Annotated in this window: 61 protein-coding genes, 2 pseudogenes and 1 riboswitch (1 of these 64 only partly in view); of the genes and pseudogenes, 22 read left to right on the top strand and 41 right to left on the bottom strand. The window is 65.3% G+C overall.

The genetic code is table 11. The features are described 5' to 3' along the window. Positions 1 to 92 precede the first annotated feature (92 nt). From ABIE57_RS14710 to ABIE57_RS14690, 5 genes and pseudogenes are all read right to left on the bottom strand, one after another. Positions 93 to 836 (bottom strand): annotated as a pseudogene (locus ABIE57_RS14710) (IS110 family RNA-guided transposase); the annotation flags it as partial. An 85-nt stretch (positions 837 to 921) separates the two neighbouring features. After that, a pseudogene (locus tag ABIE57_RS14705) lies at positions 922 to 1,392 on the bottom strand (transposase); the annotation flags it as partial. Between the two features lie 456 nt (positions 1,393 to 1,848). After that, positions 1,849 to 2,226 (bottom strand): hypothetical protein, encoded by a 378-nt coding sequence (locus ABIE57_RS14700; RefSeq protein WP_354539786.1) that lies wholly within the window; start codon positions 2,224 to 2,226, stop codon positions 1,849 to 1,851. Further along, positions 2,223 to 2,621, bottom strand: coding sequence for a hypothetical protein (locus tag ABIE57_RS14695; RefSeq protein WP_354539785.1), 399 nt, complete (start codon positions 2,619 to 2,621; stop codon positions 2,223 to 2,225). The genes ABIE57_RS14700 and ABIE57_RS14695 overlap by 4 nt, the downstream gene beginning before the upstream one ends. 340 nt (positions 2,622 to 2,961) lie before the next feature. Continuing rightward, positions 2,962 to 5,238 (bottom strand): adenosylcobalamin-dependent ribonucleoside-diphosphate reductase, encoded by a 2,277-nt coding sequence (locus ABIE57_RS14690; protein ID WP_354539784.1) that lies wholly within the window; start codon positions 5,236 to 5,238, stop codon positions 2,962 to 2,964. Positions 5,239 to 5,336: 98 nt separating this feature from the next. On the opposite strand from ABIE57_RS14690, the gene ABIE57_RS14685 reads away from it, so the two are divergent. From ABIE57_RS14685 to ABIE57_RS14675, 3 genes are all read left to right on the top strand, one after another. Beyond that, on the top strand, positions 5,337 to 5,762 hold the full coding sequence (locus ABIE57_RS14685; RefSeq protein WP_354539783.1) for a DUF1489 family protein: 426 nt from the start codon (positions 5,337 to 5,339) through the stop codon (positions 5,760 to 5,762). A gap of 112 nt (positions 5,763 to 5,874) precedes the next feature. Further along, positions 5,875 to 6,552 carry an outer membrane protein gene (locus ABIE57_RS14680; RefSeq protein ID WP_354539782.1) on the top strand — a complete coding sequence of 226 codons (678 nt, stop codon included), beginning with the start codon at positions 5,875 to 5,877 and terminating at the stop codon, positions 6,550 to 6,552. A 297-nt stretch (positions 6,553 to 6,849) separates the two neighbouring features. Then, the gene (locus ABIE57_RS14675; RefSeq protein WP_354539781.1) at positions 6,850 to 7,446 is read left to right on the top strand and encodes an outer membrane protein; all 597 of its coding nucleotides are present in this window, start codon (positions 6,850 to 6,852) and stop codon (positions 7,444 to 7,446) included. A 54-nt stretch (positions 7,447 to 7,500) separates the two neighbouring features. Here the strand turns inward: ABIE57_RS14675 and hisG are convergent, their stop codons facing one another. From hisG to hisS, 3 genes are read right to left on the bottom strand one after another with little or no spacing between them, the layout of a single operon-like run. Further along, positions 7,501 to 8,196: an ATP phosphoribosyltransferase gene (gene hisG, locus ABIE57_RS14670; RefSeq protein WP_354539780.1), complete on the bottom strand. Its 696-nt coding sequence runs from the start codon at positions 8,194 to 8,196 to the stop codon at positions 7,501 to 7,503. Next, on the bottom strand, positions 8,193 to 9,278 hold the full coding sequence (locus ABIE57_RS14665; protein ID WP_354539779.1) for an ATP phosphoribosyltransferase regulatory subunit: 1,086 nt from the start codon (positions 9,276 to 9,278) through the stop codon (positions 8,193 to 8,195). Before ABIE57_RS14665 ends, hisG begins: the two co-directional genes overlap by 4 nt. Then, positions 9,278 to 10,888: a histidine--tRNA ligase gene (gene hisS, locus ABIE57_RS14660; protein WP_354539778.1), complete on the bottom strand. Its 1,611-nt coding sequence runs from the start codon at positions 10,886 to 10,888 to the stop codon at positions 9,278 to 9,280. The genes ABIE57_RS14665 and hisS overlap by 1 nt, the downstream gene beginning before the upstream one ends. Before the next feature lie 114 nt (positions 10,889 to 11,002). Here hisS and ABIE57_RS14655 point away from each other — a divergent pair, with 114 nt between their 5' ends. The 6 genes from ABIE57_RS14655 to ABIE57_RS14630 all read left to right on the top strand — a co-directional run bounded on the left by ABIE57_RS14655 (position 11,003) and on the right by ABIE57_RS14630 (position 17,296). Beyond that, positions 11,003 to 11,197, top strand: coding sequence for a SlyX family protein (locus ABIE57_RS14655; RefSeq protein WP_354539777.1), 195 nt, complete (start codon positions 11,003 to 11,005; stop codon positions 11,195 to 11,197). Between the two features lie 252 nt (positions 11,198 to 11,449). After that, positions 11,450 to 13,027 (top strand): ABC transporter substrate-binding protein, encoded by a 1,578-nt coding sequence (locus ABIE57_RS14650; RefSeq protein ID WP_354539776.1) that lies wholly within the window; start codon positions 11,450 to 11,452, stop codon positions 13,025 to 13,027. A 52-nt stretch (positions 13,028 to 13,079) separates the two neighbouring features. Beyond that, complete coding sequence (locus ABIE57_RS14645; RefSeq protein ID WP_354539775.1) at positions 13,080 to 14,066, top strand: ABC transporter permease; 987 nt, start codon at positions 13,080 to 13,082, stop codon at positions 14,064 to 14,066. Continuing rightward, a complete protein-coding gene (locus ABIE57_RS14640) occupies positions 14,063 to 15,010 on the top strand; it encodes an ABC transporter permease (RefSeq protein ID WP_354539774.1) in 948 nt (315 codons plus the stop codon). Before ABIE57_RS14645 ends, ABIE57_RS14640 begins: the two co-directional genes overlap by 4 nt. Before the next feature lie 334 nt (positions 15,011 to 15,344). Beyond that, positions 15,345 to 16,334 carry an ABC transporter ATP-binding protein gene (locus ABIE57_RS14635; protein ID WP_354539773.1) on the top strand — a complete coding sequence of 330 codons (990 nt, stop codon included), beginning with the start codon at positions 15,345 to 15,347 and terminating at the stop codon, positions 16,332 to 16,334. Next, the gene (locus ABIE57_RS14630) at positions 16,331 to 17,296 is read left to right on the top strand and encodes an ABC transporter ATP-binding protein (RefSeq protein WP_354539772.1); all 966 of its coding nucleotides are present in this window, start codon (positions 16,331 to 16,333) and stop codon (positions 17,294 to 17,296) included. The genes ABIE57_RS14635 and ABIE57_RS14630 overlap by 4 nt, the downstream gene beginning before the upstream one ends. A 6-nt stretch (positions 17,297 to 17,302) precedes the next feature. Here the strand turns inward: ABIE57_RS14630 and ABIE57_RS14625 are convergent, their stop codons facing one another. Both ABIE57_RS14625 and ABIE57_RS14620 read right to left on the bottom strand, forming a co-directional pair. Then, positions 17,303 to 18,232 carry an orotidine 5-phosphate decarboxylase gene (locus ABIE57_RS14625; protein ID WP_354539771.1) on the bottom strand — a complete coding sequence of 310 codons (930 nt, stop codon included), beginning with the start codon at positions 18,230 to 18,232 and terminating at the stop codon, positions 17,303 to 17,305. Between the two features lie 55 nt (positions 18,233 to 18,287). Continuing rightward, complete coding sequence (locus tag ABIE57_RS14620) at positions 18,288 to 19,334, bottom strand: Glu/Leu/Phe/Val family dehydrogenase (RefSeq protein WP_354539770.1); 1,047 nt, start codon at positions 19,332 to 19,334, stop codon at positions 18,288 to 18,290. Between the two features lie 119 nt (positions 19,335 to 19,453). On the opposite strand from ABIE57_RS14620, the gene ABIE57_RS14615 reads away from it, so the two are divergent. Both ABIE57_RS14615 and ABIE57_RS14610 read left to right on the top strand, forming a co-directional pair. Further along, positions 19,454 to 19,909 (top strand): Lrp/AsnC family transcriptional regulator, encoded by a 456-nt coding sequence (locus ABIE57_RS14615; protein WP_354539769.1) that lies wholly within the window; start codon positions 19,454 to 19,456, stop codon positions 19,907 to 19,909. A gap of 4 nt (positions 19,910 to 19,913) precedes the next feature. Further along, positions 19,914 to 21,080, top strand: coding sequence for a geranylgeranyl reductase family protein (locus ABIE57_RS14610; RefSeq protein WP_354539768.1), 1,167 nt, complete (start codon positions 19,914 to 19,916; stop codon positions 21,078 to 21,080). On the opposite strand, the gene ABIE57_RS14605 is transcribed toward ABIE57_RS14610, so the two are convergent. Then, positions 21,056 to 22,252 carry a class I SAM-dependent methyltransferase gene (locus ABIE57_RS14605; protein WP_354539767.1) on the bottom strand — a complete coding sequence of 399 codons (1,197 nt, stop codon included), beginning with the start codon at positions 22,250 to 22,252 and terminating at the stop codon, positions 21,056 to 21,058. The two genes, ABIE57_RS14610 and ABIE57_RS14605, sit on opposite strands and share 25 nt — an antisense overlap. A gap of 45 nt (positions 22,253 to 22,297) precedes the next feature. Further along, entirely contained in the window at positions 22,298 to 24,241 is a 1,944-nt protein-coding gene (locus ABIE57_RS14600) for an AsmA family protein (protein WP_354539766.1), read from the bottom strand. A gap of 106 nt (positions 24,242 to 24,347) precedes the next feature. Between ABIE57_RS14600 and rimO the strand changes: the two genes are divergently transcribed. The 7 genes from rimO (at position 24,348) to ABIE57_RS14565 (ending at position 29,665) form a co-directional block, all read left to right on the top strand. Next, entirely contained in the window at positions 24,348 to 25,721 is a 1,374-nt protein-coding gene (gene rimO / locus ABIE57_RS14595; protein WP_354539789.1) for a 30S ribosomal protein S12 methylthiotransferase RimO, read from the top strand. Between the two features lie 66 nt (positions 25,722 to 25,787). After that, positions 25,788 to 26,243: a universal stress protein gene (locus tag ABIE57_RS14590; RefSeq protein ID WP_354539765.1), complete on the top strand. Its 456-nt coding sequence runs from the start codon at positions 25,788 to 25,790 to the stop codon at positions 26,241 to 26,243. Positions 26,244 to 26,342: 99 nt separating this feature from the next. Further along, a complete protein-coding gene (locus ABIE57_RS14585; RefSeq protein WP_354539764.1) occupies positions 26,343 to 26,906 on the top strand; it encodes a NifU family protein in 564 nt (187 codons plus the stop codon). Beyond that, positions 26,893 to 27,462, top strand: a complete 570-nt coding sequence (gene tsaB / locus ABIE57_RS14580) for a tRNA (adenosine(37)-N6)-threonylcarbamoyltransferase complex dimerization subunit type 1 TsaB (RefSeq protein WP_354539788.1) — start codon at positions 26,893 to 26,895, stop codon at positions 27,460 to 27,462. The genes ABIE57_RS14585 and tsaB overlap by 14 nt, the downstream gene beginning before the upstream one ends. Continuing rightward, entirely contained in the window at positions 27,452 to 27,853 is a 402-nt protein-coding gene (locus tag ABIE57_RS14575; RefSeq protein ID WP_354539763.1) for a GNAT family N-acetyltransferase, read from the top strand. The genes tsaB and ABIE57_RS14575 overlap by 11 nt, the downstream gene beginning before the upstream one ends. Before the next feature lie 136 nt (positions 27,854 to 27,989). Continuing rightward, a complete protein-coding gene (locus ABIE57_RS14570; protein WP_354539762.1) occupies positions 27,990 to 28,910 on the top strand; it encodes a sulfite exporter TauE/SafE family protein in 921 nt (306 codons plus the stop codon). Next, positions 28,907 to 29,665 carry a TIGR02186 family protein gene (locus tag ABIE57_RS14565; RefSeq protein ID WP_454283758.1) on the top strand — a complete coding sequence of 253 codons (759 nt, stop codon included), beginning with the start codon at positions 28,907 to 28,909 and terminating at the stop codon, positions 29,663 to 29,665. Before ABIE57_RS14570 ends, ABIE57_RS14565 begins: the two co-directional genes overlap by 4 nt. Before the next feature lie 56 nt (positions 29,666 to 29,721). On the opposite strand, the gene ABIE57_RS14560 is transcribed toward ABIE57_RS14565, so the two are convergent. Next, complete coding sequence (locus ABIE57_RS14560; RefSeq protein WP_354539760.1) at positions 29,722 to 30,327, bottom strand: sugar transferase; 606 nt, start codon at positions 30,325 to 30,327, stop codon at positions 29,722 to 29,724. Continuing rightward, positions 30,324 to 31,181 carry an NAD-dependent epimerase/dehydratase family protein gene (locus ABIE57_RS14555; protein ID WP_354539759.1) on the bottom strand — a complete coding sequence of 286 codons (858 nt, stop codon included), beginning with the start codon at positions 31,179 to 31,181 and terminating at the stop codon, positions 30,324 to 30,326. Before ABIE57_RS14555 ends, ABIE57_RS14560 begins: the two co-directional genes overlap by 4 nt. A 129-nt stretch (positions 31,182 to 31,310) precedes the next feature. After that, positions 31,311 to 31,431: riboswitch (TPP riboswitch) on the top strand. Between the two features lie 100 nt (positions 31,432 to 31,531). On the opposite strand from ABIE57_RS14555, the gene thiC reads away from it, so the two are divergent. Continuing rightward, entirely contained in the window at positions 31,532 to 33,337 is a 1,806-nt protein-coding gene (gene thiC / locus ABIE57_RS14550; RefSeq protein ID WP_354539758.1) for a phosphomethylpyrimidine synthase ThiC, read from the top strand. A gap of 62 nt (positions 33,338 to 33,399) precedes the next feature. On the opposite strand, the gene rplT is transcribed toward thiC, so the two are convergent. The 3 genes from rplT to ABIE57_RS14535 all read right to left on the bottom strand — a co-directional run bounded on the left by rplT (position 33,400) and on the right by ABIE57_RS14535 (position 34,734). Then, entirely contained in the window at positions 33,400 to 33,765 is a 366-nt protein-coding gene (gene rplT / locus ABIE57_RS14545; RefSeq protein WP_354539757.1) for a 50S ribosomal protein L20, read from the bottom strand. A gap of 14 nt (positions 33,766 to 33,779) precedes the next feature. Further along, the gene (rpmI, locus tag ABIE57_RS14540; protein WP_354539756.1) at positions 33,780 to 33,980 is read right to left on the bottom strand and encodes a 50S ribosomal protein L35; all 201 of its coding nucleotides are present in this window, start codon (positions 33,978 to 33,980) and stop codon (positions 33,780 to 33,782) included. 124 nt (positions 33,981 to 34,104) lie between these two features. Next, entirely contained in the window at positions 34,105 to 34,734 is a 630-nt protein-coding gene (locus tag ABIE57_RS14535) for a 2-hydroxychromene-2-carboxylate isomerase (RefSeq protein WP_354539755.1), read from the bottom strand. Positions 34,735 to 34,867: 133 nt separating this feature from the next. Here ABIE57_RS14535 and ABIE57_RS14530 point away from each other — a divergent pair, with 133 nt between their 5' ends. Continuing rightward, the gene (locus ABIE57_RS14530; protein ID WP_354539754.1) at positions 34,868 to 35,575 is read left to right on the top strand and encodes a vWA domain-containing protein; all 708 of its coding nucleotides are present in this window, start codon (positions 34,868 to 34,870) and stop codon (positions 35,573 to 35,575) included. Here ABIE57_RS14530 and ABIE57_RS14525 read toward each other — a convergent pair. From ABIE57_RS14525 to ABIE57_RS14455, 15 genes are all read right to left on the bottom strand, one after another. Then, positions 35,559 to 36,197 carry a MarC family protein gene (locus ABIE57_RS14525; protein WP_354539753.1) on the bottom strand — a complete coding sequence of 213 codons (639 nt, stop codon included), beginning with the start codon at positions 36,195 to 36,197 and terminating at the stop codon, positions 35,559 to 35,561. The genes ABIE57_RS14530 and ABIE57_RS14525 overlap by 17 nt on opposite strands. A 135-nt stretch (positions 36,198 to 36,332) precedes the next feature. Continuing rightward, positions 36,333 to 36,767 carry a GFA family protein gene (locus ABIE57_RS14520; protein WP_354539752.1) on the bottom strand — a complete coding sequence of 145 codons (435 nt, stop codon included), beginning with the start codon at positions 36,765 to 36,767 and terminating at the stop codon, positions 36,333 to 36,335. 232 nt (positions 36,768 to 36,999) lie between these two features. Further along, on the bottom strand, positions 37,000 to 37,188 hold the full coding sequence (gene rpmD / locus ABIE57_RS14515; protein WP_354539751.1) for a 50S ribosomal protein L30: 189 nt from the start codon (positions 37,186 to 37,188) through the stop codon (positions 37,000 to 37,002). Positions 37,189 to 37,201: 13 nt separating this feature from the next. Next, entirely contained in the window at positions 37,202 to 37,768 is a 567-nt protein-coding gene (gene rpsE / locus ABIE57_RS14510) for a 30S ribosomal protein S5 (protein ID WP_354539750.1), read from the bottom strand. 13 nt (positions 37,769 to 37,781) lie between these two features. Then, positions 37,782 to 38,141, bottom strand: coding sequence for a 50S ribosomal protein L18 (rplR, locus tag ABIE57_RS14505; protein WP_354539749.1), 360 nt, complete (start codon positions 38,139 to 38,141; stop codon positions 37,782 to 37,784). An 11-nt stretch (positions 38,142 to 38,152) separates the two neighbouring features. Beyond that, positions 38,153 to 38,686, bottom strand: coding sequence for a 50S ribosomal protein L6 (gene rplF, locus ABIE57_RS14500; protein WP_354539748.1), 534 nt, complete (start codon positions 38,684 to 38,686; stop codon positions 38,153 to 38,155). A 13-nt stretch (positions 38,687 to 38,699) separates the two neighbouring features. Further along, entirely contained in the window at positions 38,700 to 39,092 is a 393-nt protein-coding gene (gene rpsH / locus ABIE57_RS14495; RefSeq protein ID WP_354539747.1) for a 30S ribosomal protein S8, read from the bottom strand. A gap of 13 nt (positions 39,093 to 39,105) precedes the next feature. Beyond that, on the bottom strand, positions 39,106 to 39,411 hold the full coding sequence (gene rpsN, locus ABIE57_RS14490; RefSeq protein WP_354539746.1) for a 30S ribosomal protein S14: 306 nt from the start codon (positions 39,409 to 39,411) through the stop codon (positions 39,106 to 39,108). A gap of 19 nt (positions 39,412 to 39,430) precedes the next feature. After that, the gene (rplE, locus tag ABIE57_RS14485) at positions 39,431 to 39,994 is read right to left on the bottom strand and encodes a 50S ribosomal protein L5 (RefSeq protein ID WP_354539745.1); all 564 of its coding nucleotides are present in this window, start codon (positions 39,992 to 39,994) and stop codon (positions 39,431 to 39,433) included. Further along, positions 39,987 to 40,298, bottom strand: coding sequence for a 50S ribosomal protein L24 (rplX, locus tag ABIE57_RS14480; protein WP_354539744.1), 312 nt, complete (start codon positions 40,296 to 40,298; stop codon positions 39,987 to 39,989). The genes rplE and rplX overlap by 8 nt, the downstream gene beginning before the upstream one ends. Before the next feature lies 1 nt (position 40,299). After that, the gene (gene rplN, locus ABIE57_RS14475; protein WP_354539743.1) at positions 40,300 to 40,668 is read right to left on the bottom strand and encodes a 50S ribosomal protein L14; all 369 of its coding nucleotides are present in this window, start codon (positions 40,666 to 40,668) and stop codon (positions 40,300 to 40,302) included. 78 nt (positions 40,669 to 40,746) lie between these two features. Further along, complete coding sequence (gene rpsQ, locus ABIE57_RS14470; protein WP_210877704.1) at positions 40,747 to 40,977, bottom strand: 30S ribosomal protein S17; 231 nt, start codon at positions 40,975 to 40,977, stop codon at positions 40,747 to 40,749. A 3-nt stretch (positions 40,978 to 40,980) separates the two neighbouring features. Further along, complete coding sequence (rpmC, locus tag ABIE57_RS14465) at positions 40,981 to 41,190, bottom strand: 50S ribosomal protein L29 (RefSeq protein ID WP_354539742.1); 210 nt, start codon at positions 41,188 to 41,190, stop codon at positions 40,981 to 40,983. A 211-nt stretch (positions 41,191 to 41,401) separates the two neighbouring features. Beyond that, positions 41,402 to 41,689 carry an HU family DNA-binding protein gene (locus tag ABIE57_RS14460; RefSeq protein ID WP_354539741.1) on the bottom strand — a complete coding sequence of 96 codons (288 nt, stop codon included), beginning with the start codon at positions 41,687 to 41,689 and terminating at the stop codon, positions 41,402 to 41,404. Positions 41,690 to 41,824: 135 nt separating this feature from the next. Beyond that, the gene (locus ABIE57_RS14455) at positions 41,825 to 43,288 is read right to left on the bottom strand and encodes an AMP nucleosidase (protein ID WP_354539740.1); all 1,464 of its coding nucleotides are present in this window, start codon (positions 43,286 to 43,288) and stop codon (positions 41,825 to 41,827) included. A gap of 69 nt (positions 43,289 to 43,357) precedes the next feature. On the opposite strand from ABIE57_RS14455, the gene ABIE57_RS14450 reads away from it, so the two are divergent. Further along, positions 43,358 to 43,801, top strand: coding sequence for a VOC family protein (locus ABIE57_RS14450; RefSeq protein ID WP_354539739.1), 444 nt, complete (start codon positions 43,358 to 43,360; stop codon positions 43,799 to 43,801). Beyond that, positions 43,798 to 44,553: a class II aldolase and adducin N-terminal domain-containing protein gene (locus ABIE57_RS14445; protein ID WP_354539738.1), complete on the top strand. Its 756-nt coding sequence runs from the start codon at positions 43,798 to 43,800 to the stop codon at positions 44,551 to 44,553. The genes ABIE57_RS14450 and ABIE57_RS14445 overlap by 4 nt, the downstream gene beginning before the upstream one ends. Before the next feature lie 28 nt (positions 44,554 to 44,581). On the opposite strand, the gene ABIE57_RS14440 is transcribed toward ABIE57_RS14445, so the two are convergent. The 9 genes from ABIE57_RS14440 to ABIE57_RS14400 form a co-directional block, all read right to left on the bottom strand. Next, a complete protein-coding gene (locus tag ABIE57_RS14440) occupies positions 44,582 to 45,754 on the bottom strand; it encodes a phenylacetate--CoA ligase family protein (protein WP_354539737.1) in 1,173 nt (390 codons plus the stop codon). Positions 45,755 to 45,788: 34 nt separating this feature from the next. Beyond that, positions 45,789 to 46,628 carry an ABC transporter ATP-binding protein gene (locus ABIE57_RS14435; protein ID WP_354539736.1) on the bottom strand — a complete coding sequence of 280 codons (840 nt, stop codon included), beginning with the start codon at positions 46,626 to 46,628 and terminating at the stop codon, positions 45,789 to 45,791. A 101-nt stretch (positions 46,629 to 46,729) separates the two neighbouring features. Beyond that, on the bottom strand, positions 46,730 to 48,016 hold the full coding sequence (locus ABIE57_RS14430) for an ABC transporter substrate-binding protein (RefSeq protein WP_354539735.1): 1,287 nt from the start codon (positions 48,014 to 48,016) through the stop codon (positions 46,730 to 46,732). 74 nt (positions 48,017 to 48,090) lie between these two features. Then, a complete protein-coding gene (locus tag ABIE57_RS14425; RefSeq protein ID WP_354539734.1) occupies positions 48,091 to 49,167 on the bottom strand; it encodes a branched-chain amino acid ABC transporter permease in 1,077 nt (358 codons plus the stop codon). Further along, a complete protein-coding gene (locus ABIE57_RS14420; RefSeq protein ID WP_354539733.1) occupies positions 49,167 to 49,421 on the bottom strand; it encodes a hypothetical protein in 255 nt (84 codons plus the stop codon). Before ABIE57_RS14420 ends, ABIE57_RS14425 begins: the two co-directional genes overlap by 1 nt. Before the next feature lie 5 nt (positions 49,422 to 49,426). Beyond that, positions 49,427 to 50,413 (bottom strand): branched-chain amino acid ABC transporter permease, encoded by a 987-nt coding sequence (locus ABIE57_RS14415; RefSeq protein ID WP_354539732.1) that lies wholly within the window; start codon positions 50,411 to 50,413, stop codon positions 49,427 to 49,429. Positions 50,414 to 50,451: 38 nt separating this feature from the next. Beyond that, a complete protein-coding gene (locus ABIE57_RS14410; RefSeq protein WP_354539731.1) occupies positions 50,452 to 50,853 on the bottom strand; it encodes a hypothetical protein in 402 nt (133 codons plus the stop codon). Positions 50,854 to 50,917: 64 nt separating this feature from the next. Continuing rightward, a complete protein-coding gene (locus tag ABIE57_RS14405; RefSeq protein WP_354539730.1) occupies positions 50,918 to 51,739 on the bottom strand; it encodes an ABC transporter ATP-binding protein in 822 nt (273 codons plus the stop codon). Beyond that, positions 51,736 to 53,135, bottom strand: partial view of an AMP-binding protein gene (locus ABIE57_RS14400; RefSeq protein ID WP_354539729.1) — the 3' portion only. 544 nt of this gene lie beyond the right edge of the window; 1,400 of the gene's 1,944 nt are visible here — the last part of the coding sequence; its start codon lies beyond the right edge, outside the window; it ends in the stop codon at positions 51,736 to 51,738. Before ABIE57_RS14400 ends, ABIE57_RS14405 begins: the two co-directional genes overlap by 4 nt.

Here is a 53,135-nt window from a genome sequence, read left to right as displayed (position 1 = left end):
TCACCAGAAAGGGTAAAGGTGGCCGACTTTTACGCCGCCCGCAGCAGGCTCATCCCGCCGCTACCGTGGCCGACTTTCGCACCGCCGTTCTCACCCAGCCACGCCGCAAAATCGCGGCCTCGCCGGAATGTCTCCATGGTCGGACCGAAAGCTTCAACTGCCAGAGCTGTAAGTGGCCCGACGCCTGGCATCGTCTGGAGACGACGAGCTGTGTCCGTCTGCTCTGCCAACTGCTTTGCGAGCCGCGTGCGGGCCTCGATGCGCGCGGTCTGCTCAGAAATTTGTGCCAGCAGATCCCGGCACTCTTCCTGAACCAGCGTGGGCAGATCACAAGCTGGGTCGTCCAGAACTGCCGCCACCCGCTTGATTTGTGCGATACCTTGCGGGAGCACGTGTCCAAATTCGTAAAGGAGCCCTCGCAACGCATTCACCAGTTCCGTGCGTTGGTGAACCAGGCGCTCCCGCGCCCGGAACAGTGCAGCGCGGGCCTGCTGTTCCTCGGTCTTCGGCTCGACAAAGCGCATCTCAGGGCGCTGTGCCGCGATGACAATGGCTTCGGCGTCCGCCATGTCGTTTTTCTGACGCTTCACAAATGGGCGCACATACTGCGGTGCAATCAGCTTCACCTCATGGCCGAACTGCGACATCTCCCTGGCCCAGTAGCTGGCACTGCCACACGCTTCCATGACTACAATTACTGGTGCGTGATCTGCCATGAACTGACGAAATTGTAGGCGTGTCAGCTTCTTGCGGAACTTGACCTGACCAGTCATCGAAGCCCCATGGAGTTGGAAAACGCTCTTTGCCAGATCCACCCCGATCATTGTATCTTTCATTTGCCGTCCTCTCCGTTTTGTCGCTTTCAACAGCACGACTTTGGCACATTGCGATGCCTTCTGGGGAGGGCGGCAACCATCCCATCTCCATCGACGCCCAGGCTTTCACCAGCGTGCCATCGACCGAGAAGTGCTCATCTGACAAGAGCGGCGCGACCTCACGATGCGCAAGGATCGCCGCCATCACCTTGCGCGACATCTCCGTGCTCAGCAGCCGGTCGCGGTTCTTCGTGAACACTGTGGGCACCCAAACGGGGTCGTCAATGCCCAGCCCCACAAACCAGCGAAACATCAGGTTGTAATCCATCTGCTCCATCAGTTGCCGCTCGGACCGGACCGAAAACAGGATTTGCAACAGGCTCGCCCGGATCAGCCGTTCCGGCGGGATCGAGGGTCGGCCGAAATCCGTGTAAAGCGCCTCGAACTCGGCATCGAGGCTGGCAAGCGCGTCATTGACCACCTGCCTGATCTTGCGTAGCGGGTGTCGCTCCGGGATGCGCTGCTCAAGATCGACATAGCTGAACAGTGACCCGCTCGTCTCGTCCATCCCGCGCATCTTCACCCCCGACATTATCGTGCAAAGGGTGAATCATGTTCTCAAATCGTTGTCGAGGCAGGACTATTTCAGCAGCCTGTTAAAGAGACACGTAAGAGCATTTGCCTGCATGGACGACTGGCCGTCCGTTGTCGGTGCCAGACAACGAAACTGTCCACGGACTAAATTGAAGCGTGCGGATGCCAGTCTTGTTGTATTCAACAGACTCTTTTAGTCGCGAACGGCACCTTCCCGCCATCTATCGTCGGTCAAGCGCCGGGGCGCTCGTCCGCCATCGTAGCAAACGACCGCTTTCCCCCCAATCGTGCAACGCTGTGTTCGCAAGCCCCAAGAACACCAATCGTCCATAGAGAGCGGCACTCGAGGCTTCGTAAAGCCAGGTAGAGATCAGACGACGCAATAACGTATTCGGGCCGGGGCCGCTTTGTAGCGACCCCGGCCCAATTATCTGCCTCACTACTCGCGGCAGTTTTGAAAGCTCTCGATTGCAGCCGAAAGCAGGCGCGCGATTGTCTCCAGCGTTGCGCCATCACGCGTGATGCGCCAGCGCAGTCCGTAAGGGTCGATCGGACGCTGGCGCGCATGGTTGGCTTCGCCGTCAAGGCGTTCGGCCTCTACGCGGCGGCACACTTGTTGATGCATGCCAAGGCAGGCTGCGAGCCGCGTCGCATCAGTGGCGTCCGGATCCAGCATATCGTGATACGTGGACATGCTGGGCGAGAAGGTCTCCGCCGCGGCATGTGCGCGGAAGTCGATCAGGTCGAGCCATTGGGCGGCGCGGCGCGTGAGGTCGCGCGCCCGAGCAAGTTCCGCCGGTTGCGTCTCAAACATCATGCGGCCTCCCGAATGCCGACAATACCGGCCAAGCGCAGCGCCTCGAGGGCGCGCACTCCGCGGCCCAGTGCCTCCGCGCAGCGCCGCGCGATATCCGCCCGGGGATCGTCTGGGTGGACGGCTGCGAAGCGCCGGGCTTCGACGCTCTTGATGTCGGTGGAGAATTCGAGACGCAGCAGGCGGTTGATCTCATGAAGCTCGCCGCGGCGGGCGGCCAGGTCGTTGCCAGCTTTCGCTGCCTCGACGACGGCGCGAGCCCGTGCGGCCCATTTGCGTCCGCCCAGCAGGTCGGCCGAGGCGACAAGGGTGTCACCCTCTGCGCGCAGCCAGCGCATGAAATCGCTGGCCCTGTTCATGTGCCGGAGCAGGGCACGGATATCGGGAATGTGTTTCATGGGATCACCTTTCCTGGTGGAATGCGCGGGCCCGCCATGGGCCGCGTCAGAAGATCCCTGCTCCGGTCAAATGATTTCGTATCTGGTGTCCGCATTACCGCCGGCACGGGGTTTCCCGGCGCGGCCTCATCAAGAGGGCCGTGCCGGGCAACCCCGTGATGCCAGAGGCGCGCAAATTCAGTCTGAAGGGTCAGATTTTGGGGGTCAAAATCTGCTTCTGAAAAAATATATATTTTACAGTGCCTTACGGGCGATGGCGAAACTTTCGCCGACGCGTGGCAGTAAAATCCGCCGATTTGGCATAACTACGCCCGCAACGACAAAGCGCGTGCCGCCGCCCTCAGGCGCATTTGCTGTGGCCGCAACTGGCGCAAGTCATGCACCCCTCGATCATGCGCATGTCATAGCTGCCGCAGGCCGGGCAGGCGGGGCCGCGCGGTGCGTCAAGGCCCATGGCCTGCGCGTGCGGATCCTCCTTGAGGGCCATGCCCTCGCCCGCAAGAAACCCGATCGAGACCATGTGCCGTTCCAGCACCCCGCCGATGGCCGCGAGGATCGAGGGCACGTATTTGCCGCCCATCCACGCCCCGCCGCGCGGATCGAACACCGCCTTCAACTCCTCCACCACGAACGAGACATCGCCGCCGCGCCGGAACACCGCCGAGATCATCCGCGTGAGCGCCACCGTCCAGGCGTAATGTTCCATGTTCTTGGAGTTGATGAATACCTCGAAGGGCCGCCGGTGCCCGTTCAGGACGATGTCGTTGACGGTGACATAGATCGCATGGTTGCTGTCGGGCCATTTGAGCTTGTAGGTCGCGCCTTCAAGCTCTGTGGGGCGGTCGAGCGGGTCGGCCATGTAGATCACTTCGCCGCCCTGTGACGGCATGTTGCCCACCTGTTCGGGCCGCTTCTCCGTGGTCTCCGACACGCTCAGCACGCTGCCCGTGACATCGTTCGGGCGATAGGTGGTGCAGCCCTTGCAGCCGGTTTCCCAAGCCTGCATGTAGACATCCTTGAACGCTTCGAAGGAAATGTCCTCGGGGCAGTTGATCGTTTTCGAGATGCTGCTGTCGACCCATTTCTGCGCCGCCGCCTGCATCCGCACATGGTCCAGCGGCGCAAGGTCCTGTGCGGTGACGAACCACTCGGGCAGGGGCGCATCGCCCATCACCTCGCGCCACATGGCGACGGCGTAATCCACCACCTCCTCTTCGGTGCGGCTGCCGTCCTTTTGCAGCACCTTGCGGGTATAGGCATGGGCAAAGACCGGCTCGATTCCGCTGCTGACATTGCCCGCATAAAGGCTGATCGTCCCGGTGGGGGCCACGCTGGTCAAGAGCGCGTTGCGGATACCGTGCCGGGCCACGGCCTCGCGCACGGTCTCATCCATGCCCTGCATGGTGCCGGAGGCGAGGAATTTTTCCGCGTCAAAGAGCGGAAAGGCCCCCTTTTCGCGCGCCAGATCGACCGAGGCGAGATAGGCGGCAACGGCGATCTTGTGCATCCAGATCTCGGTCTGGCGCACGGCCTTGTCGTTTCCGTAGCGCAGCCCCACCATGGCCAGCGCATCCGCGAGCCCCGTGACGCCCAGCCCGATGCGGCGTTTCGCCTGTGCCTCGGCTTGCTGTTGCGGCAGCGGAAAGCGGCTGGCATCCACCACGTTATCCATCATCCGCACCGCCACGCGCACCAGATCCTTGAGCGCCGCCGCATCGAGCCGCGCACGCGGCCCGAACGGGTCGATCACCAGCTTGGCAAGGTTGATGGAGCCCAGCAGGCAGGCCCCGTAGGGCGGCAGCGGCTGTTCGCCGCAAGGGTTGGTAGCCGCAATATTTTCCACGTAATTCAGATTGTTGGCCTGATTGATCCGGTCGATGAAGATCACGCCAGGTTCGGCATAGTCATAGGTGGCCTGCATGATCCGGTTCCACAGATCGCGCGCCTGCACCGTGTGATAGACGCGGCCATCGAACTGCAAATCCCACGGCCCGTCCGCCGTCACCGCCGCCATGAAGGCATCGGTCACCAGAACGCTGAGATTGAACATCCGCAGGCGCGCGGGGTCCGACTTGGCGGCGATGAAGGCCTCGATATCGGGGTGGTCACAGCGCATCGTGGCCATCATCGCGCCGCGCCTGCTGCCCGCGCTCATGATCGTGCGGCACATCGCGTCCCAGACATCCATGAAGCTGAGTGGCCCGCTGGCATCCGCCGACACGCCCCTGACCACCGCCCCCTTGGGCCGGATGGTCGAGAAATCATAGCCGATCCCGCCACCCTGCTGCATGGTCAGCGCCGCCTCGCGCAGGTGATCGAAAATGCCCCCCATGTCGTCTGGGATCGTGCCCATGACGAAACAGTTGAAGAGCGTCACCTTGCGCGCCGTGCCCGCCCCCGCCGTGATCCGGCCCGCAGGCAGGAATTTGAAATCCTCCAGCGCCTGATAGAACCGCTCTTCCCACTGCGCAGGCTCGGCCTCGACCTCTGCCAGCGCGCGCGCGATGCGCCGCCAGGTATCCTCGACGCTGGCATCCACGGGTGTGCCATCTGCCGCCTTGAAGCGGTATTTCATGTTCCAGATCTGTTCGGCGATCGGGGCGGCGAAACGGGTCATCGGCGGTTCCTTGGGCGGTGGGGAGGGCCAGAGACCTACAATAGCTTGAAGCCCGCACCATTTCCACTACCCTATCTGCGCATCGGGGGAATCGTATCTTGGCCTTGCATCTCATCAAACTCAGCGTCGGCACCACCTCGGTGGAGGATCTCGACGTCTGGCACCGCGACCCGCGTGCGCAAGGCGCGGACGGGCTGCCGCGCCATGTCACGCGGATGTGGCCCCGGCGCGCGGCGGAGGTCCTCGATGGCGGCTCGATCTACTGGGTGATCCAGGGTCTCGTGCAATGCCGTCAGCGCATCCTGCGGCTGGATGAAGTGATCGGCGGCGACGGCATCCGCCGCTGCGCCATCGTGCTGGAGCCCGGGCTCATCCGCACGGCGACGGCGCAAAAGCGGCCCTTCCAGGGTTGGCGCTATCTCGAACCGCGCGACGCGCCGCCCGATCTTGGCCGCGCGCACCGCAATGAGGAGGGGCTTCCCCCTGCCCTCTCCGCCGCGCTGGCCGAGATCGGCGTGATCTGAGGCTACACACGCGCGCCTCACCCCGGCTTGATCCGCCGCGACCACATCGTTCATTGCGACAATCCGCCTCGGGTTCCATCCTTGTGCCATGCAGAATGAAAAGGACAGACCCATGCGCTTCCCGCTTCCGGCCCTAGCCGCCGCACTCGCCCTCGCCTCTCCCGCCCTCGCCCAGAGTGTCGAGGACACCGCCCTTGCCCCGACCCTCCCGCAGGCGACCGGCTATCCCGTCTCGGCCGACCTGCGCTTTGACGGTGGCCCCAGCGGTGGCCCCGAGGTCGCGCGCAACGCGAATTCGATCTTCTCCAGCCGCGGGCGTGCCGTCGGCGGCCCCGTCGACTGGACCGGATTCTATGTCGGCGGCCAGTTGGGCGTGGCCTTCGGCGATGCCGATTTCGCAAGCAGCGACGAAAGCGTGATCGGCGGTGTCACCCTGGGCTATGACCATGATTTCGGCCAATGGGTCCTTGGCGGCGCGCTCGATTACGACTTTACCGATATCGACATCGCGCCGGGCAGCTCGCTCGAGGAGATTTTCCGCCTCAAGGTCCGGGCCGGTCCCAAGATCGGACGCGGACTGCTCTATGGCACCGGCGGCTATGCCTATGCCGACAGCGACAACATGGGCGATGAGGATGGCTGGTTCATCGGTGGCGGCTACGAATACATGGTCAACGACCGCTGGTCGGTCGGCGGCGAAGTGCTCTATCATGAGTTCGACAGCTTTGACGGCACCGACAACGATGTCGATGTCACCACCGTGCAAGTCCGCGCCACCTTCCGTTTCTGACCGGGAACGGGCGTGCGACAGCGAAGGCGGGCCCGTCCTCCAGCGGGTCCGCCTTTTCGTTCAACCCCATGGCCAATATTGGCAACCAAATGTTGCAAGCCCGCAACAAATTTGGCGAAAACCCCCCGGTTTATCCCGTAAATTCAGCAATATCCCGCCACTCACGGTTGCGTCATCCGGTGGCACCCTTGTCCCTTCAGCGTCCGGCACCGAAATGAAGCTCAACGGTGAAAGCCGTAGTGCCGGATCGTGCTCTCGCCCGGGCGGCACCGCAGAACAGACAGGAAAGGACGCATCATGCTGAAACACACAACCGCTCTTGCCGCCGTGGCATCGCTCTTCGCCGCCCCGGCGCTTGCAGGCAACATCACCCCGGCCGCGCCAGAGCCGGTCATCGCGGCCCCGGCCCCCGTGCCGGCTGCGCCGCTCACGCCGAACTGGACCGGCTTCTACGCCGGTGGCCAGCTTGGCTATGCCTGGGTCGATACCGACATCAACAACGTGGATGGCGATGACATCATCGGCGGTATCGTCGGCGGTTATGATTACGATCTCGGCAACTGGGTGGTGGGCGTCGGCCTCGACTACGATTTCGCCGATATCGGCCTCTCGGGCGTCAATGCCAGCGTCGAGGAAGTGTTCCGCGCCAAGCTGCGCGGCGGTTACAAGATCGGTCGCGGGCTGCTCTACGGCACTGGCGGTTATGCCTGGGCCGACACCGACAATCTCGGCAGCGACGACGGCTGGTTCCTCGGCGGCGGCTATGAGCACCGGATCACCGACCAGGTCTCGCTTGGTCTGGAGGCGCTCTATCACGAATTCGACGGGTTCGGGAACGCCAACACCGATGTGGACGCAACGACCGTGCAGGCCCGCGCGACGTTCCGGTTCTGAGCCTTCGGGCACCACGACCCTTGTAGCGGGCGGCCTTCGGGCCGCCCGTTCCGCTCAGTCGATCCCGAGCCGCGCCCTGAGCGCGCCAAGCGTGGCGCGCCCTGTCTCGTCCAGCGCGGCAGAGCGCGCGCGGTAAAGCGTCGCCTGCGATTTGAGGATCAGCCCGTCCTCGAGGATTTTCAAATGGTTGGCGCGCAGCGTGTCGCCCGATGAAGTGATATCGGCAATCGCCTCGGCGGTCTCGTTCTTGATCGTGCCCTCGGTCGCGCCCTGGCTGTCCACCAGTTGATAGTCGGCCACGCCTTGCTCGCGCAGGAAATCACGGACAAGACGGTGATATTTGGTGGCGATGCGCAGGCGGAACCCGTGGCGCGCGCGGAACGCGGCGGCCACGGCGTCGAGATCGTCAAGCCGCGCGACATCCACCCAGCAACGCGGCACCGCGATGACCAGATCGGCCTGACCAAAACCCAGCTCGGCCAGTTGCTCGACCAGCTGGTCCCATTGGCCCAGCTTTTCGCGCACCAGATCCGTGCCGGTCACGCCCAGATGGATGCGCCCCGCGGCCAGTTCGCGCGGGATCTCGCCCGCCGAGAGCAGCACCAGTTCCACGCCCTCGATCCCCCGGACATAGCCCGCATATTCGCGCTCGGACCCGGAGCGGCCAAGGTCGATGCCGTGGCGCGCGAACCAGTCCACGGTCTTGTCCATCAGCCGCCCCTTGGAGGGCACGCCCAGCTTGAGGCTCATGCCGCACCTCCGAGATCGAGCACCAGACCGGGCCGGATCACGCCCCCCACCGCCGGTATCTCGCGCCCCTGTCCAAGCTGCCGGGTCAGCGCATCATAGCGCCCGCCGGTCGCCACCGGGGGCAGGTCGGGGCGCTGCTCCGCATGGAACCCAAAGACGAAGCCATCGTAATATTCCATCTGCGTGCGCCCGTAGCTGGCTTCGAAATCAAGCTGCGTCACGTCAAGCCCGCGCGCGGCAAGCGCGTCGAGGCGGCGCGCCAGACGGTCCACGGCGGGGACGATGGCGGGCAGGTCCACGGCGATGTCGCGCAGGTTTTCGAGCGCGTTGGGGCAGGTCTCGCGCACCGCGAGAAGCGCGTCGAGCAGCTCCACCTCGGTGCCCGAGAGCGGGCCTGCGGCGGCATCCTCGTGCAGGGCCTTGATGCGCGCGGCGATCTCGTCGGGGCCGCGCAGCCCCATCAGGGGTGCTGCCCCGGCCATCGGGTCGCTCGCCGCCAGGAGCGCCGCGCGCGCCTCGGGCACGGGCGTGCGGCCCGCGTAACGGTCGATCAGCGCGCGAAACCGGCGCGGACGCCAGATATGGCGCAAAAGGGCCGTCTTGCGCGCCCCGGTCGTGCGCAGCCCCGCGACGGCGGCCATCAGGATACCGATATCGCCGGTGGCCGCGCGCAGGCCCAAGGGGCGCAGGATGTCGCAAAAGAGCACGAAAACCTCGGCATCGGCGGCCTCGGGCGCCTCCCGCGCGAAAATCTCGAAGCCCACCTGAATATATTCGTTGGCGCGGCGCGCATCTTCCTCCTGACGGCGGAACACCTCGCCGGCATAGGTATAGCGCGCCGGTTCCGCGCCGTCGGTCATGTGCATCTGCACCACCGGCACGGTGAAATCGGGGCGCAGCATCTGCTCGCCGCGCAGCGTGTCCGAGGTGACATAGGCGCGCGCGCGGATATCCTCGCCATAAAGGTCAAGCAGCACCTCGGCGGGTTGCAGAACCGGGGTTTCCACCGGCACGGCCCCCGCCGCCTCGAAAATGCCGCGCAGGCGGGCGGCCTCGGCCAGGATTGCGGCGCGTGGGGCCATCAGCCGTGCTCCGCAAGCAGTGCGCGCACCTTGTCCACGAGTGCGGCGCGCGGCACCTCATACTGGCTCGGGCGGTCCTTCCATTCCTCCAGCGTCGCGTTTTGCGCGATTTTCGCGCCAAGGATCAGGTCCTTGACCTGCACCACGCCGCGCGCAAACTCATCCTCGCCCGCGATGATCGCCACCGGGCTGCCGCGCCGGTCGGCATATTTCATCTGGTTGCCGAAATTCTTCGGGTTGCCGAGATAGACCTCGGCGCGGATACCCGCCCGCCGCAACTCGCCCACCATGGCCTGATAGTCGGCCATGCGCGCGCGGTCCATCACGGTGACAACCACCGGCCCCTGCGCCTCGCCCCCCGCGCGCCCCTTGGCATGGAGCGCGGCAAGCAGGCGATCCACCCCGATGGAGACACCCACGGCCGGGACCGTCTGCCCGGTAAAGCGCGCCACCAGATCGTCATATCGTCCGCCCCCCGCGACGCTGCCGAATTGGCGGGGGCGGCCCTTTTCGTCCATGATCTCGAAGGTGAGTTCGGCCTCGAACACCGGGCCGGTATAGTAGCCGAGGCCACGCACGACGGAGGGGTCGATCAAGATGCGGTCGGAGTGGTAGCCTTGAGCAGCGAGGAGATCACCGATTGCGACCAACTCATTAACGCCCTCACTACCCACACTTGACTCACCGCATAGGGATTTGAGATAAGATATTACTGCGAAATTCCAAGCTTTTTGGGGATCTTTCGTCGCTGTGGTTGCCATTTCAACTGCACTCGCTGCGATTGCCTCGATACCGTCCTTTGCATCCGAAAGTGAAAACTTCCCTTCGAATGCAAACGAGAGCGCCTCGGTCGCTTGAACAAACAGCAGTATTGTCTCTATTTGCTTAAAATCGAGTCCTGCGCCTGCGGTGAAATCACCGCTATCATCTTTTCGACCCGCACCCAAAAGAGCACTGACACCCTCGGTCCCTAAACGGTCCAGCTTGTCAATCGCGCGAAGAACAATCCCACGTTCTTCTGCAAAGCGTTCTGGCTCAGCGGGATCAAGCAACCCCGCAACCTCCAACACCCCGTTCAAAACCTTCCGGTTGTTCACCCGCACCACGTAATCGCCGCGCTCGATCCCGACCTCTTCCAGACAATCCGCGAGCATCGCGCAGATCTCGGCATCCGCTGCCATGCTGGCCGTGCCGACCGTATCCGCATCGCATTGATAGAACTGGCGAAACCGCCCCGGCCCCGGCTTCTCGTTGCGCCACACGGGCCCCATGGCGTAGCGGCGGTAGGGGGTCGGCAGATCGTTGCGGTGCTGCGCATAGACGCGGGCGAGGGGCGCTGTCAGGTCATAGCGCAGCGCCAGCCATTTCTCGTCCTCGTCCTGCCAGGCAAAGACGCCCTCGTTGGGGCGGTCCACATCCGGCAGGAACTTGCCCAGGGCCTCGACCGTCTCCACCGCGCTGCTTTCCAGCGCGTCAAAGCCATAGCGATGATAGACCCCGGCGATGGCGCGCAGCATCTCGGCGCGCGTCGTGACCTCGGCACCGAAATAATCGCGGAAGCCCTTGGGGGTTTCGGCCCTCGGGCGGGGGGTCTTGGCGGGTTTGGCCATGGGGTCTGGTCCTTCGCAGGGAACTCGCGGCGCGGTCTAGCCGAAGGGACAGGCGGGGGCAAGGTTGACCGGGGCACAGTTGACCGGGACGCGGCAGGCGCGTATGCCCGCGCCATGACCGGGATCGAGGAAAGACTGGCCCATCTCATCCGTGCCGTCGATGACCTCTCCGAGGTGGTCGCGCGGCAGGACCGCGAGATCGAGCGGCTGCGCACGACGGTGGCCCTGCTCACCCGCCGCGAGGCGGAGCGGTCGCGCGAGGGCGAAGGGGGCATCATGCTCGGCGACGAGCGCCCGCCGCACTACTGAGCGGGTTTTGGCACCATGGCCGCTTTGTCGCCCCGCGAGATACGCCGTGCGCGTCACCCTCGGGCGTGGCCCGAGGGTCTCTGGCCCGCAAGAGATCCCCGCTTGCGCGGGGATGACGGGTCACCTGTTTCCGCCGCGTCTTTCCCCCAGCCTTCACGCGCGCAGCTAGCGCTTGCCCCGTCGCCGGGGCGCGGCTAGGCTCTGCTTCACACCGGGCCGGATGAGCCCCGGAAACAAGGAAGGGAGATCACCATGACCAGACTGACCGGACTGGCGCTTGCCGCGCTGATGGCCTCGACGGCCCTGCCCGTGAGCGCCGAGACCCTGAGATGGGCGCGCGCGGGGGATTCGCTCACGCTCGATCCGCACGCGCAGAACGAGGGGCCGACGCATACGCTGGCCCACCAGATCTACGAACCGCTGATCATCCGCGACATGACCGGCGCCTTCGAGGCCGCACTGGCGACCGATTGGGCCCCCAAGGCGGACGATCCGACCGTCTGGGTCTTCACCCTGCGGCAAGGCGTCAAATACCACGATGGCGCGGATTTCACCGCCGAGGATGTCGTGTTCTCCATCAACCGCGCCAAATCCGACAATTCGCGGATGAAGGAATTGCTGTCCTCGGTCGTCGAGGTGCGCGCGGTGGATGATCACACCGTCGAATTCGTCACCGACGGGCCGAACCCGATCCTGCCGTCGAACCTCACCAACCTCTTCATCATGGACAAGGGCTGGACCGAGGCCAATGGCGCGGTCGAGGTGCAGAACATGGATGCGGGCGAAAGCACCTTCGCCGCCACCAACACCAACGGCACCGGCGCCTACAAGCTTGTGAGCCGCGAACCGGACGTGAAGACGGTGCTGACGCGCAACGAGGATTATTGGGGCAAGGGCCAGTTCCCGCTCGACGTGAGCGAGATCGTCTATACCCCGATCCAGAACGCCGCCACGCGGGTGGCCGCCATCCTCTCGGGCGAGGTGGATTTCATCCAGGACGTGCCGGTGCAGGATCTCCAGCGCGTGGCCGCCACCGACGGCCTTGTCGTCAAGACCGCCCCGCAGAACCGGACGATCTTTTTCGGGCTGAACCTCGGGCCGGACGATATCGCCAACGACAATGTCGAGGGCAAGAACCCGCTGTCGGATGTGCGCGTGCGCCGGGCGATGAACCTTGCGCTCAACCGCGACGCCATCAAACAGGTGGTGATGCGCGGCCAGAGCCAGCCCGCAGGCATCATTTCGCCCCCCTTCGTCAACGGCTGGACCGAGGAGATGGACCGGATCGAGACCGATGTCGCGCAGGCCAAGGCGCTGATGGCCGAGGCGGGCTATGGCGACGGGTTCTCGATCCAGCTTGATTGCCCGAATGACCGCTACATCAACGACGAGGCGATCTGTCAGGCCGCCGTCGGCATGTTCGGCCAGATCGGTGTCACGGTGAACCTCGATGCCAAGCCCAAGGCGCAGCATTTCCCGCTGATCTCTTCCGGCGGGACGGATTTCTACATGCTGGGCTGGGGTGTTCCGACCTATGACAGCGAGTATATCTTCAACTTCCTCGTGCACACGCGCGGCGAGCAGCGCGGAAGCTGGAACGGCACCGGCTACAGCAACCCCGAGCTTGACGCCAGGATCGTGAGCCTGTCGTCGGAAACCGATCTGGACAAGCGCAACGCCACCATCGCCGATATCTGGGGCACGGTTCAGGACGAGGTGCTCTATCTGCCGATCCACCACCAGGTTCTGAACTGGGGGATGACGGACAAGGTTGGCATCGAAGTCAGCCCCGAGGATGACCCGAAGATGAAATACTTCACCATGAAATGATCGAAACCGGGCGGCGGACACTCCGCCGCCCGATCCTTGGAAGGGGTGCGCGATGCTGGCCTATATCCTCCGCCGTGTCGGGCAATCGGTGCTGGTGCTTCTGGTCGTGGGGCTGGTGGCCTTTGCCATGTTCCGTTTCGTCGGCGATCCGGTCGATGCCATGCTGGGGCAGGAACGCACCCAGGCTGATATCGAGCGGCTGACCGCCGAGCTTGGCCTTGATCGGCCCTTCCCCGTGCAATACTGGAAATTCCTCACCCAGGCCGCGCAGGGCAATTTCGGGCTGAGCTACCGGCAGGGGCGGCCCGTCACCGAGATCCTGCTGGAGCGCGCGCCCGCCACGCTGGAACTGGCCTTCGTCTCGGGGATCATGGCGCTTGTGGGGGGCATTGCCCTTGGCGTCTTTACCGCGATCCGGCGGCGGGGCGTGGCCGCCAACGTGATCATGACCGTCTCGCTCATCGGCGTGTCGCTACCCACCTTCCTGATCGGCATCCTGCTCATCTATATTTTCGCGGTCGAATTGAAATGGCTGCCCAGTTTCGGGCGCGGCGAGGTGGTTCGGCTGGGTGGCTGGACCACCGGGTTTCTCACCGAAAGCGGCCTCAAGGCGATCATCCTGCCTGCGATCACGCTGGGACTCTACCAGATGACGCTGATCATGCGGCTGGTGCGCACCGAGATGCTGGAGGTGCTGCGCATGGACTATATCCGCTTTGCCCGCGCACGCGGCCTGCGCGAGAAATCGGTCAATTTCCGCCACGCGCTCAAGAACACCATGGTGCCCGTGATCACCGTGACGGGGCTGCAACTCGGCTCGATCATCGCCTTTGCGATCATCACCGAGACGGTGTTTCAATGGCCCGGCGTGGGGCTTCTTTTCATCAACGCGGTGCAATTCGTCGATATCCCCGTCATGGCGGCCTATCTCATGCTGATTTCGGTGATGTTCGTGGGCATCAACCTCATCGTCGATCTGCTCTATTTCGCCATTGACCCGCGCCTGCGGCTCGATCGCGGCACGGAGGCCAAGGCATGAGCGACGAGGCCCTGACACCCCCCGCCGCCCCCTCTCGCCTGCGCCGCGCCTGGGAAAGCGATCTGATCTGGTCGTTCCGCCACGCGCCGGTGGCGATGGCCGCAACGGCGGTGGTGCTGATCCTTGTTCTGGCGGCCGTCTTCGCCCCCCTCATCGCGCCGCACAACCCGTTCAACCCGGCCACGCTCAACCTGATGAACGGGTTTACCGCGCCGATGGAACCCAATGCCTTTACCGGCGAGGTGTTCCTGATGGGCACCGATGATCAGGGGCGCGACGTGTTCTCGACCATCCTTTACGGGATGCGGATCTCGCTTTTCGTGGGCTTCGCGGCGGTGATGCTGGCGCTGGTGATCGGGGTGACGCTGGGGCTTCTGGCGGGTTATCTCGGCGGCTGGACCGAGACCATCATCATGCGCATCGCCGATGTGCAGCTGACCTTTCCGGCGATCCTTGTCGCCATGCTGATCTTCGGCATCGCCAAGGGCATCACCCCGCCCGAACACCGTGACCAGATGGCGATCTGGGTGCTGATCCTCGCCATCGGCCTCAGCGACTGGGTGCAGTTCGCCCGCGTGGTGCGCGGCGCGACGATGGTGGAGAAAAGCCGCGAATACGTTCAGGCGGCGCGGCTGATCGGGCGCACGCCCGTGTCGATCATGCTGCGCCATATCCTGCCCAATGTGCTCAACCCGGTGCTGGTCATTGCCACCATCTCGCTGGCGCTGGCCATCATCGCCGAGGCGACGCTGTCGTTTCTGGGGGTGGGCGCGCCGCCCACGCAACCCTCGCTCGGCACGCTCATTCGCATCGGGCAGGGGTTTCTCTTTTCCGGCGAGTGGTGGATCCTGCTCTTCCCGGCGATCACCCTGCTGGCGCTGGCGCTCTCGGTCAACCTGCTGGGCGACTGGCTGCGCGACGCGTTGAACCCGAGGTTGAGGTAGTGTTGTCTATCCGGCAGAACATAGCCACATCTCCGCTGGATCAAGCGGTGTGGCATAGTCGCGCGGGGGCCCGACCGCCGGGTGGGCGCAGCAACCTAATTGGTTCGCGCTTTATGGTGCCACATACTTCGACGGTTGAGCGGATCGCACCGTTGCAAAAGCGCCCGCCCGAGGGGGCGGTCGGGCGCTCGCGCGGCGGCGTGCAAGCACGCCTTGATTCCGCGCGGGGTCCAGTATCCGCCGACCCGTGCAGGCCTGTTGCGAGGTTATCACGATCCGTCCGCGGCATTCCTGAGCGTCACGCCAAATATGCACAATCCAAGGTTTGCCGCACATGACCACCCCCATCCTCTCCGTCCGAAACCTCACCGTGGAAATCCCCACAAGGCGCGGCGTTCTGCGCCCCGTGGACGGGATGAGCTTTGACATCGCGGCGGGCGAGACGCTGGGTGTGGTCGGCGAATCCGGCGCGGGCAAATCCATGACCGGCAATGCCGTCATCGGCCTCTTGGAGCGTCCCGCGCGGATCACCGGGGGCGAGGTGCGCCTCAAGGGCGCGCGCATCGACAACCTGCCCACCGAGGAGATGCGGCGCATTCGCGGCAAGCGGATCGGCATGATCTTTCAGGACCCGCTCACCTCGCTCAACCCGCTCCTGACGGTGGGTGAGCAGCTCTCGGAGACGATCCGCCTGCACCTTCGCGTGTCCGAGGCCGAGGCCCTGCGCCGCGCGGTGGCCGCACTTGACGAGGTGGGCATTCCGGCGGCGAAAGCGCGGATTGGCTCTTACCCGTTCGAGTTCTCGGGCGGCATGCGGCAGCGTGTGGTGATCGCGCTCGCGCTCTGCGCCGAGCCGGAACTTGTCATTGCCGACGAGCCCACCACCGCGCTCGATGTGAGCGTGCAGGCGCAGATCGTGGCCCTCCTGCGGCGGCTCTGCCGCGAGCGGGGGCTGGCGGTGATACTGGTCACGCATGACATGGGCGTGATCGCCGAGGCCGTCGACCGGGTGGCGGTGGTCTATGCCGGACGGCTGGCCGAGATCGGGCCGGTGCGCGCGGTGATCCAGAACGCCGCGCATCCCTACACGGCGGGGCTGATGGCCTCGACCCCGCTGGCGAGCGTCGGGCGGGAGCGCCTGCGCCAGATCCCCGGTGCCATGCCGCGCCTCGATGCGCTGCCCGATGGCTGCGCCTTTCACCCGCGCTGCGAGCGGGCCGATGCGCAATGCCGCCAGGACCCTGCGCCCACGGTCACGGGCTGCGGTGGACGCGCGGCCTGTTGGCATCCTTTGACACACTCCGCCGCCGAGGACGTGGCATGAGCGCGCTCATTTCGGTGAAAAACCTTACCCGCGTTTTCGACGTGTCGAAACCCTGGCTCAACCGGGTGATCGAGCGGCTGCCGAAGGCGCATCTCACGGCCGTTTCGGATGTCTCTTTCGAGGTGCCGGAAAAATCCGTCTATGCGCTTGTGGGCGAAAGCGGATCGGGCAAATCCACCATCGGCAAGATGGTGGTGGGCCTCTTGCGGCCCTCGTCGGGCGCGGTCGAGGTGGACGGGGTGGATCTGGCCAATTCGCATGATACCGGGGCCGTGGCGCGGGTGCGCGCGGATATCCAGATGATCTTTCAGGATCCCTTCGCCTCGCTCAACCCGCGCTGGCGGGTGCGCAGCATCATCGAAGAGCCGGTGTCGGTGCAGGGCGGCGACACGCAGGGCCTTGCCGAACGGCTGCTGGAGCAGGTGGGTCTTGCGGCGATTGATGCCGACAAATACCCGCACGAGTTTTCCGGTGGCCAGCGACAGCGCATCTGCATCGCCCGCGCACTGGCGTCCGAGCCGCGCATCATCGTCTGCGACGAGCCCACCTCGGCGCTTGACGTGAGCGTGCAGGCGCAGGTTCTCAACCTGATGAGCGACCTGCGCGAGGAGTTTGGCCTGACCTATCTCTTCATCAGCCACGATCTGACGGTGGTGCAGCACATGGCCGATGTGATCGGCGTGCTCTATCTCGGGCGGCTGGTCGAGGAAGCGCCGCGCGAAGAGCTTTTCACCAGCCCGCGCCACCCCTACACGCAAATGCTCTTTGCCGCAGCACCGCGCATGGACGGGTTCGGCCGCGAGATCGAGCCGCCCAAGGGCGAGATCCCCGACCCGATCAACCCGCCCTCGGGCTGCGCCTTTCACCCGCGCTGCCCCATCGCCGTCGAGCGCTGCCGGCGCGAGCGCCCGGAGATGCGCAAACTGGGCGGCGCGCGCGTGGCCTGTCATCTGGCGGAATAGCGCGCCCTACCGGCGCGGGGCAAAACGGATAAGCTGCGCGCCCCGCGGCGTGGTATTGCGATAGACCACAAGGTCCGGCAAGGCGATGCCAAGCCGCGCGCGCCCAAGCGCGGGCGTCCAGCGCAGGCCCGTGGCCAGGCAATTGGCGGTGGCACCCGTGTAATCGCCGCGCGCCCGCACCCGCCGGAACGCGCCAGGGTCGACATCGAGACGCTGCCGCCCGAGTGTCACAGCCGCCTCCGCGAGAACCGCACGCCCCAGCGGCACGGTCTGCGCCACCTGCACCGGCAGGTCCGACCACGCGCCACAAAGCGCGGCCTCTCCGTTCACCGCAACGATCTCGGCGGCCAGCCGCAGCCCGCCGCCGCTGCTGTAACGCCCTTCCACCACCGTCGCCAGCGACGAGAGCGGCACCGTTCCGATCTGGCGGCGCAGCAGCGGGATCACCTCGAGCGCGCCGCTCATCGCACCCGTGCCGGTCTGGCGAAACCCCACCCGGTTGCCGAGCGTGTCGCGGTTTCCCGGCTGGATCGTCCGGCGCGGCAGGAACACCTCGGGCACAAGCCCCGCGCGCCAGGGCAGATCGACGCGGCGGCAAACTGCGGGCGCGCCCGCATAATCAAGGCGCGGCGCAACCTTCGGCATGAAGCCCAGATCCTGCGCGGTTCGCCGCCCGTCCACATAGACGCTGGCCAGGGACAGGCTCCGGCGCGCCTCTCCCACGGTTACGGCGGCGAGCGCCGCACTTTCTGCCCAGACCCCGCACAGCGCGGTGCCGCCGCTTGCCGTGCGCCGCAACTCCGCCGCCACGGTCATGCCGCCACCGATGTCATAGCTGCCATGGGCCAGCGTGACGCGCTCGCTCAGCCGCACCTCCGATGCCGCCGCTGCACTGCCAAGGGCGGCCATCAATCCGATCATCGAGAGCAGGCGCATGGCGGGTCCTCCGGCATCAGCCTTCAGCCTAGCAGACCCGCGCCCGCCCCTCAATTCATCCCGCACGCGCCAGAAGCGCCTCTTCCACCATGCGGTCGGCCATCGGCGCGGGGCTTGTCCCCTCGCCCGCCGCGCGCGCCAAGAGCCGCTCCATCGTGGCGCGCATCGCCGCCAACCGCTCCTCGACCCAGGGCCCCCGGTCGCCGATGCGCAGAATCTCGGCGGCCACGTTGATGATCCCGCCGCCATTGGCCACGTAATCGGGCAGATAGAGAATGCCGCGCGCATGGAGCGCGTCCGCGTCCTCGGGCGTGGCCAGCTGATTGTTGGCCGCACCACAGACCATGGCCGCGCGGATCTCCGCGATGCTTGCCGCGTTGAGCACCCCGCCGATGGCGCAGGGCGCGAACACATCCGCCTCGACCGCGTGGATCGCCATGGGCGACACCTCCCGCGCGCCGAAGGCGCGCACCGTCTCGGCCACGCGCACCGGGTCCATATCCGCCACGATCAGCCGCGCACCCGCCTCGTCAAGCAACCGGCACAGATGCCAGCCGACATGGCCCAGCCCCTGCACCGCCACCGTGCGCCCGGTCAGGTCGTCGCTGCCCCAGAGCCGCGCCGCGCCTGCGCGCATCGCCCCCAGCACCCCCCGCGCCGTCACCGGCGAGGGATCGCCGCTGGCATGTGCCCCGCTGTCGAGCCCCGCGACAAAACGCGTGCCGCGTGCGATTTCGGCCATATCCTCGGGCGACATACCCATATCCTCGGCGGTCCAGTAGCGCCCGCCAAGCGCATCAATGGCCCGCCCCATGGCCCGCAAGAGCGCGGGGGTCTTGTCGCGCGCCGCATCGCCCATGATCACCGCCTTGCCCCCGCCAAGCGGCAAACCGGCGGCCGCGTTCTTGTAGCTCATCCCGCGCGCAAGGTTCAGCACATCGGCAAGCGCGGCCTCCTCGCTCTCATAGGCGCGCATCCTCAGGCCCCCCGCCGCCGGTCCAAGCCGGGTGGAGTGCAGCGCGATGAACCCATAAAGGCCGCTGTCGCGGTCCTCGACGCGGTAAACTTCTTCATGGGTGGCAGATGCCAGACGTGTCAGCATGGTGGAATCCTCCTTGCATCCAAGGTAGAAGCAAAGCAGCGCCGAAAAACTGCAAACCTTGCTCAATTCGGCGTGAGTTTTGGGGATTTCCGCCAAGAAGGCCCGGAGAATTGGAAAAAATGGACAGGATCGACCGCAGGATCGTGGCGGCGCTGCAACGCGACGGGCGCGCGCGTCTCGCCGATCTCTCGACCGAGGCGGGGCTGTCGCCCACGCCGCTTGCCCGCCGCATCGCCCGGCTCGAGGCTGACGGCGTGATCACCGGCTATGGCGCGCGCGTCGATCAGGCGCGGCTCGGCCTGCCGCTCAACATCTTCGTTTTCGTAGAGCTTGAACATCACAGCCGCGACGCGATCCGCGCCTTCGAGGACCGGCTGCGGCGCTTCGACGAGGTGATGGAATGCTACCTCATGACCGGCACGCGCGATATTCTCCTGCGCGTGGTGGCCGCCGACCTCACCTCTTTCGACCGGTTTCTGGAGGATGGCCTGATGCAGACCCCCGGCATCCGCGCCCTGCGGTCAAGCTTTGCCCTGCGCACCATGATCCGGCGCGATGCGCTGCCCGAGGTCTGAGGCGATGGTGCATTTTGACGTGATCGTGGTGGGGGCGGGTCCCGCGGGCGCTGCGGCGGCGTTCCGTGCGGCGCGTGCGGGGCTTTCCGTGGCCCTCGTGGACCGCAAGACATTTCCGCGCGACAAGCTCTGCGGCGGCCTTGTGACCGGTCGCGCACGTGCGCATTATGCCGATATCTTCGGACACCCCATGCCCTTTGCCCCCGAGGAGCGCAAGACGGTGGTGGCGTTCCACCATCGCGGCCGCCCAGCCGGGGTCATCGCCGATGCGCCCCCGCTCTGCGCCACCATGCGCCGCGAGATGGATGCAGCACTTTGCGCCCAGGCACTTGGCGCCGGGGCGCAGGACTTCACCGGGCAGGGCGTGGCGACGCTCGATACCGCCACGCGCCGCCTCACCCTCACCACCGGCCCGGTGCTCGGCTACGGCGTGCTCATCGGTGCGGACGGGGTCAACAGCCAGATCGCACGCGCGCTTTTCGGCCAGAGCTTCGATCACGCGCGCATCGGCTTCGGGCTGGAAATCGAGGCGGACGCGCCGCAGATCGACCGCGACACCATCCGCATCGACCTTGCCGCCGCAGCTTGGGGGTATGGCTGGGCCTTCCCCAAGCGGCAGTCCACCACCATCGGCGTGGGCGGCCTTCTGGGGAAAAACCCCGACCTGAAACGCGCCATGGCCGCCTATTGCGACATGCTCGGACTGAAGGTCCCCGCGGCCCGTTTCAAGGGCCAGTTCCTGCCCTTCGGCGATGTGCGCGCCCATCCCGGTCGCGGCGCGGTCCTGCTTGCAGGCGACGCGGCGGGGCTCGTGGATCCGATCACCGGCGAGGGGATCGGTCATGCGATGGCGAGCGGCGGCATGGCGGCGCGCGCCGCCGTCGAGGCGCTGACCCAAGGCCGCCCCGAGAGGGCACTCGCGCTTTACCGCACGGCGCTGCGCCCGCTGCACCGCGATCTGCGGATGGCCCGGCTGCTGCGCCCGCTCCTCTATCTGCCCGCGACCGAACCGGCCTTTGCCCATGCCTTCGCCCGCTCCGCCACGCTGCGGCGGATGTTTCTTGCGCAGATGGCGGGCGAGGCGGAGTATTCGGGCATCCTCTGGCGGCTCGCGCTGCGCCTGCCGCGCTTTGGCCTCACCATGCTTCAGCGCCGCAGGATCGAGGAATAGAGCATCAGCCCGTAATCGCCCAATTCCCGCTCGATCCGCGCCCAGAGCGCCCCCATCGCCAGCGGATCGGTGCCGGTGGCCTGCGCAATCTCGCTCAGGCTGCGCCGCCCGTCCACCGCCGCGATCAGGCGCGCGGCCTCGCGCGGCAGCGTCAGCCGCGCGTTCAACCCGCCAAACCCCAGCTTCGGGCCTTGGCCCGCCGCCACCGCGCGCGCCAGATCGGCGGCGCGCGCACCCTTGAGATGCGGCACCAGCGCCCGGTTGGTGCCTTTCGCGGGGCCGCGCGCCTCGGTGGCGCGCACGGCATAGCCCACATGGGTCTTGATCGTGCCGTTGAGCTTCTCGGCCACCGCCATGCGCGCCACCGGATCGGGAGGCGCGGGCGCGTCGGCCATCCGCGCGAGATCGTAGAGCGCGGGCATGGTAAAGCCCGACAGGTGCCAGCCCGTCCCGTCCAGCATCGCCACCAGCGCCGCCACGTCAAAGGCACGGTCCTGGCTGTGCAACAACAGGTCATAGAACCCCGCGTCGCTCTGCTTGTGATCGCCCAGATTGGGATTGCAGGCAAAGGGATGCCCCTCGGGCAAACCCGCCACCAGTTTCTTCGCAGCCCTCAGCCGCGCCTCGGGGGCCATGCCCTCGAAGAGGGTTCCGAATGCCTCCTGCAACGGGTAGACGCCCGACCGGCCATAGGGCGCATAGACCATGAAACCCATGCCGCCCCCCGGTGCCAGCGCCGCCAGCAACGCGCGAAACCCCGCGGCCGGGTCGGGCAGATGGTGCAGCACCCCGCAGCAGTCGATATAATCGAACGCACCATATCCGGCGGCGTCCAGCAAGCTGCCGGTCACGAACTCTATCCCCGTCAGCCCCCGCACCCGCGCCCGTTCCTCGGCGATGGCGCGCGACGCGGTCGAGAGGTCAAGATAGGTAATCTCGGCCACCCGCCCGGCATCCGTCATCTGTTGTGCCAGTTGGATAAGCGCGTCTCCGGTACCGCCGCCCGCCACCAGCACGCGCAGGGGCCTTGACCAGTCGCGCACGCCCTGAAACACGAAATGATCCACCTCGAGCACATGCGAGGGCGAGCCGGTAATGAGCCGCTTGCGCTCGTCTTCCGGATCGCGCGCCGGATAGGGATAGGCCTCGTATTGCGCGCGGACCCCGCTCATTGCGCGCCCCGTTTCATCGTTCCGAAAATACTCAAATCCCGCCCCTCAGTCGAAAAGCTTGCGCAGCTTCTTGATCGCCTTGTCCTCGATCTTCTGCTGGATCGCGTCCTGCGTGCTCTGGCCCTCCTCGGGGGTGACGCCAAGCCGCTCCTGCACCTCGCGTTCCAGCCGGTCCTCGGCCTCCTTTTCCAGCGCCTCGCGCTCGGCCTTGAGGTTCATCTCGATCGCCTTTTCCAGATCGGGCGTGATCCTCGGGTTGTCCCAGGACCCTTTGATGCGCACCGGAATGGCAAAACCGCGCGCGGTCTCCCCCTCGAGCAGCACCGGGGTGAAGAGATAGTCGATATCGCGCGCCCCAAGTCCGATGCGCCCCCGGCCCTCGGCCCGTGCCAGCGGCAGTGTCATCGCCAGATCCTGATTGAGGAGGTTGCCGCCCTCCATGGTAAAGGACGCGCTCATCGCGTCGAAAATCGTGGTCCCGCCGGTGACATCGCCCGCGCGCATCAGCCGGTCGAGGTCGAAGCCCGAGATCACGCCGCGCCCGGTGGCCGCGCGCCCCTTGCCGCTGAGGCTTTTCATGATCGCATCGACCGACGCGCCCGCGCCAAGGAAACTGACCTCGCCCGAGGCGCTCGCGGCAAAGCGCGTGATCCCCATCGCATCCGCGAGGAACCGCTCGAGGTTGATGCCCTCGGCCCGCGTCGTGCCACCCACCGAAAGGCCCGACCGGTTGTTGACGACAAACTCGCCGGTCACCAGCCCGTCATAGGCGCGCACCTCGCGCAGCTCGAACACCGCGCGCGACCGATCAAGCGTCATCAGCGCGCGGGTCTTGCCCAGCTTCAGATCGCCCAGATTGACGCTTTCGGCGGCAAAGGCCATCTCGCCATTGGCGGCCGAAAGCCCGCTTGCGTCGATCCGCTCGGTTGACCAGCCCGAGGCGCTGCCGCCGCCCCCGCCGGTCTGATCCGCCCCGGCCAGTTTCGACAGATCGAGCGCACCGGCGTTCAGTTGCGCGTTGAAGCGCGGCACATCGCCCGAAAGGTCAAGATCGACAGCCCCGCTCAGGCTGTTGCCGCCAAGGCCAAGCGCCATGTCGCGCACCGCCACCTGCGTGCCCTCGGTCACCGTCAGGTCGGCACGGCCCCTGACGCTCTGCCCGAGGGTCTGCGGCAGATCCACGCCGCCGACACCAAGTGCCGCCAGAAACGCGCCCGTGTCGCCGATATCGAGATCAAGCCGACCCTGCGCCTCGGGGCGCAGCCCCGCGCGCCCGGCAAAGGCCACGGAACCGCCCCCCGCCGAGAGCGTGGCCGAAACCCCGGTCACCTCGCCGTCGAGAAACGCGCCCACCTCATCCAGATGACCCGAGACCGCCACCGGCCCGCCGCCGCGCCGGAATGCGGCCGTGAGCGTCGCGGTGCCGTCATAGTCCGGCCAGCGCAGATCGAGATCGAGATCGGAGATTTCCTGCACCTCGCCGGTGCCGTGATCGATGAGCGAGAGCCGCGCGCCGGTGATCAGCGCCCGGTCGAGCGTCAGGCCAAGCCGCGTGGATTGCGCCGGCGTGCCCGCCTCGGACTGCCCCGAGGGGGCCACCCCCTCGACGCCAAGCGCCCAGTTCACGCGCCCGTCGGCGGCGCGCTCCAGCCGGATCTCGGGATTGACCGCCTCCAGCCCGGTGATGCGGATATCCCCGCCCCAGAGAACCTTGGGATCGACGCCCAGCTTGAAGCTTTCGGCGCGCAGCATCGGGCCCCTGTCGGACCAGTCCGCATTGGCGATCTCGACCGCGCCGGTGGACACACCCAGCACCGGATAGAAACTCAGCCGCGTCTCGCCGCTCATGGTGACGGTGCGGCCCGTGGCCTTGGTGATCTGCTCGGCGGCGATCCTGGCGATCCGTTCTCCGGGCAGGAAGAAGAGCGCCCCCAGCACAAAGGCCGCGAGCACCGCCACAAGCCCCGTCAACCGCACGATCCACCGCATGAGACACCCCTTCTTGCCAGCCCCCCTGAGTCTAGGGCCGGCGACCCCCGGACGGCAACCGCTTTTGCCCTTCCCGCGCGCGGTCGTGACCGCTATATCGCGCCTCATGTCGCAAAACCCGCCCGATCTTCGCCCCGACCTCGCGCCGCGCGCGCGCCTGCCCGAGATGGCCCGCGAGGGCCAGCCGAGGATCGGCATGGTCTCGCTCGGTTGTCCCAAGGCGCTTGTTGACAGCGAGCGCATCCTCACGCGCCTGCGCGCCGAGGGGTACGGCATCTCGCCCGATTACGCGGGCGCCGATGCGGTGATCGTCAACACCTGCGGCTTTCTCGACAGCGCCAAGGCCGAAAGCCTTGAGGCCATCGGCGAGGCGCTGCGCGAGAACGGTCGTGTGATCGTCACCGGCTGCCTCGGGGCAGAGCCTGACTATATCACCGGGGCGCACCCCCGCGTTCTGGCCGTGACCGGCCCGCATCAATATGAACAGGTTCTCGATGCCGTGCATCTGGCGGTCCCGCCCTCGCCCGATCCGTTCATTGACCTGCTGCCCGCCTCCGGCGTGCGCCTGACCCCGCGCCATTACAGTTATCTCAAGATTTCAGAGGGTTGCAACCACAAGTGCAAGTTCTGCATCATCCCCGACATGCGCGGGCGTCTGGTCAGCCGCCCCGCTCATGCGGTGATCCGCGAGGCTGAAAAGCTGGTTGAAAGCGGCGTGCGCGAACTTCTGGTCATCAGCCAGGACACCTCCGCCTACGGCGTCGATATCAAACACGCCGAAGCGAACGGCCACCGCGCCCATATCACCGATCTGGCGCGCGGTCTGGGGTCATTGGGCGCCTGGGTCCGGCTGCATTACGTCTACCCCTACCCGCATGTGCGCGACCTCATCCCGCTGATGGCGGAAGGGCTGGTGCTGCCCTATCTCGACATTCCCTTCCAGCACGCCCATCCCGACACGCTCCGGCGCATGGCGCGGCCCGCGGCGGCGGCCAGGACACTGGACGAGATTGCCGCATGGCGCGCCATCTGTCCCGACATCGCCCTGCGCTCGACCTTCATCGTGGGTTTCCCCGGCGAGACCGATGCGGAATTCCAGACACTTCTGGATTGGCTGGATGAGGCGCAACTCGACCGGGTGGGCTGCTTCAAATACGAGGACGTCGCCGGGGCCCGCTCCAACGCCCTGCCCGATCATCTGCCCGAAGAGATCAAGCAGGACCGCTGGGATCGCTTCATGCAAAGGGCGCAGGCCATTTCCGTGGATAAACTTGCCGCGAAGGTTGGCTCCCGACAAGCGGTGATCGTGGACGATATCGACGAGGATGGCGTGGCCACCTGCCGCACCAAGGCCGATGCGCCCGAGATCGACGGCAATCTCTTCATCGACGAGGGCACCGAGGCGCTGAGTGTCGGCGATATGGTCACCGTCGAAGTGGACGAGGCCGGAGATTATGACCTCTGGGGCGTGCTCGTCTGAGACCCATCACCTCTGTTGCCCTGCCACGCGTTCCGCGTCATGATGCGCGCCTGAGGGGATCGGATCATGCGCAAGTTTCTGGTAGTGCTCGACGACAGCCGCGAATGTCTCAACGCGATGCGGTTCGCCGCGATGCGCGCTGCCCATACCGGTGGCGGGGTGGCGATCCTGTCGGTGATCGCACCCGAGGAGTTCAACCACTGGATCGGTGTCGGCGATCTCATGCGGCAGGAGGCGCGCGAGCGCATCGAGGCGCATTTCGAGGTCTTTGCCAAATGGATGCGCGACAAGCAGGGCATCGACCCCGAACTTGTGATCCGCGAGGGCGAGGCCGTGCCCGAGATCATCGCCCATGTGCAGGACGACCCGGACATCGGCGTGCTCGTTCTTGGGGCCGCCTCAAGCAAGAAGGGGCCGGGCCCGCTTGTCACCCAACTGACGCGCAACGCGGGCACGCTGCCGGTGCCGATCACCATCGTGCCCGGCGACCTGTCCAAGGAACGGCTTGAGGCAATCACCTGAGCGGGCACCTGAGCGGACAGAGTTTAGAACCGTTCCAAACCTTGACTCGGGGCACCGCGGCGCGCATATCTCAAGAAGCGAACAAAAAGGGGCGTTGCCATGTTCATCCAGACCGAATCCACCCCCAATCCGGCCACGCTCAAATTCCTGCCCGGTCAGGCGGTGCTTGGCACGGGCACGGCCGATTTCCCGAGCGCAGAGGGGGCCGATGCCTCGCCGCTGGCGACACGCATCTTCAAGGTGCCCGGGGTGACGGGCGTGTTTCTCGGCAATGACTTCGTCACCGTCACCAAGGCGGAAGCGACCGAATGGGACCATGTGAAACCGGCCATTCTGGGTGCCATCATGGAGCATTACCAATCCGGCCAGCCGGTCATGTCGGGCGAGGGCGGCGGTGCCTCGGGCCATGCCGCGCATAGCGGCGAGGATTCCGAGATCGTCAACCAGATCAAGGAGTTGCTTGATACCCGCGTGCGCCCTGCCGTGGCGCAGGATGGCGGCGACATTACCTTTCACGGGTTCGAGCGCGGCGTCGTCTACCTTCATATGCAAGGTGCCTGCGCAGGTTGCCCCTCGTCCACCATCACGCTCAAGATGGGGATCGAGAACCTGCTGCGTCACTACATCCCCGAAGTGACCGAGGTGCGCCCTGTCGGGATCTGACCCCCTCGTTCTGGGCTTTGACACATCGGCCGCGCATTGCGCGGCCGCTTTGCTTGGCGGCGGGCGTGTGCTGGTGGCACGCGCCGAGGAGATGGGGCGCGGACAGGCCGAACGCCTCATGCCGCTTCTGGAGGAGGTGCTGGCCGAGGGCGGCGTCACATGGCGCGACCTTGCCCGCATCGGCGTGGGTATCGGACCCGGCAATTTCACCGGCATCCGCATTTCCGTCGCCGCCGCGCGTGGCCTCGCGCTGGCGCTCGACATACCCGCCATCGGTGTGAGCACGTTTGACGCGATCCGCGCCGGGGGTGGTCCCGGCACGCCCGTTGTCCCGGCCCCGCACGGGATGGTGCATGTCGCCACCCCGGCGCTTCTGCCGGTCGAGAGCGTGGCGGACCCGCTCTGGCCGCCTGCGCCCGCCCTGCTCGCCCGGGCCATTGCACGGATTGCGCAAGACGCGCCAAACGACAGCCCGCCGCCCGCACCGCTCTACCTGCGCGCTGCCGATGCCGCGCCTGCCCGCGACGCGCCGCCGGCCCTCCTCGATGACGCCTGAGGCATTGGCCGACACCCATGCCCGCGCCTTTGCCGGTCAGGGGCGCGCATGGTCGGCGGCAGAGTTTGCCGCGCTGCTGGCCTCGCCCCATGTCTTTGTCAGTGGTGATGCGCGCGGCTTTGCCCTTGGCCGTGTCATCGCGGATGAGGCGGAATTGCTCACGCTGGCGACCGATCCCGGCCATCGCCGTCAGGGCCACGCCCGCGCCTGCCTGTCCGCCTTTGCCGCCGAGGCGCGCGCGCGCGGTGCCGAAACGGCGTTCCTCGAGGTGGCCGAGGACAACGCGGCGGCGCTGGCGCTTTATGCCGGTGCCGGGTTTACGCAAACCGCCCGGCGGGAGGGCTATTATCCGGGTGGGCGCACGGCCCTGGTGATGCAAAAGCACCTGTGATCCGGCGAGCGCCGCCCGCCCGACAGTTTCGGCAATCACGAAACCTGAATCCGTATAACAAGAATTGATCGCCCGCCAGGCGCCGCGCTGCCGTCGCCCGCTTGCGTGACCCGCGCAGATAAGGCTATGGATATTCATGCAGATCTACCTTCCCATCGCCGAGGTATCGGTCAACGCCTTCCTGCTTCTGGGCCTTGGCGGAATCGTGGGAATTCTGTCGGGCATGTTCGGCGTCGGCGGCGGCTTTCTGATGACGCCGCTGCTCTTTTTCATCGGCATCCCGCCCGCCGTCGCCGTGGCGACCGAGGCCAATCAGATCGTGGCCTCGTCATTCTCGGGCGTGCTGGCGCATCTGAGGCGCAAGACAGTCGATCTGAGGATGGGCACGGTGCTGCTCGTCGGCGGGCTGATCGGGGCCGCGATCGGTGTGGTCATCTTCAACTACCTGAAATCCCTGGGTCAGGTCGATCTTCTGGTCAAGCTCTGCTATGTCGTCTTTCTGGGTGTGATCGGCGCGATGATGTTCGTCGAGAGCCTGCGCGCGATCCGCCAGACCCGGCGCGGCGTGGCCCCCAAGCGCAAGAAACACGGTTGGGTGCATCGCCTGCCACTCAAGATGCGGTTCCGAACCTCGGGCCTTTATATCTCGATCATTCCGCCGATGATCGTGGGCGTGAGCGTGGGTATCCTGGCCGCGATCATGGGGGTGGGCGGTGGCTTTGTCATGGTCCCGGCCATGATCTATATCCTTGGGATGCCGACAAAGGTGGTCGTGGGCACCTCGCTTTTCCAGATCATTTTCGTGACCGCCTTTACCACCTTGCTGCATGCCACGACCAACTTCACCGTCGATATCGCGCTTGCGGTTCTGCTGCTTGTCGGCGGGGTGATCGGGGCCCAGATCGGGGCGATGATCGGCACGCGGCTGCGGGCGGAGCAGTTGCGCATTCTTCTGGCGATCATGGTGCTCGCGGTCTGCGGCAAGCTGGCGCTTGACCTGCTGCTGATGCCGTCAGAGCTTTATTCCATCGCTTCCGGCGCGGGCGGGGGGCACTGATGCGGCTGCTGGCGCTTGCCCTGTGCCTTGCCGCCCTCCCCCTGAAGGCAGAAGAGGTGGTTCTGGGCCTGTCGAGCGACAAGGTGGCGATCACGGCCACCTTCGAGGGGTCGGAAATCCTTGTGTTCGGCGCGGTCAAGCGCGAGGTCGCGATTCCCGATATCCCGCTCGACGTGGTGATCACCGTGGCGGGGCCATCCCTGCCGGTGAGCGTGCGGCGAAAGGATCGGCGCTTCGGCATCTGGGTCAATACCGACGAGGTGCGGCTGGATGCGGCCCCGACCTTTTACGCCGTCGCCACCACCGGGCCGCTAGATCAGGTTCTGACCAATACCGAGGACCTGCGCCACCGCGTCTCGATCCCGCGCGCGATCCGCTCCGTGGGCGCGGCCAGCATGGCCGAGGATGTCGAGAATTTCACCGAGGCGCTCATTCGCATCCGGCGCGGGCAGGACGCCTATCAACTCTTGGAAAACACTGTCGCTCTCGACGAGCAGACGCTGTTCCGCACCGCGATCCGGCTGCCTGCGAACCTGACCGAGGGCATCTATCCCACGCGCATCTTCCTCACGCGCGAGGGCCGGGTCGTGTCGCAATTCGAGACGGCCATCGACGTGCACAAGGTCGGGCTGGAACGCTGGCTCTTCACGCTCTCGCGCGAGCAGCCGCTGGTCTATGGCCTTCTGTCGATTGCCATCGCCATCGCGGCGGGATGGGGGGCCTCGGCGGTGTTTCGGCTGCTGCGCCGGGGTTAAAGGAATTTCGGACAGGGCCGATGGACCATTTCGGCCCGGAATTGCGCCAAAACGCGTTACCGCCAGCCCTTGACCACGGTCTGACAGAGCAGCAGCAGATCAAGACAGAGCGTGCGGCGGCGCTGATAGATCAGGTCGAGCCGCGCCTTGCGCGGCACACAGGCACGGCAGTATATGGCGTCGGTCTCGGCGGCGCTGCGGCTCTGTGCCAGCAGCCGCGCCTCATGGGCGTGATAGCGCAGGGTTGCCAGCCCGGTCAGGCCGGGACGCGAGCGCAAGACCTGCGCATAGGTCTCCGGAAAGCGTTCCACATAGCTGCGCAACGGCGGGCGCGGGCCGACAAGGCTCAGATCGCCGCGGATCACGTTCCACAATTGCGGCACCTCATCAAGATGGGTCCGCCTGAGAAGATGCCCGGCGCGGGTGATGCGATGCGCCTTGTCGCCGCCCGACACGCCCTGATCTGCCTCTGCCGGGGTCATGGTGCGGAACTTGAGAAGGAAAAACCCCTCGGTCGGCGTCTTCATCCGCTCGGACCGGAAGAAGACAGGCCGCCCATCCAGCACCAGCACGGCCAGCGCGGTGAGCGCCATCACCGGCGCCAGAAGCACCCCGAGGGCCAGCGCAAAGACAAGGTCGAAGGCGCGTTTCGCAGGCGTCATGAGGCAACCGCCCGCCATTGGCGGACCATCTCGCCGGGTGTGCTGTCCTCGGGGGCAAAGGCGTGGAGCGCGGCAAGCCGGGTGCAATCGAGGGTGATGCGCTGATGCGCCGTCGGCGGGGCGGGGCGGGGCCGGCTGCTTGCCCCCGCCGCCTGTGCGAGCGCGGCCATGGTCACGGGACCGGGGGCCGCGATGTTGAGCGCGGATGGCAACGCTCCGTCATGCAGGCACAGCGTGACCAGCACCTGCGCCAGCGTGCGCGGCCCGATATAGGAGCGCAGCGGCCCTGCGCCATCCGCGAAGACATCAAGCGTGATCTCCCCCGCCCCCCGCGCCACGTTCAGAAGCAGCGCATCCGCGCCCGCCACATTCCCTATCCGCAGCGCGCAGACCTCAAGCCCCCGGTCACGCCACGCGCGCCCCACCGCCTCCATCTCCAGCTTGGCCGCGCCATAGGCATTGGCGGGCGCGCAAGCGGTGTCCTCGGTGATATGCTCGCCCGGTCCGTAAACCGCCGAAGACGAGGCCAGCAACACCCGCGTGATGCCCGCGCTTTCAGCCGCCGCAAGCGTGGCCTCGGCAAGTATCCGGTTGCGCGACATATCGTGGCCCGCGCCCGGCACGACCCCCGCCAGCGCCACCAGCGCCCGGAATGTCTGTCCGCTCCGCGCCTGATGGTCGATGAGCGCGCGCGGCCCCTCCATCGGGTCCCACAGAAGCGCCCCCGCCGGCACCATCCGACGATATTGTGGCACGACAGGCACAGCCGAAACCGGCCAGTGCCACAACACCATCCGTCCGACCCGTCCCGATGCCCCGGTCAGAAGAACCGGCGCGCGCGCCCTGTCCGTCATGCGCCCCCTCTTTCCGGGGACATGACCCGCCCCGGCCCCTCGCGGTCTATCAATCAATGCCGCCTCTCGACAAGAGACCGCCGTCGGGACGCCACATTCGCTTGAACTGCGCAGATCGTCGTTCTACCCTCACCCTTGCAGGGGAGTCCCGCCTTGGGGACTGAGAGGCTGACAGGTGGTGACACCGGTGAGGCGACCCTTTGAACCTGATCCAGTTGATACTGGCGTAGGAAGCTCGGGAACCGCGCGCCGCATGGCGGTCTGTCTGTTCCGAAGGGGGACCCTTCCCCACGCCTCCCCGTCCACGGCTCATCTGGTCTCTTTGGAACCATGGCTCGAGGAGCACCAAAATGACCACCCTGACCACCCCCACCGTGACCACCGGCCCCTTGCCCGCCTCGCGCAAGATTTACGTGGCGGGCGCGTTGCACCCCGATATCCGCGTGCCCATGCGCGAGATTTCCACCCATCCCACGGCGGGCGAGGCCCCCTTGCCGGTCTATGACAGTTCCGGCCCCTATACCGATCCCGAGGCGCAAACCGACATCGCGCGCGGCCTGCCCGCGCTGCGGCGCGGCTGGATCATGGCGCGCGGCGATGTGGCGGCCTATGAGGGCCGCCATGTGAGGCCCGAGGATAACGGCTTTGTCACCGGCGACCGGCTGGTGCCGGAATTCCCGGTGCGGGGGCAACCCCTTCGTGGCACGGGCGGTGCGGCCCCCACGCAACTGGCCTATGCGCGCGCGGGCATCATCACGCCCGAGATGGAATTCGTGGCCATCCGCGAGAATCAGTTGCGCGAGGCGGATGCGGCACCGCGCGACGGCAATGACTGGGGGGCCAGCATCCCAGACCATGTGACCCCCGAATTCGTGCGCGCCGAGATCGCGGCGGGCCGCGCCATCATCCCGGCCAATATCAACCACCCGGAACTGGAGCCGATGATCATCGGGCGCAACTTCCTTGTGAAGATCAACGCCAACATGGGCACCTCGGCCGTCACCTCCTCGATGGAGGAGGAGGTGGAAAAACTGGTCTGGGCGATCCGCTGGGGGGCCGATACGGTGATGGACCTTTCCACCGGGCGCAACATCCACAACACCCGCGAATGGATCATCCGCAATTCCCCTGTGCCCATCGGCACCGTGCCGATCTATCAGGCGCTGGAAAAGGTGCATGGCGTCGCCGAGGACCTGACATGGGAGGTGTTCCGCGACACGCTGATCGAGCAGGCCGAACAGGGGGTGGATTATGTCACCATCCACGCGGGCGTGCGCCTGCACATGGTGCCGATGACGGTGAACCGGGTGACGGGGATCGTGTCGCGCGGTGGGTCGATCATGGCCAAATGGTGCCTGCATCATCACCGCGAGAGCTTTCTTTATGAGCATTTCGAGGAGATTTGCGACATCTGCCGCCAGTATGACGTGAGCTTTTCACTGGGCGACGGGCTGCGCCCCGGCTCCATTGCGGACGCCAACGATGCCGCGCAATTCGCCGAGTTGGAGACATTGGGGGAACTCACGAAAATCGCGTGGGCCAAGGAGTGCCAGGTGATGATCGAAGGCCCCGGCCATGTCGCCATGCACAAGATCAAGGAGAACATGGACAAGCAGCTTGAATGCTGTCACGAGGCCCCCTTTTACACGCTCGGGCCGCTCACCACCGATATCGCCCCCGGCTATGACCACATCACCAGCGGCATCGGGGCGGCGATGATCGGCTGGTTCGGCTGCGCCATGCTGTGCTACGTCACGCCCAAGGAACATCTGGGCCTGCCCGACCGCAACGATGTGAAAACCGGCGTCATCACCTACAAGATCGCGGCCCATGCCGCCGACCTTGCCAAGGGCCTGCCCGGCGCGCAGCGGCGCGACGATGCGCTGTCACGCGCGCGGTTCGAGTTTCGCTGGGAAGATCAGTTCAACCTCTCTCTCGACCCCGAAACCGCGCGCGACTTCCACGATCAGACCCTGCCCAAGGAGGCGCACAAGGTGGCGCATTTCTGCTCGATGTGCGGGCCGAAATTCTGTTCGATGAGGATCAGCCACGACATCCGCGCCGAGGCGCAGAAAGAGGGGATGGCGGCGATGGCCGAGAAATTCCGCGAAGGCGGCGATCTTTACGTGCCCGTGGCCGAGACCGACAAAGTCTGAAACGGAAAACGCCGCCCGGTTTATCCGGGCGGCGCATCCTTGTCCCTCATCCGCGACTGGCCTCAGGCGGCCAGCGCCTGCTTTGCCTGATCGACGATGGCGTTGAACGCCGCCGGTTCGTGCACAGCGAGATCGGCCAGAACCTTGCGATCCACCTCGACCCCGGCAAGCGACAGACCGTTGATGAAGCGCGAATAGGTCAGCCCCTCGTCATGGGCGCGCACGGCGGCGTTGATCCGCTGGATCCACAGCGCGCGGAAATTGCGCTTGCGGTTCTTGCGGTCGCGCGTGGCGTATTGGTTGGCCTTGTCGACGGCCTGTGCGGCCACCTTGAAGGTGTTCTTGCGGCGGCCATAGTAGCCCTTGGCGGCCTTGATGACTTTCTTGTGACGGGCGTGGGTGACAACCCCACCTTTGACGCGTGACATATCCTGATTCCTCCTTAACGCGCGTAGGGCATCATCGGCTTGATGATCCCCTCGTCGGCTTTGCTGAGCGTGGTGGTGCCACGCGCGTTGCGGATGAATTTATTGGTCCGCTTGATCATGCCATGGCGCTTGCCGGCCTGTGCGGCCACAATGCGGCCAGAGGCCGTCATCTTGAACCGCTTCTTGCAGCTCGACTTGGTCTTCATCTTGGGCATTTCCGGCTCCTCTTTCGGTCGGTAGAATCGCCAGCCTCGGCATGCCACATCTGGCCGGACCGGCGGAATGAGCGGGTGCTATACGCGCTCCGCCCGAAGAGTGCAAGAGGGCCTGCGCCACACCTCAACCGACCGGAGGATTGCGCCAGCAGGAGGGAGCAAAGGGGGTGACAAGCGCGCGCTCCACCAGGTCCAGCCGGTCCTGCCCGTAGAACGGATCGCCCGCCACCACATAGGTGGGCGAGCCAAAGACCGGCAGGGCAATCGCCTCGGCGGTATTGGCACGGTATATCGCCTGTATGTCCTCGCTGCGCGCGGCGCTCAGGATCGTGTCGGGATCGAGGCCGCAGCCCGCGACCAGCGGGATCAGCGTTCCGGGATCGGAAATGTCGGCATCGTCGCGCCAATGGGCCTGAAGGATGGCGTAGGAGAGCGCATCGGCCCGGTCCCCGGCGGCGATGATCGCGCCGCTGGCCAGCGAGAGCGGCGCGTCGTGATGGGTGGGGCGGTGGCGGATGATCTCGACGCCGCGCAACTCGGACCAGCGTTCGATCTCGCGCCCGAAGAAGTAATCGACATGCCCTTGCGTGCGCGCGGCAAAGGGCAGGCCCCCCGCCGCCTCGACCACCGGAGACAGCTCGATCGGCTTGTGTTCGAGCCGCACGCCATGGGCCGCGCATATCTCATGCAGCCGCCGCGCCCCCAGCCAGGCATAGGCGGAATGGGCCGAGTAGTAATAGTGGATCACGCTCATGCCCCGAGCCTATGGCGGAGGAGAGCCGGAGGCAAGCGTGAGGATGACGGCACCCGGGGTGGCGGGGTCACGCGGGATTGTTCTGGACCGGGCGCGCGCGGGGCCTACACTGACGGCACCCGGAGGAGACCCGATGCGCGCCCTGCCCCTTTTTCTTGGCCTGCTGGCCGCCCTGCCCTCTGCCGTTGCCTCGGCGGGGTGCGCGCGCGATGCGATGCTGGTCTTTGACGGGTCGGCCTCGATGGGCGAGCTTGGCCATGACCCGACCGCGCCCACCCGCATCATGGAGGCGCGGCAGGCGGTGCAGGACGCCCTGCCCGATATCGCGCCATTGCGCCGGATCGGGCTTTTGACCTATGGGCCGGGCGGCGCAGATAGCTGTTCGGGCCTCACGCTGCACTTCGCGCCCATGGCCGGTGCCGCAGCGGCGGTGACCAGGGGGATCGACGCGCTGTCCCCCGGCGGGCTGACCCCTCTGGCGGCTTCGGTGGCAGCGGCTGCCGAGGTGCTCGGGCCCGACGGCATCGTGGTTCTCGTGACGGACGGCAATGAAACCTGCGGCGGCACGCCCTGCGCACTTGGTGCGCGGCTGGCGGCAGAGCGACCCGGCCTTACCGTTCATGTGATCGGCTTTCGCGTGGTGCATGATCCGTTCTCGTGGAACAGCCCCGAGGCCGGGCTTTTCGACGGGCAGACCGTGGCCAAATGCCTCTCGGACGCCACGGGCGGGCTTTACGTGGCGACCGAAACGGTGGGCGAGTTGGTCGAGGCGTTACGCGTGACCCTGGGATGCGCGCTGATCGGGCAGACCGGGACAGCCCCCGTCAGGACAAAAGCGTGACCGCGCCGACCAGCTCCAGCCCGCTCAGAACCGAATCGACCGCAACCGTGGCAAGGATCATGCCCATCACCCGGCTGATGATGCTCGCCCCGGTATTGCCCAGCACCCGCCTGAGCCGCCCAGCCAGCAGCAAGAGCAGCAGCGTGATCCCGAGCACCAAAAGCAACAAACCTGCGGTCAGCGCCTGTTCGGGGATGGAATTGCGGTTGTTGTCGGTGAGGATCACGATGGCCAGCATCGCACCGGGCGAGGCGATGGCGGGCATCGCCAGCGGAAAAACCGCACCTGCCATGTGATCGCGCTCGGCCTCTTCTATTTCACGGGCGGGCTTGGCATCGCCAAAGATCATCGTGAGCGCGAACAGAAACAGGATCATCCCGCCCGCGATCTGGAACGAACCAAGGCGCAGCCCCACCCCCTCCAGCACGAACTGCCCGCCGACAAGAAACAGCCCAAGCACGGCACCCGCAACCAGCACCGCACGCACCGCCAGCCGCCAGTGCAGCGCCTCGGGGACGCTCGCGGCGACGAAATAGAAAACCGGCAAGGTTCCGATCGGGTCGATCACCACGAAAAGCGTGATGAATTCCCGGACGAGAGAGGCAACATCAACGGTGGGCATCTACGTCTTTCGCAACAAGCTCTGGTGACACGCGCCGGGCCGGAACCAACCCGCGTTGATGTCATACAGGAAGAAAACTGCCCCGGCCATCGCTGACCGGGGCAAAAGGCATCATGGTTGCAGATACCCGCGCGCTCAGGACGGCGCGGGCCAGACGAAATCGGGGCGCAGCCCCTCATGCACGGGCCGCCCGTCATCGGGGCGCGGCACCCCGCTCGCCGGATCATAGAAGGCATGATAGGGCGCGGGCGCGATCTGATCATCATAGCCCATGAGGTTCGGCACGATGACGCGGATGCGGCTTTGCTTGTCATCCAGCATGATCGGCGCGCCGCATTCGCCACAGGTGCAAAGCTCCAGCGGGCCGTCCGGGTTCCTGGCGTTGAACGGCTGGCGCTTCAGCCCCGCCTCGTTATCGACCACCACATCGCCGTGGCGGAAAAACACCACATGGGTGGTGTCCTGCCCGGTCACGCCCTTGCAGACGGAACAATGGCAGGTGTGGTTGTCGACCGGTTCGTGATCGGCATGGGTGTGGATATGGCTGCATCCACCGGAATATCTGGACATCGAGGCTCCTCCCTGAGCGGGCGCGGACCGGGCCGCGCGAACGCGTCGGCGGCGCGCCACCACCCCGACACCGTCAGAGGGTATCATGCCCGCCCCCGATGCGGGCAGCGCGACAAAAGACTCGCGTAATGGTATAACGTAAAGCGCCCCGGCCTGCGAGGCCGGGGCGCATTGCCACGCTTCCGGAAACTTGAAAAGTTTCCGGGACGTTATCTTTTCAAGAAAACGGCGGTCAGCCCTTTTCTTCGATGATCTGGACCAGATGCGGGATCTTGTTGACCATGCCGCGCACCGAGGGCGTATCCTCAAGCTCGCGGGTCTTGTGCATCTTGTTCAGTCCCAGACCGATCAGCGTGCGGCGCTGCACGTCCGGACGGCGGATCGGCGAGCCGATCTGCTTGACCACGATGGTTTTTGCCATGTCTCAGGTCTCCTTACGCTTCTGCCGCTTGCGCGGTCGGCGCCTCGTCACCCCGTCTCAGGATGTCGGCCACCTTCTTGCCACGCCGCTGCGCGACCATGCGCGGGCTGGTCTCCTTGTGGAGACCGTTCAGCGTGGCGCGGATCATGTTGTAGGGGTTTTGCGACCCGTTCGACTTGGCGACCACGTCCTGAACGCCCAGCATCTCGAACACCGCACGCATCGGACCACCGGCGATGATGCCCGTGCCCTGCGGGGCGGTGCGCATCACGACCTTGCCCGCGCCATGGCGGCCTTCCATATCGTGATGCAGCGTGCGCCCCTCGCGGAGCGGCACGCGGATCATCGCTCGCTTGGCGGCTTCGGTGGCCTTGCGGATGGCCTCGGGGACCTCCTTGGCCTTGCCCTTGCCAAAGCCCACGCGACCCTTCTGATCGCCCACGACCACGAGCGCCGCGAACCCGAAGCGCTTGCCGCCCTTCACGGTCTTCGACACGCGGTTGATCGCGACGAGACGGTCGGCGAATTCCGGGGCTTCGTCGCGGTCGCGACGGTCGCGGCGGTTGTCTTCTCTTGCCATAACTCTCGTCTCCTCAGATCTTCAGGCCGGCGTCGCGCGCGGCATCGGCCACGGCCTTGACACGGCCATGATAGATGAACCCGCCACGGTCGAAATAGGCCTCGCTCACGCCGGCCTTCTTCGCCCGCTCGGCGATGATCTCGCCGACCTTGGCAGCCGCCTCGACGGTGCATTTGCCGACAAAGCCAAGATCCTTTTCGAGGGTCGAGGCCGAAGCCAGCGTCACGCCCTGCACATCGTCGATGAGCTGCGCACTGATATTCTTGTTGGACCGGTGAACCGAGAGGCGCACGCGCCCCGCATTCACCTGCCGCAGTTTGCTCCGAACGCGCAGGCGGCGTTTGAGGAACAGTTTTCTCTTGCTGTTTGCCATCTGTCGCGTCCTTATTTCTTCTTGCCTTCCTTCTGGAAGATAAACTCGTCCTTGTAGCGGATGCCCTTGCCCTTGTAGGGCTCGGGACGCCGCCAGTCGCGGATATTGGCCGCGACCTGTCCGACGAGCTGCTTGTCGGTGCCCTCGATCACCAGTTCGGTCTGCTTGGGCGCCGTGACGGTCACGCCGTCGGGGATCGGGAAATCCACGTCATGCGAATATCCGAGGTTGAGCCGGATCACATTGCCCTGAATCGCGGCGCGATAACCGACGCCCCGGATTTCAAGCTCCTTGCGGAACACGTCCTTGGCACCGTGCACCATGTTGGCGATGACCGTGCGGGTCAAACCCCATTGCTGGCGCGCGCGCTTGGAACTGCCGCGCGGCGTGACCGAGATGACGCCATCCGCAACGGTGATCGTCACATCGTCGGTCGCGGTGAAGGTCTTTGTGCCCTTGGGCCCCTTCACCTCGACGGTCTGGCCCGAGATCGTGGCCGAGACACCATCCGGCAGGGCCACGGGTTGTTTGCCGATACGAGACATTTGCAGCGCCTCCTCAGAATACCGTGCAGAGCACTTCGCCGCCAACATTGGCTGCGCGCGCGCTTGCATCCGACATCACACCCTTGGGGGTGGAGACAATCGACACGCCGAGGCCCTGACGGACCGACGGAATGTCACGCACGCCCAGATAGACGCGGCGACCGGGTTTGGAGACCCGCTTCATCTCGCGGATCACCGGGGTGCCCTCGAAATACTTGAGGCTGATTTCAATGGCGGAATGGCCATTTTCATCGGTGCTCATCTCGTAACCGCGGATATAGCCCTCTCCGGCCAGAACATCGAGAACGCGCACGCGCATCTTCGAGCCGGGGGTCATCACCGTGGACTTGCCGCGCATCTGCGCGTTGCGGATACGGGTGAGCATATCGCCGATCGGATCGTTCATGTCTCTGCCCTCCTTACCAGCTCGATTTCACGACACCGGGCAGTTGCCCGGCGGAACCCAGCTCGCGCAGCATGATCCGGCTGATCTTGAGCTTGCGATAATAGGCGTGCGGACGACCCGTAAGCTGGCAGCGGTTGTGCAGGCGCGTGGCCGACCCGTTGCGCGGCAATTTGGCAAGCTTGAGAGAGGCGCGGAAACGCTCTTCCATCGGCTTGGACTGATCGCTGATGATCGCCTTGAGCGCGGCGCGCTTGGCGGCGTCACGGTCCACCAGTTTCTGGCGCTTCTTCTCGCGCTCGACCATGGATTTCTTAGCCATTAATCTATCCTCCCCCGGCTCAGCTGTTGAAGGGCATGTTGAAAAGCTTCAACAGCGCCTTGGCTTCAGCGTCGGTCTGCGCCGTGGTTGTGATGATGATGTCCATCCCCCAGACTTCGTCGACCTTGTCGAAGTTGATTTCGGGGAAAACGATGTGTTCCTTGAGGCCCATGGCATAGTTGCCGCGCCCGTCGAAGGCCTTGCCCGACACACCGCGGAAGTCGCGGATGCGCGGCATGGCCACGGTGATCAGGCGATCGAGGAAATCATACATCCGGTTGCCACGCAGCGTGACCTTGGTTCCCAGCGGCATCCCTTCGCGGACACGAAATCCCGCGATCGAGTTGCGCGCAATGGTGGTCACGGCCTTCTGGCCCGCGATGGTGCTCAGGTCTTCCTGCGCCGACTTGGCTTTCTTGGAATCGCGCACCGCTTCGGAACCGCAGCCGATATTGAGCACGATCTTGTCCAGACGCGGGATCTGCATGTCGTTCTTGTAGCCGAACTCTTCTTTCAGAGCAGGCTTGATGACCTCGCGGAAATGCGTCTTGAGGCGCGGGGTATAGGTTGCGGTATCAAGCATCGATCACGTCCCCCGTGGTCTTGGCGAAACGCACCTTCTTGTCGCCTTCGATCTTGAAGCCGACGCGCGTGGGTTTGCCGTTCTTGTCGAGCATGGCGAGGTTGCTGAGGTCGATCGGCATCGCCTTGGGGATGCGGCCGCCCTGGCTCGTCTGGCTCTGGCGGGTGTGGCGAATGGCCATGTTCACGCCTTCGACCACGGCCTTGCCGGCCTTGGGATCGACGCTGGTGATCATGCCCTTCTGACCCTTGTCCTTGCCGGCAAGGACGATGACTGTGTCACCTTTTTTGAGTTTTGCGGCCATCTTACAGCACCTCCGGGGCGAGCGAGATGATCTTCATGAAGTTCTTGGCGCGCAATTCGCGCACGACCGGCCCGAAAATCCGGGTGCCGACAGGCTCGCCCGCGTTGTTCAGGATCACGGCGGCGTTGCGGTCGAACTTGATGGCGGTGCCGTCTTCACGACGGACTTCCTTGGCGGTGCGCACGACGACGGCCTTGCGCACGTCGCCCTTTTTCACGCGACCGCGCGGAATGGCCTCTTTCACCGACACCACGATGATGTCGCCGACCGAGGCATATCGACGGTGCGAACCGCCGAGAACCTTGATGCACTGAACCCGGCGCGCGCCGGAGTTGTCAGCTACATCCAGATTGGTCTGCATCTGGATCATTTGGTTTCTCCCGACCTATGGGGGGCGATGCAATGCCTTGTCCCCAGGGTTTCGATAATGTCGAAAGGCGCTGACGGCTTACGCCTCCAGCACCTCCCAGCGTTTCGTCTTGGATTTCGGCGCACATTCGATGATGCGCACCGCGTCACCCTTCTTGAAGGTGTTGTTCTCGTCGTGGGCCCGGTATTTCTTGGACTTGCGGATCGTCTTCTGAAGCACGGGGTGCTTGAAGCGACGCTCGACCGAGACGGTCACGGTCTGCGCGTTGGCGTCCGAGGTGACGGTGCCTTGCAGGATACGTTTGGGCATGGGTCAGGCTCCCTGCACGGCGGCCACGCGGGCCTTTTCATTGAGGATCGTCTTGACGCGGGCCGCATCGCGGCGGGCGCGGCGCATCTGGGCTGCATTCTCAAGCTGGCCGGTGGCCGCCTGGAAGCGCAGGTTGAATTGCTCTTTCTTGAGCCGGACAAGCTCGTCCCGGAGCTGATCCGGGGTCTTGTCACGCAATTCGCTGGCGTTCATCGCCTTTTCCTTTTCTCAATACACCGGTTGGCCCCTGACGGTTGGCTCAGGGTCACCTGTTCCCCGGTGGATGGGATTTCAACACGCGAATCCCCGACAGGCGGGGCGACGCGAATTTCGTTGCTATAAAAGAGGTGCGCGCGAAGGGCAAGGGTTGAATTGCGCCCCCGCGCGAAGCGGGCCGCCCGGTCAGGCCGGGCGGCGCGGGGTCTCAGCCGTTGACGCTGTCCTTGAGCGCCTTGGCGACGGTTACCTTCACCTGCTTGTCGGCGGGCTTTTTCATCTGCTCGCCGGTGGCGGGGTTGCGCACCATGCGCTCGGGGCGCTCGCGGCAATAGAACTTGCCCACGCCCGGAAGCGTGACCGCCCCGCCCGCCGCCACTTCGCGGGTGATGATCGCCACGACGGCATCGAGCGCGCCGCCGGCGGATTTCTTGTCGCTGCCCATCTCTTCGGCCAGCGCGGCCACAAGCTGGGTCTTGGTCATCGGTTTCGCCATTTTCAGGTCTCCTTCGTATCACTGCCCGTAACTGGGGCCTCGCACCGTCAATTAAACGTCATGATGTGGTCAAACACAACGTCTGGTGGGCAAAAGCAAGGGCTTTCCACTTATTTTGTGCGGTTTTTTGCCCTTTCAGAGAAAGGCCGTCTCTTCAAAGCTGCGCAATTTGCGGCTGTGGATGCGGTCCAGCGGCATCCGGCGGAGTGATTCCATGGCGCGAATCCCGATCATCAGGTGGCGTGCGACTTGCGATTTATAGAAATCCGAGGCCATGCCGGGCAGTTTCAACTCGCCCTGAAGGGGTTTGTCCGACACGCAAAGCAGCGTGCCGTAAGGCACCCGGAAGCGAAACCCGTTGGCCGCGATGGTGGCGCTTTCCATGTCCAGCGCGATGGCGCGCGACTGGCTCAGGCGCTGCACCGGCCCCGATTGGTCGCGCAATTCCCAGTTGCGGTTGTCCACGCTGGCCACGGTGCCGGTGCGCATGATCCGCTTGAGGTCGAACCCCTCAAGCTGGGTTTCCGCCGCCACCGCCTCTTGCAAGGCGATCTGGATTTCGGCCAGCGCCGGAATGGGCACCCAGGCGGGCAGGTCGGCATCGAGCACGCGATCCTCGCGCAAATAAGCATGGGCCAGCACGAAATCCCCCAACGATTGCGAATTGCGCAGCCCCGCGCAATGGCCGACCATCACCCAGGCATGGGGCCGCAGCACGGCAACATGATCGGTCGCGGTCTTGGCGTTCGACGGGCCGACTCCGATATTCACCAGCGTGATGCCGGACCCATCCGCGCGCTTGAGGTGATAGGCGGGCATCTGCGGCAGGCGGTCGGGCGCGGGCAGGGCTGCATCGGGGTCGGTGATCTCGGCATTGTCGGTGCTGACAAAGGCGGTGTAGCCGCTGGCCGGATCGGCCAGCGCGCGGCGGGCGAAGGCCTCGAATTCCGAGACGTAGAACTGATAGTTCGTAAACAGCACGTAATTCTGGAAATGCGCCGGATCGGTCGCGGTGTAATGCGCCAGCCGCGCCAGCGAGTAATCCACCCGCTGCGCGGTGAAGGGCGCAAGCGGGCGCGCGCCCGTCCCCGCCCATGTGCCATTGACGATGTCGTCGTTGATCGCCGCAAGGTCGGGCACGTCGAAAAGATCGCGCAGCGGGAATTCCGCCGCCCCCTCCTGCGGCACACCCGGCCCCTCGCCCGCAGCGACGGCGAAATGCACCGGCATCGCCGTGTCCGAGACCGCCACCGTCACCGGCACGCCATGGTTTTCAAGCAAGAGCGCCACTTGCTGTTCGAGATAGCCCCGAAAGAGATCGGGCCGCGTGATCGTCGCCGCATAGGCGCCGGGACCCGAGACATGGCCAAAGCTGAGCCGGCTGTCGATCTTGGCATGGCTCGTGGTGACAAGGCGAATCTCGGGGTAAAAGGCGCGCACGCGGGCGGCGGGCAAAACGCCGTGCAACGCCTCGTCAAAGCGCGCGGTGAGAAACGCCACCGCCTCGGCGTAAAGCGCACAGAGCATATCCACCGCCGGACGCGCCTCGGTAAAGCTTTGCGGTGCCCGCGCGGGCGGACTGAGCAACGGGGGGATCATGGGGCGGTCCTTCCAGAGGAGTCGGGCGTAGGTTGACACGGGCCACAGCCGCAATCAAGCTGCCGATCCATGGACTATGACACGATCTCACCCGCCGATTTCGGCAGCCGCCTGCGCGGCCTCGGCCTCAACCTTCTGGTGCGGGACGTGCGCGCCGAGGCGGCGTTCCTCGGGGCTGTCTTCGGCATGGGCGCGCATCGCCTCAGCGCCGATTTCGCCATTCTGACCTATGGTGACGAGGTCCTGCAACTGCACGCAGATGCGACCTATGCCCGCCATCCGCTGCATGCGCTTTTACCCGAGAGCGCGCCGCGCGGCGCAGGCGCGTCGCTGCATCTGTTCGACACCGACCCGGACGCGGCCGCCGCGCGCGCCGAGGCCGCTGGCGGCCATGTCCTGCAAGCGCCCGCCAACAAGCCCCACGGGTTGCGCGAATGCTGCATCCTCAGCCCCGCTGGCTATGCCTGGGTCGCCTCGCGCCCGCTGACCGATCTTGAAAGGAGCGACACATGACCGTGACCAACCTGCGCCCCAACATGGACCACTGGCAGGAACGGGTGGACCTCGCCGCCACGTTTCGCTGGACCGCGCGGCTCGACATGCACGAGGCGGTGGCCAATCACTTCAGCCTCTCGGTCAACGAGGATGGCACACGGTTCCTGATGAACCCCAACCAGATGCATTTCGCCCGCATCCGCGCCAGCGACCTGATCGAGGTGGATGCGAACGATCCCGAGACGCTGAGCCGGCCCGGCGCCCCGGACCCGACCGCCTGGGGGCTGCATGGCGGGCTGCACCGGCATTGCCGCCACGCGCGCTGCGCCATGCATGTCCACTCGATCCACGCCACGGTTCTGGCCAGCCTTGCCGACAGCCGCCTGCCGCCCATCGACCAGAACTGCGCCACCTTCTTCAACCGATATGTGATCGACGAGGGCTATGGTGGCCTCGCCTTCGAGAACGAGGGCGCGCGCTGCGCGCAGCTTTTCCATGACCCGAAGCAGAAGGTCATGATCATGGGCAATCACGGGGTCATGGTGATCGGCGACACGGTCGCCGACACGTTCAACCGGCTCTATTATTTCGAGCGCGCCGCCGAGACCTATATCCGCGCGCTCCAGACCGGGCAGCCCCTGCGCGTGCTCTCCGACGAGGTGGCCGAAAAGACCGCGCGCGATTTGGAGGACTATCCCGGCCAGGCCGAGCGGCATCTGGGTGAATTGAAGGCCCTGCTTGATGCAGAGGGGTCGGATTACGCCACGTAGGGCGCGCCGAAGCCGCCCCAGCACCGCCTCAATCGTAGCTGCGCAGATCCTCGATCACCTTGCCGTCATTTGGCAGGCTACCCGGCGGCACGATCTCGACCCGGCCTTTCAGCTTCAGCGTCTCGGTGACGCTGCCCGCAAAGCCTGCGGCATCGCCGCCCGCCGCCTCGATCCGTACGGTCATCACATCCGCCTCGCCCTCGCGGGTGGCGATGACGCGGGCGCGGGCGATCTCGCTGTGTTTGGCCACCAGCGCGGCCACCTGTTCGGGGCGCACGAACATGCCCTTGATCTTGGTGGTCTGATCGGCCCGGCCCATCCAGCCCGTGATGCGCATGTTGGTGCGCCCGCAGGGGCTTTGCCCCTCCATCACCGCCGACAGGTCGCCGGTGGCAAAGCGCAATAGCGGGTAATCGGGGTTGAGCGATGTCACCACCACCTCGCCCACCTCGCCGGGGGCGACCGGCGTGCCGGTGCCGGGGCGCACGATCTCGACGATCACGCCCTCATCGACGATCATCCCCTCCTGTGCGGGGCTTTCATAAGCGATATTGCCCAGATCGGCGGTGGCATAGCATTGCAGGCAGGTGATCCCGCGCTCGGCATATTCCGCGCGCAGCGACGGGAAGAGCGCGCCGCCCCCGACGGCGGCCTTGGTGATTTTCAATGGCAGGCCCATCTCATCGGCCTTGTCGAGGATCACTTTCAGATAATCCGGCGTGCCCGCATAGGCGGTGACACCCACATCATGCGCGGCCCGCGCCTGCAACTCGGTCTGCCCGGTGCCTGCGGGCAGCACCCGCGCCCCCACTGCCCGCGCGCCGTTCTCGAAGATCATGCCCGCAGGCACGAGATGATAGGAAAAGCAGTTCTGCACGATGTCGCCCGGCCCGATCCCGCAGGCATGCAGAAACCGCCCCATCCGCCACCAGTCCGCCGTCACGCCGCCCGGCTCGTAGATCGGCCCCGGTGACTGGAACACATGGGCCACATCGCCCACCGGCAGGCTGCCGAAAGGTGGGGCCTCGGTCTGGCGCGCGACGAGATCGGATTTGCGCAGCACCGGCAGACGGGCAAGCTCAGTGAGCGACGACAGCGGGGCCAAGCCCCCTTGCGCCAGAAGCGCGTTGAGCGCCGCCAGTTGCGCGGCCTCTCGGGCGTCGGGGCTGCGGATTTCCAGGTCGTCGAAAGGGCGGGTCATGATCAATCCTCGGGCTGGGTATGGGGCGTGCGGGTCAGCTCAGCCACCGCTTGCGACGGCGATAGCTGCGCACGTCGCGGAATGACTTGCGCCCCTCGTCGGACATGCCGAGGTAGAATTCCTTCACGTCCGGGTTCTCGCGCAGCGCGGCGGCGGCCCCGTCCATCACCACCCGGCCCGATTCCAGAATATAGCCGTAATGGGCATAGCGCAGCGCCACGTTGGTGTTCTGCTCGGCCAGAAGGAAGGTATAGCCCTCCTGCTCATTGAGCGATTTCACGATCTCGAAGATCTGCTCCACAAGCTGCGGTGCAAGGCCCATGGACGGCTCATCGAGCAGGATCGTCTCGGGGCGCGACATCAGCGCGCGGCCGATGGCGCACATCTGCTGCTCACCGCCCGAGGTATAGCCTGCCTGGCTTTTGCGGCGCTCCTTGAGGCGGGGGAAATAGTCGTAGACCTTGTTCAGCTCGGCGTCGATCTCGCCCCGGCTCGCGCTTCGCGTATAGGCCCCGGTCAGCAGGTTCTCCTCGATGGTCAGGTGCTCGAAACAGTGCCGGCCCTCCATCACCTGCACCACGCCCTTCTGCACCAGATCCGAAGGCAGCAGGTCCTGCACCCGCTCGCCGCGATAGGTGATCGTGCCCTTGGTGACCTCGCCGCGCTCGGACTTCAGAAGGTTCGACACCGCCTTGAGCGTCGTGGTCTTGCCCGCGCCATTGCCACCCAGAAGCGCGGTGATCCCGCCCTTGGGCACCTTGAGGCTGACGCCCTTCAGCACAAGGATGACGTGATTGTAGATCACCTCGATATTGTTGACCTCGAGCAGGGTCTCGTCACGCAGGGTCTCGTCACTCGGTGCGGCATCCAGCATCGACACTCTCCTTGGCGGCAGGCGCGCGACCGCGCCCTTCATCGTTCCAAAAATACTCAAATTTCCCCGGCCACGGCGCGCGCCGCAGCCGGGGACTGGTCTCAGCAGCGCGGGGTGATCCCGTTCTCGGCGGCGAAGGCCGCGGAATCCTCGGCCACCAGCTTGTTGATGATCTCCTGATCGGACTGGAAGTAGTCGGTGATCAGCGTGAACTCACCGGCCGCCGCATCCCATTGCGACACGGCGCCATAGCCGTTGCCGCCGTGGTTCTCGCACGACACCTTGAACTCGGGGCCAAAGCCCGGCAGGCCAAGAGCCGCCATCTTGGCCTCGGTCATTTCGAGGTTTTCCATGCCATCACGCAGTTGTGCGGCGTTGATCGCCGAAACGCCGTGCATCTCCTGCGCGGTCTTGATCGCCTCGGCGGCGAGCATGGCGGCATACATGCCCCGGTTGTAAAGCACGGTGCCCACCTGATCGCCCGCACCGGCGGCCTTGCCGGCATCGACCACATGTTTCTGGATGTCGTCATAAACCGGGTAGTCGCGCCCGAGGTTGTGGAAGGTCAGCGCCTTGTAGCCGTTGGCGGCGGCACCGGCGGCCTTCACGTCGTTCTCGGAGCCGGACCACCAGATCCCGATGAAATTCTCCATCGGAAACTTGATGTTCACCGCCTCCTGGATCGCCACCTGGTTCATCACGCCCCAGCCCCACATGATCACATAGTCGGGCCGGTCGCGCCGGATCTGGAGCCATTGCGACTTCTGCTCCTGACCGGGGTGATCGACCGGCAGCAGGACGAGCTCGAACCCGTGCTTGGCGCTCAGCTCTTCCAGCGTGCGGATGGGCTCCTTGCCATAGGCGGAGTTGTGATAGACGAGCGAGATCTTCTTGCCGCTGATATCGCCGCCATTCTGGTCAAGAATATGCGTGATCGCATGGCTTGCCCCGTCCCAGTAGTTGGCCGGATAGTTGAACACCCACTCGAACACGCCGCCATTCTTGGCCGATGTGCGCCCGTAGCCCATGGTGTGAAGCGGGATGCCGTCGGCGCTGGCCTTGGGAATGAGCTGATAGGTGATCCCGGTCGAGAGCGGCTGATAGACCAGCGCGCCGTTGCCGGCACCCTTGGTGGCCTCGTAGCACTCCACACCCTTCTCGGTGTTGTAGCCGGTCTCGCATTCGACAAGGTTGATCTTCTCCCCGCCGACGCCGCCGTCACGCTCGTTGAGCAGGGTAAAGTAATCCTGGTAGCCATCCGAGAACGGGATCCCGTTCGCGGCATAGGCCCCGGTGCGATAGCTCGTATCGACGATGGTCAGGTCGGCAAGCGCCGGTCCTGCCGCCATCAGCGCCGCGAAGGCGGCTGTCATCAGTCTCTGTTTCATCGGTTTGATCCTCCCTTGGTTTTATCCGATGTCATCGTAGGGCGGGGTTCCCCCCGCCACACCTCTCAGACCCCTCAATGCGGGAAGGGCCAAAGTCTCAGTTTCTCCTTGGCCACGCGCCAAAGCTGCGCCAGCCCGTGCGGCTCGGCGATCAGGAAGATCACGATCAGCGCGCCCACGATCATGAATTCCAGATGCGCCGCCAGATCGGTGGGCCAGCCAAGCCCGCCCACCAGCACGTTCTTCAGAAGCACCGGCAAGAGCACAAGGAACGCCGCGCCCGCGAAGCTGCCGAAGATCGAGCCAAGCCCGCCGATGATCACCATGAAGAGCACGAGGAAGGATTTGTTGATCCCGAACGCCTCGCCGACCTCGACCGCCCCCAGATAGACCGAAAAGAACAGCGCCCCCGAGATGCCCACGAAAAACCCCGAGACGGCAAAGGCCGTGAGCTTGGCCTTCAGCGGGTTCACCCCGATGATCTCGGCGGCGATGTCCATGTCGCGAATGGCCATCCATTTGCGGCCCGCCATGCCGCGCGTCAGGTTGCGCGCAAGGATGGCGCAGGCGACGGTAAAGACGAGGCAGAAGAGATAGGCCGCCCAGGGCGCCGTTTGCGCGCCGGTCACGGCCACGCCGAACACCGTGCGCTCGGGGGCGTTGATCTGGCCCGAGGCCGAGTAGTTGTAGAACCAGCCCACCCGGTTGAAGAGCCAGACAAGAAAGAACTGCGCGGCCAGGGTCGCCACTGCCAGGTAGAACCCCTTGATCCGCAAGGACGGCAGGCCGAAGAGCACGCAGACCGCCGATGTGATCCCGCCCGCGAGGATGATGTGAAAGAAGATATTGATATCGGGAAAGCCTGTCATCAGCTTGTAGCAGGCATAGGCCCCCACGGCCATGAACCCGCCGGTGCCAAGGCTGACCTGCCCGCAATAGCCCACGAGGATATTGAGGCCGATCGCGGCAATGGCATAGATCAGGAACGGCAGAAAGACCGCGTTCACCCAGTAGTCATTGATGACAAGCGGCACCACGGCAAAGGCCGCGATCAGCACCACGTAATAGCGGTAGCGGTCGAACTTGATCGGGAAGGTCTGGTTGTCGTCCACATAGGAGGTCTTGAAATCCCCCGCCTCACGGTAAAACATCAGATCACCTCCCCATGAATTTCATCGTCGTGGCGCTTGACGGCCCGGTTGGGCCGTCGCGCATAACCTGTCGCTTCGGCATGGCGCACCAGCCACAGAAAGGCGAGCATCCCCGTCCCGCCACCGATGGCGGCAAGAACCGCCGCCGTGACCATCCGGCCCGACTGCTCTGGCGCGGTCGTCAGGGCAAGATAGCCAAAGGCCCAGAAGCCCCCCCAGGCGACGACATTGGCAATGGCAATGAGTTTTTTCATCGCTCTCACACCCGCTCGATGATTTTTTCGCCGAACAGGCCCTGAGGCCGGAACACGAGGAAAATGAGCGCCAGCATATAGGCGAACCAGTTCTCGGTCGCGCCGCCCACAAGCGGGCCGATGGCAAACTCGAACATCTTTTCACCCACCCCGATGATCAGCCCGCCGACGATGGCGCCGGGGATCGAGGTGAAGCCGCCCAGCATGAGAACCGGCAGCGCCTTGAGCGCAATGAGCGAGAGCGAGAATTGCACCCCCATCTTGGTGCCCCACATGATGCCCGCGACCAGCGCGACAAAGCCCGCCAGCGACCACACCATGACCCAGATGAAGTTGAGCGAGATGCCGACCGAGAGCGCGGCCTGATGGTCATCGGCCACCGCGCGCATGGCGCGGCCATGCTTGGAATATTGCGCGAACATCACCAGCGCCGCCACCAGCAGCGCCGCCACCACGGTGGCCACGATGTCGAGATTGTCGATGAAGAAGCCGTAGCCGAAGATCCCGAAGGTCACTTCGTCAATCGCGCTGTTCATGCCTTGCGGCAGGCCCACGTCCAGCTTCTTGATATCGGCCCCCCACATCACGTCGCCGAAACCTTCGAGGAAATAGGCAAGGCCGATGGTGGCCATGAAAAGGATGATCGGTTCCTGCCCGACAAGGTGGCGAAAGATCAGCTTGTTGACGACCCAGGCCAGCGCGATCATCACCACCACGGTGAGCGCGATGGCCAGAAGCCCCGGCACATGCCAGCCGAAATGATGCACCTCGGTGCCCAGAACCGCGTTGATGAGGTGGCTGAAGGGCACCTGCCCCTCCATGATCCCGACCAGCGTCATCGCGGCGAAAAGCGCCATCACCCCCTGGGCGTAGTTGAAGATCCCCGACGCCTTGTAGATCAGCACGAAGCCGAGGGCCACGAGCGCATAAAGCACCCCCGCCATGAGGCCGTTGAGAAAGACCTCCATTCCGAAAATCACGCTGTCAGGCATGGGTTGTCTCCCTGTTCGTTGCGGTCTCTTGCGCTGTCTCAGGCTTCAAGGCCGGTCTCCACGATCCGCAGCGTGAGGCCGTCCGTGCCGCTGTCTTTCTGAATTTCCAGAATCGGCTCGATCCAGTGGTTGCTGTGCCAGCGTCCCTCGGCCACCGGCACATAGCGCCCCTCGTGCACCGCGCCCGCGATCCAGTCGTCGAAACCGACCACCGGCACCCCGTCCGGGTCGCGCACGGCACAGGACAAAATGCCGTCACCCGGTGCGCGGTCCACGATCAGCACGCGGCCCTCCGCCAGCGCGTAGCGCGTCACATCCCCCTCGCGCGCGCCCTGCCCCAGCCCCGCCACCACCGGCGGCGTCAGGTTTTCGAGCGCCGAGACGCACCGCGTCTCGAAATCCGCCCAGGCCCCGGCCTGCGCCATGGCAGGCAGCGTCATCAAAAGCGCCGCGCCGAGGGCCAGAGACCCCGGAGCGCGTCCGGGGTGATGTCGCGCCGCGCAATCAATCATGCGCCACCCCGAGATAGGCGTCGATCACCGCCTGATTGCTGCGCACCTCGTCGGGGGTGCCATCGCCGATCTTCTTGCCGTAATCCATCACAACGACGCGGTCGGAGAGGTCCATCACCACGCCCATGTCATGCTCGATGAGGGCAATCGTGGTGCCGAATTCGTCGTTCACATCGAGGATGAAGCGGCTCATGTCCTCTTTCTCCTCGACGTTCATGCCCGCCATCGGCTCATCCAGAAGCAGGATCGACGGCTCGGCCGCCAGCGCGCGCGCCAGTTCCACCCGCTTTTTAAGACCGTAGGGCAGCCGCGCCACGGGGGTCTTGCGGATATGCTGTATTTCCAGAAAATCGATGATCTTTTCCACCGCCGCGCGGTTCTCGACCTCTTCGCGCTCCGCGCGGCCCTTCCAGATCGCCTGCGCCAGAAGCCCGGTCTTCATCTGCCGGATGCGGCCCGTCATGACGTTGTCCAGCACGCTCATGCCCTCGAAAAGCGCGATGTTCTGGAAGGTGCGCGCGATGCCCTGCTGCGCCACCTGATAGGGCTTCATCGGCGGGCGCTTCTGGCCCTTGTACCAGACCTCGCCCTCCTGCGGGTTGTAGAACCCGCTGATGACATTGAGCATCGAGGATTTGCCCGCCCCATTGGGGCCGATGATGGCGCGGATCTCGCCCTCGCGGATGTCAAACGAGATATCCTTGATCGCCACCACGCCGCCGAAACGCAGGGTGATGTTCTTCATCTCCATCACCACACCGCCGATCTTGCGGCCATCGGCGGTGAGGGTCGTCTCTGCGCTCATGTCGTTCATTCCGCCGCCACCTTCTGCTCTTGGATCTGAACCACCTGCGCCTCCACGATCTTCAGCGTCGCCGAAATCGCGCCCTTGCGGCCATCCTCGTAGGTGACTTCGGTGGTGGTGAATATCTCGTCGGAGCCATCGTAAAGCGCGGTCACCAGATCGCCGAACTTGTCGGAAATCACGTTGCGCCGCACCTTGCGGGTGCGCGTCATCTCGCCGTCATCGGCATCCAGTTCCTTGTGCAGCACGAGGAAGCGATGCACCTGGCTGTGCGACAGCATCGGATCATCGGCAAGGCTGCGGTTGACCTCCTCGACATGGCCGCGGATCGTCTCCAGCACCTGAGGGTGGCCCGCCAGTTCCTGATAGGAGGCATAGCCGATATTGTTGCGCTCGGCCCAGTTGCCCACGGCCGTCAGGTCGATATTGATGAAGGCGGTGCATTTGTCGCGCCCGTTGCCGAACACCACGGCCTCGAGGATATTGGGATAGAACTTGAGCTTGTTCTCCACGTATTTCGGCGCGAACAGGCGGCCATCGGCCATCTTGCCCACATCCTTGGCGCGGTCGATGATCCGAAGGTGGCCTGATCCTTCCTCGAAGAAACCCGCATCGCCGGTGGCGACCCAGCCCTCGGCATCCTTGGTCGAGGCGGTGCTGTCGGGGTTCTTGTAGTAATATTCAAAGGTGCCGGGGCTGCGATAGAACACCTCGCCCGTGTCGCTGATGCGGATTTCCACGCCCGGCGCGGGCACGCCCACGGTGTCGGAACGCACCTCGCCATCGGGTTGCAGGGTGATAAACACGCTGGCCTCGGTCTGGCCGTAAAGCTGTTTGAGATTGATGCCGAGCGAGCGGTAGAAATCGAAAATCTCCGGCCCGATCGCCTCACCGGCGGTATAGCCCACCCGCACCCGGCCAAGACCCAGCGTATCCTTGAGCGGGCCGTAGACGAAAAGCGACCCGAGCCGGTATTTGAGCCGGTCCATCGCCCCGACGGGCTTGCCATCAAGGATCGCGGGGCCGACGCGGCGCGCATGCGCCATGAAGTGATGAAACAGCCATTTCTTGACGCGGCCCGCATCCTCCATCCGGATCATGACATTGGTCAGTTGCGTCTCGAAGACGCGCGGCGGGGCGAAGAAATACGTGGGCCCGATCTCGCGCAGGTCAAGCTGCATCGTCTCGGGGCTTTCGGGGCAGTTGACGCAGAAGCCGCACCAATAGGCCTGCCCGATGGAAAATATGAAATCGCCCACCCAAGCCATCGGCAGGTAGGCCAGCACCTCCTCGTCCTTGGTGAGATGATCGAACTCGGAGGATGACCGCGACGCCTCGATGATGTTGCGATTGCTCAGCACCACGCCCTTGGGCTTGCCGGTGGTGCCGGAGGTGTAGAGCATGA

The sequence above is a fragment of the Roseovarius sp. MBR-6 genome, from assembly GCF_040547525.1.
GTDB lineage: Bacteria > Pseudomonadota > Alphaproteobacteria > Rhodobacterales > Rhodobacteraceae > Roseovarius.
The sequence above is the reverse complement of the archived record's forward strand: the minus strand, read 5'-3'. Positions and strand labels throughout refer to the sequence as shown.

Coding starts and splice junctions, on each gene's coding strand:
- rplX (WP_354539744.1), bottom strand. CDS start 40,298: ATGGCCGCAAAACTCAAAAAAGGTGACACAGTCATCGTCCTTGCCGGC.
- rpsN (WP_354539746.1), bottom strand. CDS start 39,411: ATGGCTAAGAAATCCATGGTCGAGCGCGAGAAGAAGCGCCAGAAACTG.
- ABIE57_RS14675 (WP_354539781.1), top strand. CDS start 6,850: ATGCTGAAACACACAACCGCTCTTGCCGCCGTGGCATCGCTCTTCGCC.
- ABIE57_RS14665 (WP_354539779.1), bottom strand. CDS start 9,278: ATGGCCCCACGCGCCGCAATCCTGGCCGAGGCCGCCCGCCTGCGCGGC.
- rpsH (WP_354539747.1), bottom strand. CDS start 39,092: ATGAACGATCCGATCGGCGATATGCTCACCCGTATCCGCAACGCGCAG.
- ABIE57_RS14425 (WP_354539734.1), bottom strand. CDS start 49,167: ATGTTTTACCGTGAGGCGGGGGATTTCAAGACCTCCTATGTGGACGAC.
- ABIE57_RS14590 (WP_354539765.1), top strand. CDS start 25,788: ATGCGCAAGTTTCTGGTAGTGCTCGACGACAGCCGCGAATGTCTCAAC.
- ABIE57_RS14645 (WP_354539775.1), top strand. CDS start 13,080: ATGCTGGCCTATATCCTCCGCCGTGTCGGGCAATCGGTGCTGGTGCTT.
- ABIE57_RS14655 (WP_354539777.1), top strand. CDS start 11,003: ATGACCGGGATCGAGGAAAGACTGGCCCATCTCATCCGTGCCGTCGAT.
- ABIE57_RS14690 (WP_354539784.1), bottom strand. CDS start 5,238: ATGACCCGTTTCGCCGCCCCGATCGCCGAACAGATCTGGAACATGAAA.
- rplN (WP_354539743.1), bottom strand. CDS start 40,668: ATGATCCAGATGCAGACCAATCTGGATGTAGCTGACAACTCCGGCGCG.
- hisS (WP_354539778.1), bottom strand. CDS start 10,888: ATGGCCAAACCCGCCAAGACCCCCCGCCCGAGGGCCGAAACCCCCAAG.
- ABIE57_RS14450 (WP_354539739.1), top strand. CDS start 43,358: ATGGACTATGACACGATCTCACCCGCCGATTTCGGCAGCCGCCTGCGC.
- ABIE57_RS14405 (WP_354539730.1), bottom strand. CDS start 51,739: ATGAACGACATGAGCGCAGAGACGACCCTCACCGCCGATGGCCGCAAG.
- ABIE57_RS14555 (WP_354539759.1), bottom strand. CDS start 31,181: ATGACGGACAGGGCGCGCGCGCCGGTTCTTCTGACCGGGGCATCGGGA.
- ABIE57_RS14630 (WP_354539772.1), top strand. CDS start 16,331: ATGAGCGCGCTCATTTCGGTGAAAAACCTTACCCGCGTTTTCGACGTG.
- ABIE57_RS14415 (WP_354539732.1), bottom strand. CDS start 50,413: ATGCCTGACAGCGTGATTTTCGGAATGGAGGTCTTTCTCAACGGCCTC.
- rplR (WP_354539749.1), bottom strand. CDS start 38,141: ATGGCAAACAGCAAGAGAAAACTGTTCCTCAAACGCCGCCTGCGCGTT.
- rplE (WP_354539745.1), bottom strand. CDS start 39,994: ATGCTTGATACCGCAACCTATACCCCGCGCCTCAAGACGCATTTCCGC.
- ABIE57_RS14620 (WP_354539770.1), bottom strand. CDS start 19,334: ATGCTGACACGTCTGGCATCTGCCACCCATGAAGAAGTTTACCGCGTC.
- rimO (WP_354539789.1), top strand. CDS start 24,348: ATGTCGCAAAACCCGCCCGATCTTCGCCCCGACCTCGCGCCGCGCGCG.
- ABIE57_RS14680 (WP_354539782.1), top strand. CDS start 5,875: ATGCGCTTCCCGCTTCCGGCCCTAGCCGCCGCACTCGCCCTCGCCTCT.
- ABIE57_RS14625 (WP_354539771.1), bottom strand. CDS start 18,232: ATGCGCCTGCTCTCGATGATCGGATTGATGGCCGCCCTTGGCAGTGCA.
- ABIE57_RS14440 (WP_354539737.1), bottom strand. CDS start 45,754: ATGACCCGCCCTTTCGACGACCTGGAAATCCGCAGCCCCGACGCCCGA.
- ABIE57_RS14585 (WP_354539764.1), top strand. CDS start 26,343: ATGTTCATCCAGACCGAATCCACCCCCAATCCGGCCACGCTCAAATTC.
- ABIE57_RS14445 (WP_354539738.1), top strand. CDS start 43,798: ATGACCGTGACCAACCTGCGCCCCAACATGGACCACTGGCAGGAACGG.
- thiC (WP_354539758.1), top strand. CDS start 31,532: ATGACCACCCTGACCACCCCCACCGTGACCACCGGCCCCTTGCCCGCC.
- ABIE57_RS14435 (WP_354539736.1), bottom strand. CDS start 46,628: ATGCTGGATGCCGCACCGAGTGACGAGACCCTGCGTGACGAGACCCTG.
- ABIE57_RS14455 (WP_354539740.1), bottom strand. CDS start 43,288: ATGATCCCCCCGTTGCTCAGTCCGCCCGCGCGGGCACCGCAAAGCTTT.
- rplT (WP_354539757.1), bottom strand. CDS start 33,765: ATGTCACGCGTCAAAGGTGGGGTTGTCACCCACGCCCGTCACAAGAAA.
- ABIE57_RS14460 (WP_354539741.1), bottom strand. CDS start 41,689: ATGGCGAAACCGATGACCAAGACCCAGCTTGTGGCCGCGCTGGCCGAA.
- ABIE57_RS14570 (WP_354539762.1), top strand. CDS start 27,990: ATGCAGATCTACCTTCCCATCGCCGAGGTATCGGTCAACGCCTTCCTG.
- rpsE (WP_354539750.1), bottom strand. CDS start 37,768: ATGGCAAGAGAAGACAACCGCCGCGACCGTCGCGACCGCGACGAAGCC.
- ABIE57_RS14635 (WP_354539773.1), top strand. CDS start 15,345: ATGACCACCCCCATCCTCTCCGTCCGAAACCTCACCGTGGAAATCCCC.
- ABIE57_RS14410 (WP_354539731.1), bottom strand. CDS start 50,853: ATGACGCTGCCTGCCATGGCGCAGGCCGGGGCCTGGGCGGATTTCGAG.
- ABIE57_RS14700 (WP_354539786.1), bottom strand. CDS start 2,226: ATGATGTTTGAGACGCAACCGGCGGAACTTGCTCGGGCGCGCGACCTC.
- ABIE57_RS14610 (WP_354539768.1), top strand. CDS start 19,914: ATGGTGCATTTTGACGTGATCGTGGTGGGGGCGGGTCCCGCGGGCGCT.
- ABIE57_RS14605 (WP_354539767.1), bottom strand. CDS start 22,252: ATGAGCGGGGTCCGCGCGCAATACGAGGCCTATCCCTATCCGGCGCGC.
- hisG (WP_354539780.1), bottom strand. CDS start 8,196: ATGAGCCTCAAGCTGGGCGTGCCCTCCAAGGGGCGGCTGATGGACAAG.
- rpmD (WP_354539751.1), bottom strand. CDS start 37,188: ATGGCAAAAACCATCGTGGTCAAGCAGATCGGCTCGCCGATCCGCCGT.
- ABIE57_RS14430 (WP_354539735.1), bottom strand. CDS start 48,016: ATGAAACAGAGACTGATGACAGCCGCCTTCGCGGCGCTGATGGCGGCA.
- rpmC (WP_354539742.1), bottom strand. CDS start 41,190: ATGAACGCCAGCGAATTGCGTGACAAGACCCCGGATCAGCTCCGGGAC.
- rpmI (WP_354539756.1), bottom strand. CDS start 33,980: ATGCCCAAGATGAAGACCAAGTCGAGCTGCAAGAAGCGGTTCAAGATG.
- ABIE57_RS14420 (WP_354539733.1), bottom strand. CDS start 49,421: ATGAAAAAACTCATTGCCATTGCCAATGTCGTCGCCTGGGGGGGCTTC.
- ABIE57_RS14600 (WP_354539766.1), bottom strand. CDS start 24,241: ATGCGGTGGATCGTGCGGTTGACGGGGCTTGTGGCGGTGCTCGCGGCC.
- ABIE57_RS14640 (WP_354539774.1), top strand. CDS start 14,063: ATGAGCGACGAGGCCCTGACACCCCCCGCCGCCCCCTCTCGCCTGCGC.
- rplF (WP_354539748.1), bottom strand. CDS start 38,686: ATGTCTCGTATCGGCAAACAACCCGTGGCCCTGCCGGATGGTGTCTCG.
- ABIE57_RS14520 (WP_354539752.1), bottom strand. CDS start 36,767: ATGTCCAGATATTCCGGTGGATGCAGCCATATCCACACCCATGCCGAT.
- ABIE57_RS14695 (WP_354539785.1), bottom strand. CDS start 2,621: ATGAAACACATTCCCGATATCCGTGCCCTGCTCCGGCACATGAACAGG.
- ABIE57_RS14560 (WP_354539760.1), bottom strand. CDS start 30,327: ATGACGCCTGCGAAACGCGCCTTCGACCTTGTCTTTGCGCTGGCCCTC.
- ABIE57_RS14650 (WP_354539776.1), top strand. CDS start 11,450: ATGACCAGACTGACCGGACTGGCGCTTGCCGCGCTGATGGCCTCGACG.
- ABIE57_RS14530 (WP_354539754.1), top strand. CDS start 34,868: ATGCGCGCCCTGCCCCTTTTTCTTGGCCTGCTGGCCGCCCTGCCCTCT.
- ABIE57_RS14575 (WP_354539763.1), top strand. CDS start 27,452: ATGACGCCTGAGGCATTGGCCGACACCCATGCCCGCGCCTTTGCCGGT.
- ABIE57_RS14535 (WP_354539755.1), bottom strand. CDS start 34,734: ATGAGCGTGATCCACTATTACTACTCGGCCCATTCCGCCTATGCCTGG.
- rpsQ (WP_210877704.1), bottom strand. CDS start 40,977: ATGCCCAAACGTATCCTGCAAGGCACCGTCACCTCGGACGCCAACGCG.
- ABIE57_RS14525 (WP_354539753.1), bottom strand. CDS start 36,197: ATGCCCACCGTTGATGTTGCCTCTCTCGTCCGGGAATTCATCACGCTT.
- ABIE57_RS14615 (WP_354539769.1), top strand. CDS start 19,454: ATGGACAGGATCGACCGCAGGATCGTGGCGGCGCTGCAACGCGACGGG.